The following is a 57,054-nucleotide window of genomic DNA, read 5'->3' as shown; positions in this document are numbered from 1 at the left end:
GGGCGGTGATGCCCCGGTGGCCCGACTCCGGGGAGCCGGTCCGGGTCAGCAGGACGCAGCGCTGGGCGTACTGCGCCAGGCTCGTCCACACCTTCTGGCCGCTGACGAGCCAGTCGTCACCGTCCGGGCGGGCGCGGCACGCCAGCGAGCCCAGGTTGCTGCCGGTGCTCGGCTCGGAGAACCCCTGGCACCACGTCTCGTCGCCGCGCAGCAGCCGCGGGACCATCTCCGCCGCCAGCTCCGGGCGCGCGAACTCGATCATGGTCGGCGCGAGCACCTCCGTCATGGAGTAGATGCCCGGCTCGATCAGGTCGCGGGACGCCAGTGCCTCACCGAGGTAGGCCCGCATGAGCGTGGAGCCCCCGAGCCCTCCCACGCGCTCCGGCCAGCCCCAGCGCATCCAGCCCGCGTCGTACGCCAGGCGCTTGACCTTGGCGAGGTGCTCCATCTCCGTGTCGAGCGTGACGTCCGGGCCGTGCGGGAGGACGAGCCCGGCCCCGTGCTCGTCGAGCCAGCGGTCCAGGCCGGCGCGGAACTCCTGCAGGTCCATGCTCAGTTCGCGGACGTCTGCCCGGGCGCCGGGCGCCGGGGGTCGTGCGGGCGGCCGGAGTCGCGGGAGCCGTCGCGGCGCAGGAACGTCATGGCCCGGGTGTGCAGCCGCCACCCGTCCGGCGTCCGCCGGTAGGCGTCGGTGTAGTAGCCGATCCGCATCGAGTGGTCGGCCTGGGCGACGAAGCAGAGGGGCTGCACGCCCGTCGCGGAGTCGTCGCCGTCGAACTCGATCGCCGGGGTGCTCACGGAGAACACCCCCTTGGGCGCGGCGGCCATGAGCGAGGGGAAGTCGGCGGTCCCGTACTTCTCCCCGAAGGCGCTGTAGGTGCCGCCCGGCGCGAACACGGCGAGGACCGCGTCCACGTCGTCCATCGTCATGCCGGCCGCGTACCGCGCGAGCAGCTGTTCGATCTCGATGATGTCGGCGATGCGTGCACCGTCCACGCTCGACCCCCTCGGCAGTAGTCGGGATGCGCGCCGCAACGGCCCGCCCGCACGCGGCCGTTCCGCCCGCGCGCCCCTCGATCCTAACTCGACTTCGACGTCGAAACCACCTAACGCCCCCGGCGCGGGGCGGGACGGGCCGGTTGGTAAGTTGGCACTTTCTCCGGTGGCCCCGGGCCGGATGGGAGTGAGGGCGAGCGATGGGCACGACGGACGGCGCCGCCCCTAGCGAGCACGCCGGCCCCGCGACACCGGAGGCTCGGGCCTGGGCCGAGGTCGTGGACGCGATGTCGGCCGCCGGGCGGCACCTCGACGACCCCCGCCTGTCCGAGGACGAGCGCGCCGACGGCTACCGCGCGCTGCTGCGCGGCCTGCACAACCAGCTGGCCCGCTTCGAGGTCGACCGCGAGCTGCCCGAGCTGGTCCCGTTCAACGGCTGGCGGCAGAAGTTCTTCATGGACAACCCCGACACCCGCTACTGGGTCGCCGACGTGCGGGGCGACCGGCAGTACCGGATCACCGGCCACTCCGGGGACGCCGTCTACACCTCGATCACCGCCTACACCGCGTCCGGCGGCGGGGCGGAGGCCGCGTCCCGCATCGACGGCGACGAGCTCCCGACCGATTCCGCCGGCGAGTTCTCCCTGCTCGTCGGCGGGGAACGGCCGCCGGCGGGGCCGTGGCTGCCGCTGCCCGAGGGCAACGGGCAGCTGTGGGTCCGCAACTTCCACGACGACGTCGCCCGCGACCGCCCCGGCCGGTGCGCGATCGAGCCGGTCACGCCGCCCGAAGCCCCGCCGCCGATCGACGCGGCGCGGTTCCGGCACCGGCTGCGGCGGCTCGCGGGGACCGTCCAGGCGATGCCCGCCGTGTTCGCGGCGGTCGACGGCCAGGTCGAACCCAACGCCGTGCACCACTGGGCGGAGATGGCCGGCGGCGCCGCCTACACCGAGCCCGGCATCCACTACCAGCGCGGCGCCTGGCGGCTCGGCCCGGACGAGGCGCTCGTCGTCGAGGGCGAGACCGTCCCGTGCCGCCACTGGAACGCCCTGCTCTACAGCAGGCACCTCAACTCCCTCGACCACCGGCACCGGCCGGTGTCGCGGACCGGCGGCAACGCCGCCCTCCGCGACGGCCGCTACCGGCTCGTCCTGGCCGCGCGGCGGCCGGACGCCCTGCCGCCCGGCGGCGACTGGCTCGACACCGAGGGCCGTCCGTCCGGGCTGATCGTGCTGCGCTGGCTCCACGCCGAGCACGCGCCGCCGCTGCCGCGCGTCCACGTCCGGCGAATCGACCAGGTGGGGAGCGACTCGTGACGACCTGGCGCCCTGCCCCGCGCACCCCGCAGGCCGAGGCGGTCTACGCCGCGGCCGAGGCCGACCGCGCGGCCAACCCTGACGCCTACGTCCTCGACCCCGACGCCGTCGTCACCGCGGCGCTGCGCGGCGGCGACCCGGCGGGGCTCGGGGACCCCGCGTCCTGGCGCACCGGGCTCGGCCACTACCTGGCCTCGGCGCGCGAGGACGGCCGCCTCAACGCCGTCGGCACCCGCATGGTCCGCGGCACCGCCGTCGCCGGGCTGCGCGCCCGCCTCGCGATGAACCGCCTCCCGCGCGCCGGCCGGCCGCTCGGCCGGCCGCCCCTCGTCATCACCGGGGGCTGGCGCACCGGGACGACCTTCCTGTTCCGGCTGCTGGCCTCCGACCCCCGGCTGCGCGCCCCGCTGCCCGCCGAGCTCGCGATGCCCTGGAAGTTCGCCGGGGCCTCCGCGGAGCGGCGCGAGGAGCTCATCGAGGCGGGCGCGGCGGCCAGCGACCTGCTGGACCTGCTCAACCCGGGCCTGGCCGCCGTCCACGACCACGGCCCGCGCCTGCCCGAGGAGTGCGTCGTCGCGATGAACTCCGGGTTCCGCAACTGGGGCGCGAGCGCCACCGTCCGCCTGGACGGCTACAGCCGGTGGCTCGCCGGGCAGGACCTCACCGGCACCTACCTGGACTACCGGCACGTCCTGGACACCCTCGACGCCGCCGACGGCCGCCGCTGGGTCCTCAAGGCCCCCGCCCACACCGCCGAGCTGCCGAGCCTCGCCGCGGCCTTCCCGGGTGCCGTCGTCATCTTCCTGCACCGCGACATCGTCCAGACGGTCGCCTCGGGCGCCAGCCTCTTCTCCGTGTTCCGCTCGACCTACAGCGACGACGTGGACCCCGCCGACGTCGGCCGCTTCCAGGCCGGCCAGACCGAGCTGTGGCTCCGCCGCGCGCACGCCTTCCGCCACTCCCCCGAGGCCGGCTCGGTCACGCTCCTGGACGTCGCCTACGACGACCTCGTCCGGGACACGCCCGCCGTCCTGCGGCGCATCTACGACGCCGCCGGCCTGTCCCCCGGCGATCCCGCCGCGCTCACCGAGCGGTACCACGCGGCCCATCCCCGCACCGCCAAGGGCACGCACCGGTACACCGCCGCCGCCTTCTCCCTCGACGATGCGGAGCTCCGCGGCCGCCTCGCCCCCTGGCTGCAGCCCGTGCCCTGAGCCCTCGGTCAGCGGATGGTGCGCACGGTCAGCTCGCGGATGAGGTGCACGTCGGTGAACGGCCCCGTGGACGCGGCGAACCCGAACTTGACCGTGTCCGGAAGGGGCCGCGGGACGTGGAACCGCAGCACCCGCTGGAAGCCCTTCCCGTTCCGGAAGTCGATGTCGACCGTCGCCTCCGCGCCGGACCCGGGCGGGACCGAGACGCGGACGACCCGCTTCACCGGCTCCAGCAGGGTCTCGGCCCGCCGCGCCGACACGCCGGCGGGCATCTCGCGCAGGTCCCCGTTGAGCGACCCGGGAAGCGTCGACGACCAGCGGCCGCCGTTCGCGCGGTCGCCCGTCGTGGCGGCGAGGAAGCAGTACCCCTCGATGCCGTCGCCCGGCCCGCGGGCGGTCACGACGTTGGGGCCGGGGACGGGGGCCGGCCAGCGCGTCCCGGCCGGGGAGCGCCGCGCGCAGCCGTTCCCGCGCCTTTCCCCGTCGCCGAAGTAGTTGCCCAGCACGTCGAGGCCGATACCGAGGTAGCCGCCGTCGACTCCCGGGATGATCTGGCCGTCCGCCCTGCCGTCCGGCGATTTCTGGGCGTAGCCGAGGCTTCCCCCGAATGCGCCGGGCGTGGTGAGCCGCCGGGCCCCGTCGGTGAGGAAGAAGGAGATCCCGTCCGCCGCGGTCCGCGTGGTGTTGCCGTACTGCCACTGCTCGAAGGTCACCCGCACGCCGTTCGCCGCCGGGATCGGCGTGTCGAACATGACGGCGCCGGTCTCCTCGTCGTGGGCGTCGGTGAGCTGGAGGTATCCGTGGGGTGCCGCGCCGGTCGGCGGCACGGGCCCGGCCGGGTCGGGGTGGCATCCGCCGAGCGGATGGTTGGCGGCCTCCTGGACGGGGCCCCCGCGCCGCGCGCCGGTCAGGCACGCCGCCCCGTACCCGATCAGCCGCGAGTCCGCGGTGGCCCTGGTGAACGACTCCTCGAACAGGACCGATCCCGGCGCCCGGTGGGCCGCCGAGACGCTTCCGGCCGACGCGACGGCCGCTACGGCCCCCAGGACCGCCATGACACCGGTCAACCCACGTCTCATCTTCAATTCGTCCCTTTCGGCTCGACGCGCTCTCCCTGCTGAATTCATAGGAACACGCGGCCACGGCGAGCACCATACTTTTTCGGGCTGATAGCGGCTTTCACGCCAGATCATTACAACAATGCGTGGCACACCATTGTTTGGTCAGCACGACACCACGTCAGGGCGTTCTGGCGACCCTGGGCCACATTAACCAGAAATCGCACTTTCTCCACAGAAACGGCCTTTTACGAAGCAGGGTCGTCCGCGGGTCGAGCAAGGCTGGACCGGGTGGAGAGCGGCCGCCGCGATGCTGATGCCCTTCGAGCACCGGCCTTCAAGCACCGGCCTTCAAGCACCGAGGGGACGGCCATGACATCCGAGCCGAGCACGCAGAAGCTCTCCGTCTTCCTGATGTTCCACGGGAACGCCGAGGAGGCGATGAACTACTACACGTCCCTGTTCGAGGACGGTGAGGTCCTCCAGGTCATCCGCGCCCGCGCCGAGGACGCCGGGTGGGACGAGGGCGCCCTGCAGTACGGGATCTTCCAACTCGCGGGCCAGCGGCTCGTCTGCAGCAACACCCCGCCACCGGACAGCCACCTGCGCGACCTCATGCCCTGGCACGAGTTCCGCTTCACCCCCGCCATGACGATCTACGTACAGCGCGACTCGGTGGAGGACTTCGACAGGCTCTACGCGGCCCTCACCGAAGGCGGCGAGGTGCACCTGCCGGCCCGCGACTACGGCTTCAGCCCGAGGTTCGCGTGGGTGACCGACCGCTACGGCGTCTCCTGGCGCATCGACCTCTCCGCGGAGTCGGCGGCCGCCTGAACCCCGGTCGCGGTCAGTTCCAGTCGGCCGAGCGCAGGACGATCGCGGAGTTGAACCCGCCCTGCCCGCGCGCGAGGACGACGGCCGTGCCCACCGGCGCGGGCCGCGGCTCCGCGGTCACCAGGTCGATGTCGTACTCGGGCGAGAGGGTGACGTTCGCCGTCGGCGGTATCAGTCCCTCGCGCATGGACAGGAAGGCCGTGGCGACGTCCAGCGGAGCCGCCCCCGAGCCGAGCCGCCCCGTCATGGTCTTGGGCGCGGTGACCGGGACCCCGCGGGCTCCGAACACGCCGGTGATCGCCGCCGCCTCGGCGCGGTCGAGTTCTGGGACGGCGGCGGCGTCGGCGAACACGACGTCGACGCCGCCCGGGGCCACGCCGGCGTCGTCCAGCGCGATCTCGATCGCCTTGCGCAGCGTCGGCGGGCGTCCGCTGCCCGGCCTCGGGTCGAACGTGGACCCGTATCCGCAGATCTCCCCGTACACCCGGGTGACGCCGCGCCGCCGCGCGGCGTCGGCGTTCTCGACGGCCAGCAGGCCGCCGCCCTCGCCCGGCACGTGCCCGGCGGCATCGGCGTCGAACGGCAGGTAGGCGCGTTCCGGCCGGCGGGCGGTGCTCAGCCGTCCCCCGGCGAGCTGCGCCGCCCACCCCCACGAGCAGAGCGGGGCGTCGAACCCGCCGGACAGGATCAGGCCGGTGCCGCCGCGGACGTGGCGGCGGGCGTGCGCGATGGCGTCCAGGCCGCCCGCCTGGTCGCCGACCAGCACGCCGCCGGGGCCCCGCATGCCGTGCCGGATCGAGATCTGGCCCGTGTTGACCGCGTAGAACCACGCGAAGGACTGGTACGCGCTGACGTACTCGCCGCCCTTGCTCCAGAGGTTCTGCAGCTCCCGCTGGCCGAACTCGAAACCGCCGCAGGTGCTCGCGGTCACCACGCCCGCGTCGAACTCCGGCAGGCCGGCCGCGTCGACCCCGGCGCCGGCGAGCGCGTGCTCCGCGCCCACGAGGGCGAGCTGCGTCATGCGGTCGGTCTGCGGGATGAGCCTGCTCGGGATGTGCTCCCCGGGGTCGAACCCGGAGACCTCCCCGGCGAGCTGCGCCGGATACTTCCGCGGGTCGAACCGCGTGATGCGGCCGATGCCGCTCCGCCCCCGGCAGGTGGCGGTCCAGTAGTCGGCCGCTCCGAACCCGTTGGGCGCCACGACGCCGATGCCCGTCACCACCGCCCGCGCCGTCATGCCGTGCTCCGGCCGGGACGGGCGAGGACCATCGCGCTCTGGAAGCCGCCGAACCCGCTGCCGACCGTCAGCACCGTGTCGGTCCGCCAGTCGCGCGCGGTGAGCGGCACGTAGTCGAGGTCGCATTCCGGGTCGGGCTCGTGCAGGTTGGCCGTCGGCGGCACCGCGTCGTTCTCCATGGCCAGGACCGACGCCGCGATCTCGATCGAGCCGATCGCGCCGAGCGAATGGCCGACCATCGACTTGATCGAGCTGACGGGCGTGCGGCGGGCGTGCTCCCCGAGGCCGCGCTTGAACGCGGCCGTTTCGTGCCGGTCGTTCTGCTTGGTCCCGGAGCCGTGGGCGTTGATGTAGTCGACGTCCTCGGGGTTGGTCCGCGCGTCGGCCAGCGCCGCCCGGATGGCCTCCGCCATCTCCCTGCCGTCCGGCCGCAGCCCGGTCATGTGGAAGGCGTTGCAGCGGGAGGCGTAGCCGGCGATCTCGGCGTACAGGCGGGCGCCGCGGCGGCGCGCCGCGGCCAGCTCCTCCAGCACGAAGACCGCGGCGCCCTCGCCGAGCACGAAGCCGTTGCGGGTGCGGTCGAAGGGCCGGGACGCGTGCGCGGGGTCGTCGTTGCGCGGCGACGTCGCCTTGATCGCGTCGAAGCACGCGACCGTGATCGGCGAGATGGGCGCGTCCGTGGCGCCGGTGATCATCACGTCGGCGGAGCCGTCGCGGATCAGCCCGGCCGCGTAGGCGACCGAGTCCAGCCCGGAGGTGCAGCCGGTCGAGACCACGGTGGCGGGGCCCTCGGCGCCGGCCGACCAGGCGACCTCCGCCGCGAAGGAGCTCGGCACGAAGTAGTCGTACAGGTGCGGGACGGCGTACTCATGGTCGACGAGGTCGAGCCGGCCGCCGTCGCTGACCACCCGGTACTCCTCGTCGAGGGCCATGGTGGCGCCCACGGCGGTGCCGATGGCGACACCTATGCGGTGCGGCTCGGCGGACCCGGGGTCGAGGCCGCTGTCGGCCATCGCCTCCCGGGCCGCGACGACGGCGAACTGCGCCGCCCGGTCCATGCGCCGCGTCTCCTGCGGGCCGAGGCCGTGCAGCCAGGGGTCGAAGTCCGCCTCGGCCGCGATCCGGGAACGGAACGCCGACGGGTCGAAGAAGGTGATCCCCCTGGTCGCCGTCCGGCCCGTGCTGAGCAGGTCCCAGAAGTTCTTCACCCCTATTCCGCCCGGCGCCAGCACCCCCATTCCCGTGATCACTACTCGTCGGCCGGTCATGCGGACTCCCAGCGGTAGAGATTCATCGTCACAGCCCTTCCGTCCTGCGCGGATCGTTCTCCGGGTTCTCGCCGTAGTACTCGTCCCAGACGAAAGGCCAGTACATCCAGCCGACCCAGATCAGTTCACGGTCGAGACGACGCAGAACCGATCGCACGGCGGACATCAACCACGCCCGTTTCACCCTGGCGTTCCCTTCTCCGGCATCGGTCCGGCCGCTAGGCCGTCTCCTGCCGGTTCCTGAGCTGCTGGGCGAACAGGCTCCATTCCTGGCTGATCGCCTCCGCCATGGGGGCGATGACCGTCTGCCAGTGCGCCGGCACGGTATTGAGGAATTCCCGCCACCGCTGGGGATCGGCCGCGTGCAGCGACATCCAGCGGAGGAATTCCTTGCCGCTGTCGGTGTAGCGGACGGCCGGGTCGTTGGCCATCTTGGCGACGACCTGCGGCCAGGAGGGCGGCAGGTCGGTGTGGTTCCTGCGGCGCAGTGGCGTGCTGTTGTCGGGCGTGCTGTTGTCGGGCGTGCCGTCGCCACACGCGCCGGCTCCGGGCGGTTCCGCTGCGGCGTCCTCGACGGCGACCCGGCCGACGGCGCGGGGGCCGGGCCTGGGCGCGGGCGGCGCGGCGGGGGGCCGGTGGCCGTTGCGCTCCGGGTGCACGCCCCGGCGCAGCCGCGCCCGGACGTCGTGGACCGTTCCGAGCGACACGTCGGTCTCCCGCGCGACCTGCCGGAGCGGGGCGTCGGGGTGGGCGCTGATGTACTCGGCGGCGCGGAGCCTGCCCTCCCCGGGGGTGACCGGCCGCCGCTTCCCGTCGCGGCCGAGGCGCTTGTCGCCGGGCCCGGCGCCGGCCGCCGACCGGCCGCGCAGCGACGCGATCGTCTTCGCGCTCAGCCCGGTGATGGTGGCGATGGCCCGGTCGGACCAGTCGGGGTGGGCGGCCAGGACGTTCTCGGCGCCGAAGACGCGGTCGGCCTTCGACAGCGGCAGCCCGTGCGCGCTGTTGGCCTTCATCGCCAGGACGAGCGCCTCGGAGTCGGTGCAGTCGACGAAGCGGGCCTTGACGCTGCCGTCGCCGCGCAGCTTGGCGGCCTCCAGCCGGTGCAGGCCGTCGATGACCCGCCAGCCGTCCTGCTGCACCAGCAGGGGCGGCAGTTCCGCGGCGCCGGACGCGTCGGCCAGGAGGTGGACGTGCGCGGGGTCCGTCCCGCTCCGGCGGAGGCCCGGCCCCGGCGACAACGCGCCGACCGACACCTCGCAGGCGGGAAGCCTCTCGAAGTTCCGCAGATTCAGGCCGTCCGCCTGCGCGGTGTCGGCGGCCGGGTCGCCGGCCCCGGGCCCGGCGAACCCGGCACCGCCCGCGGCCAGGAGAGCCTGTCCATTGCCACCAGCCATGCCCGGTGCTCCTCCCTGCTGCTGCCGTACCCGGACGACTCTGGCAAGGCGGCCTTTAGGCGCGGTCGACGGCGGATGGACGCTCCCTGGACCGGCGATGCACTACCGCTGGTGCGCGTTCATCCGCGCGTTCTCCTCGGTTGAACCACCGGGCCCGGGCAGGCGTGTTCTGTTCGTCCGCGGCACGAGCGTGCTTTCGTTCGGTGGCATTCCTCGATGACGGTCATCCGGGAAGGTGCGAAAGGACGGGGCCGGCCATGGACAGAACGCTCGACCGAATGCGCCTGGTGATCGGGATCTGCGCCCGGACGGCCCCGGTCACGCTGCAGGGCGGTGAGATGACCGTCAGCCTGGCGTTCCAGCCGCATGTGGAACGGCTCGCCGCCGCGGGCTGCACCCCCGTGCTGGTCCCGCCGCTGCCGGGTACCGGGCACGTCCTCGACCGCCTCGACGGCCTGCTGGTCCCGGGCGGCCCGGACGTGGACCCGTCGCTGTACGGGGGCGGCCCGCATCCCATGACCCGGGGAGCCGACCCGGCCGTCGACGCGGCCGAGCTGGCACTGGTCGACAGGGCGCTCGGCGCCGGGCTGCCCGTCCTCGCCATCTGCCGCGGCATGCAGCTGCTCAACGTGCTCCGCGGAGGGACGCTGCACCAGCACCTCCCCGAGGTCACCGGCAACGACGGCCACTGCCCGGAGACCGGGGCGTTCGGCCTCGGCCGGCACCGCCTGGAACTGGAGCCCGGGAGCCGGATCGCCGGAATCCTCGGTGCGGGCCCGGCCGAGATCGTCTGCCACCACCATCAGGCGATCGACCGGATCGGCACGGGCCTCGTCCCGACCGCGTGGGCACCGGACGGAGTGATCGAAGCGGTGGAGGTCGCGGGCCGGGCGTTCGCGGTCGGCGTGCAATGGGAGGCCGGGCACACCGAAGACGACCGGCTCTACCGCGCCCTCGCCGATGCCGCCGCACGCGCTTCCGTGTGACCGCCGCCGCTCCCTTGAACACCGCCGGAACATTGCGGCCGGAACCATTCCGGACGCAGGGTGCTGTGCCATGCGGTTCGCGCCATCGACGACCGAAGGGAAATCGACGCGATGAAACTCTTCAATGCCGGCCTGGGCCGGACCGGTACGACGTCGCTGAAAGTGGCCTTGGAGCGACTGGGTTACGGGCCGTGCTTCCATATGTTCGACGTCACCGGCGACGAAGCGCGCCTCGCGCAGTGGGAAAAGGTCGTCTGCGAGGGGCAGCGCCCTGATTGGAACGCGCTTTTCGACGGCTACACATCGGCCGTGGACGGCCCCCCGGCCGTCTACTACCGGGAAATGGCCGAGGCGTTCCCCGAGGCGAAGATGATCCTCACGGTGCGGGACGCCGAGCGCTGGTACCAGAGCACCTACGACACGCTCTACCAGTTCGTCCTCATGAACGAGTCGAAGCGGCCGGACCCGCGCTCCATGCCCGCCCGGATCTACCGCGTGACGAGCACCATGGTCTGGGACGGCCTTTTCGGCGGACGCTTCTCCGACAAGGACCACGCCATCGAGGTCTTCCACCGGCACAACCAGGACGTCGTGGAGGGCTTCGACACGGGCAGGCTTCTCGTCTACGACGTGAAGCAGGGCTGGGAACCGCTGTGCGAGTTCCTGGGCACCGACGTCCCCGAGACCCCCTTCCCGCACGCCAACGACACCGCGGCCATGCGCGAGCGGCTCGCGCAGGCGGCCGGCGGAGCCCGGTGAGACCCGCAATGGCGGAGAAGGGGACGGGCACGGACGCGGTCGAGGTCCCGGTCCTGATCGTCGGCGGCGGGGGGTGCGGCCTGGCCGCGTCCGTCTTCTGCTCCGACCACGGCGTCGGCCACCTGCTGGTGGAACGGCACGCGGGCACGTCGGCGATCCCGAAGGCGCACTACCACAACCAGCGCACCATGGAGATCCTGCGCCAGCACGGGCTCTACGAGGCGGTGGCCGAGCAGGCGGCGCCGGTCGAGTCGTTCGCCAAGGTGCGCTGGCTGACCTCGCTGGCCGGCGACCGGCCGCTGGACGGCCGGATGATCCACGAGATGGACGGCTTCGGCGGCGGCGTGCTGCGCGAGCGCTACGCGGCGGCCGGGCCCGTCCTGCCGGCCAGGCTGCCGCAGAGCCGGCTGGAGCCGATCCTGCGCCGCCACGCGGAGCGGCGCAATCCCGGGCGCGTCCTGTTCGGTCGCGAGCTCGCCGGCCTCACGGACGAGGGCGGCCGCGTCGTCGCCACCGTCCGCGACACCGCGACCGGCGCGACCACCGAGGTGACGGCCCGGTACGTCATCGCGGCCGACGGCGGCCGCACGCTCGGCCCCGCGCTCGGCGTGGAGATGCGGGGCCGTCCCGCGCTGCGGCGGATCACCACCGTGTACTTCGCCGCGGACCTGTCGCCGTGGTGGCGCGAGGGCGCGCACATGACCCACTTCCTCAACCCCTACGACCCGGGGCTGTTCAGCAACCTCTTCGAGATGGGGCCGACCTGGGGGAAGCGCTGCGAGGAGTGGGTCATGCACTTCCACCTCCCCCCGGACGAGGCGGCCGGCCCGGACGAGGACGCGATCGTCTCCAGGATCCGCGAGGTGCTCGGCCTGCCGGACCTGGACCCGGAGCTGCTGGGCGTGACGTCCTGGACCGTCCAGGGGCTCCTCGCCGACGGCTACCGCCGGGGGCGCGTGCTGTTCGCCGGGGACGCCGCGCACCGCCAGCCGCCGACCGTCGGCCTCGGCCTGAACAGCGGCGTCCAGGACGCGCACAACCTCGCCTGGAAGCTGGCCGCGGTGCTCAGCGGACGCGCACCCGACGGCCTGCTCGACTCCTACGAGGCGGAGCGGCGGCCGGTGGGCGCGCACAACATCGACTGGGCGCTGTCCGCGGCCGCCCACAACCAGGCGATCCTCGGTGCCATCGGCCTCGGCGCGACCACCCCGCCCGAGCGCCGCGAGCGGATGTTCGCCGCGTACTTCGACCCGTCGCCCCTCGGTGCGGCCGAGCGGGCGCGGGCCGCGGAGATGTTCGCCACCGCCCGCGGCGGCTACCAGGCGCACGACCTGGAGATCGGCTTCGCCTACGAGGACGGGGCGGTCGGCCCGGACGGCGTCCCGCCCCCGGCCCGCGAGCCGCTGCGCGACGTGTACCGGCCCACGACCCGCCCCGGGCACCGGCTGCCGCACGCCTGGCTCGACCACGGCGGGCGGCGGCTGTCGACCCACGACCTGGCCGGGCCCGGCTGCGGCTTCGCGCTGCTCACCGGCCCGGCGGGGTCGCCGTGGTGCGAGGCGGCGGCCCAGGTGGCGGAGAAGTTCTCCATACCGATCTCCACGGCCCGCATCGGGGACGGCGCCGAATACGCCGACGTCGACGGGCGGTGGGCGGCCGTCCGGCAGATGAGCGACGAAGGAGCCGTGCTGGTGCGCCCCGACAACCACGTGGCCTGGCGCTGCACGGACGGCAGCGAGGACCCGTCCGGCGTTCTGGCGGACGCGCTGTCCCGCGTCCTGCACCACGACCACGCACCTCGGTAGCGACCCGCCGGAAATTCGGACACGGACACCACCATTCGCCACGAGGAGGCGTCATGCGCAAGGTCGTTTCACGGGACGGCACGACGATCGCCTACGAGAAGTCGGGGCACGGCCCGCCGATCGTGCTGCTCAACGGAGCGTTCCGCGACCACACGATCTTCGATTCGCTGGTGCCCGAGCTGGCACCGCACTGCACCGTCCACGTCTACGACCGCCGGGGGCGCGGCGAGAGCGGGGACGCGCCCGGCTACGCCGTCGAGCGGGAGATCGAGGACCTGGCGGCGGTCATCGACGAGGCCGGCGGCGAGGCGGTGGTGTTCGCCGGGTCCTGCGGGGCGAACCTGGCGATCGAGGCGGCGCTGGCCGGCGTCCCGATCACCAAGCTCGGGCTGCACGAGCCGTTCTACCGGGTCGGCGGGCACCCGAAGCCGCCGGCCGGCTTCATGGAGGCCCTCCGCACGCTGGTGGAGGACGGCAGGCGCGGGGAGGCCGCGGAGTACTTCCTCACCGAGATGATGGGGCTGAGCCCGGAGATGATCGCGGACTGGCGGCGGACGCCGCTGTGGGCGACCAACGAGGCCAACGCCCACACGCTCCTCTACGACACGGCCATCTGCGGCGACTTCGAGGTCCCGGTGCGGCGGCTGGCCGCCCTGCGGACGCCCGCGCTCGTCGTCAACAGCGAGAACACCGGCGACTGGCTGCGCGCGGCGGCGCGGGAGACCGCGGAGGCGCTGCCCTGCGGCTGGGGGATGCAGCTCCCCGGTTCGTGGCACCGGATCGAGATGGACATCCTCGGCCGGGTCCTGGCCGGGTTCGCCACGACCTGATCCGCGCCCGGACGAGAGGTGACCCGCGGGCGCCGCGCGCGCCCGCGGGTCACGTCGTGCCCGCTTCCGCGGCCGTCAGCCGTCCGGCTCCCAGTGGTAGAACCGGGTCGCCATGGCGTCGGCCGGCGAGCGCCAGGTCAGCGGGTCGTAGGGCTCGACGCGGCCCTTCAGGTCGTCGCTGATCCTGATGAAGCGGGGGTCGTTCCGCGCCTGGAGGATCCGGTCGCCGCCGTGCTCGTCGTCGAAGTCCTGCAGGTGGAAGTACAGGCCCTGGTAGGTGAACAGTTCCCGGCGCCGGGTGCCCATGCGGTGCGGCATGTCGGTCCGGTCGAACGCGCCGAACAACTGCGCGACGTCCGGCTGCCACCGCGGTTCCATCCGCGCGACGATCAGGGTGCTCCGCATATGCGTTCTACCGCCTTACTGGGGAGTCGAGGGATGCGGCCTCAGTAGTTCCCGAGTCCGCCGCAGACGTTGATCGCCTGCGCCGTCACAGGCGCGGCGGCGTCGCCGACCAGGTATTCCACGAGGCCGGCGACCTCTTCGGGGGTGCTGTAGCGGCCGAGCGGGATCTTCGCCTCGAAACGCTCCAGGATCTCCTTCTCGGTGGTGTCGAAGTGCGCGGCGTACCCCTGCCGCACCCGCTCCGCCATCGGCGTCTCGACGTAGCCGGGGCAGACGGCGTTGACGGTGACGCCGGTCTTGGCGAGTTCGAGGCCGAGCGCCTTGGTGAAGCCGATGACGCCGTGCTTGGAGGCGGAGTAGGGGGCGCCGAGCACCACGCCCTGCTTGCCGCCGGTGGACGCGATGTTGATGATCCGGCCCCGGCCGCGTTCGAGCAGCCCCCCCGACCGGAGCACCTCCCGCGTCATGAGGAAGACGCTGTTCAGGTTGGTGTCGATGACGTCGTACCAGAGCTCGTCGGCGATGTCCGCCGTGACGCCGCCGCCGCTGCGGCCGGCGTTGTTCACCAGGACGTCGATGTGCCCGTACCGCTCCACGGCGGCGCCGACGAGGCGCGCGGCGTCCTCGGGCCGCCGGACGTCCGCGGCCGCACCGGCGGCCTCGTGGCCGTTCGACCGGAGCTTGCCGACCGTCTCGTCGACGTCCGCCGCGGTGCGCGCGCCGATGAAGACCTTGCAGCCGCGGGCCGCGAGGTTCTCGGCGACCGCCAGGCCGATCCCGCTGGTCCCGCCGGTGATCAGCGCGACCCGATGTCCATTGTCCGCCATTCCGCGTATCCCTTCGTAGAACTTTTGCCACGGCAGCGTCGCATGGTGCCCACTAATCTCGGTCGAGCGTGGATTGATTTGCTCCCAGTTCAACTGGAACCATTCTTCCGGTTGAACGCACCCCGGTTGAACACGGCCCGAAGAATGTTGCGGCCATAAAAAACGCGAACCTATCGTCGGGTGGCAGAGGCTACCGATCCAGGAGGCGAACATGTCCGCATTGCCCACGGTGCGGGACCAATCCGCCGCGTACTCGCTGCTCGACCTGATCCAGGGCGCGGTGGTCACCCAGGCGCTCTCGGCCGCGGCGAAGCTCGGCATCGCCGACGTCCTCGGCGACGGACCGCTGACCGCTGCGGAGATAGCCGGGCGGGTGGGCAGCGATCCCGAGGCGACGCACCGGCTGCTGCGCATGCTGTCGGGCCACTCGGTGTTCGCCGTCGAGCCCGGCGGCCGGTTCGCGCTCACCCCCATGGCCGAGGCGCTGCGCGAGGACGCGCCCGACTCGATGCGCGGCATGGCCGTCCTGATGGGCCATCCGCTGCTCTGGGAGGACTGGGGGCACCTGCTCGCCTCCGTGCGCTCGGGCGAGGCCAACCTGCCGAAGCTGCGGGGCATGGGCGCCTACGAGTTCCTCGGCTCCCACCCCGAGTACGCCGCCGTGTTCTTCCAGGGCATGGGCAGCATCTCCGCCTCGGAGACCGAGCCGGTGCTGGCGGCCTACGACTTCTCGCGGTTCCGCACGATCGTGGACGTCAACGGCGGGCGCGGCGGCCTGCTCGCCGGGATCCTCGCGCAGGCGCCGGGGTCCCGGGGCGTGCTGGTCGAGTCCGAGGCGGCGTCCGCGGACGCCGCGGCGGTGTTCGAGGCCGCCGGCGTCGCGGACCGGGCCGCCATCGAGCACGGCAGCGGCTTCGGCGCGCTGCCGGCGGGCGCCGACGCCTACGTGCTCAAGCACGTCCTGCACGACTTCCCGGAGCCCGAGTGCCTCGCGGTCCTGCGGAACGTGCGGGACGCCATCGCCCCCGGCGGCAGGCTCCTGCTGGTCGAGTACGTGCTCGGCGACGGCAACGAGCGGCACATCGGCAACGTCATCGACCTGTGGCTGCTGCTCCTGCTCGGCGCGAAGGAGCGGACGCTGCCGCAGTACGGCGAGCTGTTCGCCAAGGCCGGCCTGGAGGTCACCGGGGTCGTCCCCACCACGTGCCCGGTCTCGATCGTCGAGGCCGTCCCCGCCTGAAGGCCGGCGCAAGCGGCCGGCACGCCCACTCGAAGCTGAGGACGGACAATGCAAACCGACGTGATCGTTGTCGGCGCCGGGCCCACCGGGTTGACGCTCGCCGGCGAACTCCGCCTCGGCGGCGCCGAGGTCGTCGTCGTCGAGCGGGAGACCGAGCGGGGCTGGCAGTCGCGCGGCATCGGCTTCACCGCGCGCGCCACCGAGATGTTCCACCAGCGCGGGCTCCTCGGCCGGCTGGAGAACCCCGAGATCACCAGGCGGGGGCACTTCGGCGGCGTCCCGATCGACTACGGGCTGCTGGAGGGCGCGCACTTCGGCGTCCGCAACGCGCCCCAGTACAAGATCGAGGAGATGCTCGAAGGGTGGGCGCGGGAGCTGGGCGCGGACGTGCGCCGCGGCCGCGAGCTCACCGGGCTGGACGCCGCGGAGGACGGCGTGACCGCGACCGTCCGGGGGCCGGACGGCCCCGAGGAGTGCTCCGCCCGGTACCTGGTGGGCTGCGACGGCGGGCGGAGCACCGTCCGGCGGCTCGCGGGCTTCGACTTCGCCGGGGCCGACGCGACCCGCGAGATGTTCCTCGCGGACGTCAGGGGCTGCGACATCAGGCCCCGGCGGATCGGCGAGCTGCTGCCGGACGGCATGGTGATGGCGGCGCCGCTGGAGCACGGCTACACCCGCGTCATCGTGTGCGAGAACGAGAGCCCGCCGGACGAGGGCGACCAGGTGACGTTCACCGGCCGCCAGGTCGGGTTCACCGAGCTCGCCGACGCGTGGCGGCGGCTGACCGGCGAGTCGATCCACCACGGCGAGGCGCGCTGGGTGAGCAGCTTCACCGACGCCACCCGCCAGGTCACCGAGTACCGCCGCGGCCGGGTGCTGCTGGCCGGGGACGCCGCGCACATCCACCTGCCCGCGGGCGGGCAGGGGCTCAGCGTCGGCGCGCAGGACGCCTTCAACCTCGGCTGGAAGCTCGCCGCGACCGTCACCGGCCGGGCCCCCGAGGGGCTGCTGGACACCTACCACGCCGAACGCCACCCGGTGGGCGCGCGGGTCCTGCTCAACACCCTCGCCCAAGGGACGCTCAACCTGAACGACGACAAGGTCGAGCCGCTGCGCAACGTCATGGGAGAACTCAGCACGATCCCCGAGGTGGCGCGGCACCTGATCGGCATGGTGAGCGGATTCGACGTCCGCTACGACATGGGCGTGCCGGGGCGGCACCCGCTGCTGGGCGGGCGGATGCCCGACCGGGAGCTGCGGCTCGCCGGCGGGGGCCGCGACCGGATCGCCCGGCTGCTGCACCCGGCGCGCGGCGTCCTGATCACCGCGGACGCCTCGGGCGGGACCGCCCGGACCGCGGCCCGCTGGGCGGACCGCGTCGACGTGGCCGAGGTGCGGGACTTCCCGGCCGGGCCGGAGGAGGGCGGCGCGCCGACCGAGTCGGTGCTCCTGCGCGCCGACGGATACGTCGCCTGGGCCGCGCCGGACGGGGGCGACCTCGCCGGCGCCCTGCGGCGCTGGTTCGGCGCGGCCCGCAAGGACCACGACGTCCGAGTGCCGGCGTCCGCCCGCTAGGCGCCCCCGCCGCGACCGGACGCTTCCGAACCCAGAGGAGAACGAACGTGACCACGAGCACGATGCGTGAGACGGAACACGAGGTCCAGATCGCCGCTCCGGCCGGGCAGGTGTACGCGATGATCGCGGACGTCGGCGGCTGGCCGCAGATCTTCCCGCCGACCGTGCACGCCGAATGCGTGGAGCGGGACGGGAACTCGGAGCTGATCCGGCTCTGGGCGACCGCGAACGGCACCGCCAAGACGTGGACGTCCCGGCGCGAGCACGACCCGGAGCGCATGAGCGTCTCGTTCCGCCAGGAGCGGTCCCAGCCCCCGGTGGGCGGCATGGGCGGCGAATGGGTGGTGGAGCCCGTGTCCGGGACCGCCTGCCGGGTGCGCCTGCTCCACGACTTCTTCGCGGCGAGCGGCGAGACCGCCGACCTCGACTGGATCAGCCGGGCGGTCGACCGCAACAGCGAGTCGGAGCTGCGCGCGCTCAGGGAGAGCGCGGAGGCCACCGGGCCGGACGGCCTCGTCACCTTCGACGACACGGTGACCGTCGACGGCCGTGTCGAGGACGTCTACGACTTCCTCAACGAGGCCCGGCTCTGGACGCGGCGCCTCCCCCACGTCGCCAGGGTGTCGCTGGAGGAGGACACCCCCGGGCTGCAGATCCTCGAAATGGACACGCGGACCAAGGACGGGCAGGTGCACACCACGCGGTCCGTGCGGGTGTGCCGGCCGTACACGGGCATCGCGTACAAGCAGACCGTCCTGCCCGCGCTGCTCGCCCTGCACACGGGGCGCTGGATCATCGAGCGGCACGACGGCGGGGTGTCGGTGACATCGCGGCACACCGTGCGGATCAACACCGAGCGCATCCCCGAGGTGCTCGGCGACGACGCGGACGTGGGGGCCGCGCAGGAGTTCGTCCGGAACGCCCTGAGCGGCAACAGCACGGCCACCCTGCGGCTCGCCAAGGAGTACGCCGAGGGCGCCGGAAGGCGGGCGGCCTCGTGACGCGACCGGAACGCCAGAGCGCACGGAAGGTGGACGGAGACATGGAGGGCTTCGACGCGGACGTCGTCATCGTGGGGGCGGGCCCCGCCGGGCTGATGCTGGCCGGGGAACTGCGCCTGGCGGGCGTCCGGACGGTCGTCCTGGAGCTGCTGGCCGAGCCGATGCGGCAGTCACGCGCGCTCGGTTTCTCGGCCCGCGCCATCGAGGAGTTCGACCAGCGGGGGCTGCTGTCCCGATTCGGCGACGTGCAGACCATCCCGTTCGGCCATTTCGGCGGGCTGCCCATCGACTTCCAGGTGGTCGAGGGCGGTTCCTACGGGGCGCGGGGCATCCCCCAGTCGCGCACCGAGGAGGTGCTCGCGGAGTGGGCCACCGGGCTCGGCGCCGAGATCCGGCGGGAGCACGAGGTCGTCGGGCTCACCGCGGACGACGGCGGCGTCACCGTGGACGTGGCGACACCGGCCGGCCCCGATCGCCTCCGCGCCCGCTACGCGGCGGGCTGCGACGGGGCGCGCAGCACCGTCCGCAAGCTCACCGGCATCGGCTTCCCCGGCACCGACCCGACCGTGGAGCTGTGGTTCGCCGACGTGACGGACTGCCCGCTGCGGCCCCGGTTCGCCGGGGAGCGCGTCCCCGGCGGGATGGTGATGGTGCTGCCGCTGGGACCGGAGGCCCGCCGCGTCATCCTGTACGAGCGCGGGATGGAGCGGCAGGGCGACGGCCCCCCGGGCTTCGGCGAGATCGCCGCCGCCTGGCAGCGGCTGACCGGCGAGGACATCGGCGGCGCCCGTCCGCTGTGGACGAGCTACACGACCGATTCGAGCCGCCAGGCGGCGGAGTACCGCCGGGGGCGGGTGTTCCTGCTCGGCGACGCCGCGCACATCCACCTGCCGATCGGCGCCCAGGGGATGAGCGCGGGCATCGGCGACGCCATGAACCTCGGCTGGAAGCTCGGCGCCGTCCTCAACGGCCACGCGCCCGGCGACCTGCTCGACACCTACCACTCCGAACGGCATCCCGTGGCCGCCGGCATCCTTAACAACACCCTCGCCCAGCGCACCCTGTACCTCGGGGCCGACGACATGAACCCCATGCGGGAGGTGCTCACCGAGCTGCTGGAGTACGAGGAGGTGCAGCGGCGGCTGGTCGGCATGGTCACCGGCCTGGACATCCGCTACGACGTCGGGCAGGACGACCATCCGCTCGCCGGGCGGCGGCTGCCGGACGTGCGGCTCGCGGGCGGCTCCGGACCGGCCGGGACGGAGAGCGCCTTCCGGCTCCTGCACAAGGGCCGCGGCATCCTCCTCGACCTGCGCGACGACGGCGAGCTACGCGCCGCGGCCGAGCCGTGGACGGACCGGACCGACGTCGTCACCGCAGCCGTGCCCTCCGAGGGCGCGCTCGCCGGCGTCGAGGCCGCGCTGGTCCGGCCGGACGGTCACCTCGCCTGGATCGGCTCCGGCGGCTCCCGGGCGGCCGGCCTGCCGGACGCCCTCACCCGCTGGTTCGGCCGGCCGCAGGAGGGCCGCCGGGCCGCGGCGCCCGCAGCGGCAGGCGCCCGGCCGTAGCAACCGCAACCGAGAACGTGAGGTCGAACATGCCATTCATCAATTCCGAGGACGGGTACCTGACGGTCGTCAACCTGTTCCGGACGGAGACGCACGCGCAGGTGGACCGGCTGGTCAGCGAGATGCGCGCGATCGTCGACACGGCGGCGTTCCCCGGCTGGATCTCCAGCACCGTGCACCGCGGCGAGGACCAGCCGGGCACCGCGAACTTCATCCAGTGGCGCGGCAAGGAGGACCTGGAGTCGCGCTACGCCGGGGCCGAGTTCAAGCACCGCACGGTGCCGGTCTTCGAGGAGATCACCACCTATGTCCGGCTGATGCAGACCGAGGTCGAGCTGAGCCGGCGCCACCCGTCCCAGGGCGACGTCACCGAGGTCTCCCCCGGCCGCGCGGACTACACGGTCCTCGAAGTCCTCGGTGTGGACCCCGCCGACCAGGACGAGCTGATCGCCGTGGTCGGGTCGTCCCACGACTGGCTGGTGGACACGCCCGGCTACCGCTCGCAGAGCGTGCTGCGGGGCATCCGGTCGCGCGGCCTCGACCGCGGCGGCCTCTCGACCGTCGGCAGGGACAACGACTTCGTCGTCGTCTACTCGCAGTGGGACGGCAAGGAGTCCTACGACGCGTTCCGCGCGACGGCCGAGGACGAGCAGCCCGCCGCGCGCCGGAAGACGCAGGAGAAGCGGAACTCGCTGACGACCGAGCACGACTGGAACGGCTACCGCGTCGTCCACAGCCGCTCCGCGTCGGAGCCCGCGATGGCCTGACCCACCGGTGCGCGAACGCTCGCGGCCCCCGCCGATCGGCGGGGGCCGCGAGCGTCTCTCATCCGGCGATGCGGTCCCAGTGCCACCGGCTGTCGAAGGCGGTGACCTCGATGTCCGCGCCGCGCGCGACGAGCTCCGCCGCGAGGCCCGTGGCCTTCGCGATGAAGCCGGAGACGCGGTCGGCGGCCAGCAGGTCCTGCTCCCCGTACGGCAGCCCCTCGCAGCGGAGCAGCCGCAGGTCGACGAACCCGTCGAACGTCCGGTCCAGCACCCGCACCGGCTGCGGGCTGCGGACGGTGAAGCGCACCTTGGCGGCGACGTGGCCGTGGTGGTGCTGGTCGGAGTAGTACGCGACGTCCGGGATCGTGGGCGGGACGAAGTAGTCCCGGGCCGCGACCTCGGGGACCTTCGGGAGGTTGCCGGCGAGGAAGTGCCACGAGTTGTACTGCATCCGCGCGGACATGGCCCACGCGGCGTCGGCCGTGCGCGCGGCCGAGTCCCCGAAGTACCGCCGGGCCTCCGGCGCGGGCACCACGCAGCAGAAGAAGTGCGGCAGATCCCAGGCGGTGATCCCGGGCCAGTCCCCGGCGCGCAGCGCCGCGGTCAGCGCGGTCAGCGACCGCATGCCGCGGCTCATCGCGAAGTCGGCGTCGAACGCCGCCGTCGCCGCGCGGACGGTCTCGTGCACCAGGGACTCGAGGCCCGTCCGGTGGGCGCCGTGCGGCCCGGCCAGCCAGCCGGGCGACGCGTCCAGCGAGGCGCCCAGTTCCGCGAGGGTGCCGCCGGAGACCGGGAGCCGCTCGCGCAGGCGCCCGCAGAGGTCGTCCTCCAGTTCCCGGGCCTCGCCGCCGGGCGGGCCGGCGACCCGCTCGACCTTGTGCATCAGCGGGCCGTGGATCTCGCGGTAGAGCCGGGCCCCCCGCCCGGTGATCTCGCGGCGCCGGCGGGCGATCGCCGCCGCCAGGTCGCCGAGTTCGGCCACCGAGGCCGAGGCGGCGGGCGGCACCGGGCGGCCGCCGGGGACCGCGTTGTACGCCGCGCGCGTCCGCTCCAGGAGGGAGGCGACGTGGTCGACCGTGAGCTGCGTCCCGTTGGCCTCCTCGATCCGGGCGAATCCGGCGGACCGCACCAGCAGCGTGAGGCACGCCACCATCAGGACGTCGCTGTCCGACCACAGCTCCAGCGGAACCGTCGTGAGGCTGCTCAGCGCGCAGTCCGGATGGCCGGGCCACAGCGTCTTGCCCGCCAGCGTGTTCCGGTCGCGGAAGTTCGTGTACCGGCGGTCGCCGGAGTACAGCACGAACGGCGCCGTCCGGAGGGCCGCCTCCTTCAGGTCCTCCAGCATGTCCCGGCGGCCGTCCGGCCCGGCCGCGGCCAGCCACGCGCGGCAGTCGGCGGCCGAGCCGCGCAGCCGCGCGGCGGCGCCGGCGAGCTCGGCCCGGTAGAGCGCGAGGTCGCGGTCGGTCCACGGGACGCGCAGCACACCGCCGACGAGGTCCTCCTCCCCCGCCAGCGGCGGCTTCGAGGGGACGCGCACGACGACGCGGCCGCTGGTGTTCAGCCCGATCTCGCCGAGGAACGCCGCCGGGGCGCCGGGCGCGGGCGCGGCGCCGCGGCCCGGTGCCCGCCACGACCGGCCGGACAGGACCTTCAGCGCGCACTCCTCCGCCGCGGGCAGCGCCCGCAGCTGGACGTCCGCCGGGACGTGCCCGGCGAGCGTGAGCAGCGTGTCCATGGCCGACGACAGGTCCGGTTCGGCGGCCGCCCGCCGCCAGGTCCGCCGCAGGAGCCCGGGGAACCCGGCGTCGTCCGGCAGCGGGTGGTCCGGCCCGGCCGCGGTCCCCGCGCGCCGGCCGAGCCTGCTGGGGCGGCGGCTCTGCCGCGCCTCCGCCAGCGCGGCCTTGCGGGACCGCCTTCCGTCAGGCGTCGCGGGCAGGGTCATCGCTTCCCCCTCCGGCCGTCAGGCCGACGTGGTCCCAGAGCTGTTCCGGGGTGGGCGTCCATTCCTCGTCCACGTAGATGCAGTCGACCGGGCAGACCATCACGCAGACCGGGCAGCCCGAGCACAGTTCCGGGACGATGACGACGTCGAGCCCCCGGTCGAATATCGCCCCGAACTCGGGCGGGCAGTTGCGCCGACACAGGTCGCACGTGATGCATTCCGATGTCTCGATGCGGCGCGGCGGCTTCTTCCAGTTCGCGTCGCGGGACCGCTGCGCGATCCGCTCGGCGCGCCCGGCGTCCGCCACGGCGGTCGTCTCCTTCGCCCATGGCATGTCGTGCTCACCTCGGCTTCCCGGTGGGGTTGCTGCGGTTCGTTCAGTAGGCACCGAAGTATTCGCGGTGCTCCCATTCGGTCACTTCTCCGGTGGCGGGGCGGTGCGCCGCACACCATTCCTCGAATCGCGACACCTCGCTTTCCTTCAGCATCGTCAGGCAGGTCTTGAGCGGCTTGCCGAAAAGGCTCTCCGCGGGGCCGCTCGCGGCGAAGGCGTCCAGGGCCTCGCGCAGCGAGCCCGGCAGGGCGGGATACGCGGCCCGGCCGGGCCGGTCCCCGGCGGCCAGCCCCTCCAGGCCCGCGTGGAGCTGGGCCGCGATGGACAGGTACGGGTTGGCGCACGACTCCCCGATGCGGTTCTCGACGTGCGTCGCGGCGCCGCCGCTGAGCACCCGCACCATCGCGGTGCGGTCCTCGAAGCGCCAGTCGACCGAGGTCGGGGACAGCGAGAACTCCGGCGCCAGCCGCCGGTAGCCGTTCACGGTCGGGACGCTGGGCAGGCACAGGTCGCGGGCGTGCGCCAGCAGGCCCGCGACGTAGGACTCCCCCTCGGGTGAGATCACGTCGAGCGCGCCGGCGCCGGCGGCGAACACGTTGCGGCCGGTCTTGGTGCTCGTGACGGACTGGTGCAGGTGCCAGCCGCTGGAGTCGAAGCCGTCGAGGCGGGGCAGCGTCATGAAGGAGGCGTGCGTGCCGCGCCGCCGGCAGAACCGCTTGACCTGGGTGCGGAAGAGCAGCATCGCGTCGGCCGCGTCCAGGGCCAGCATCGGGCCGAAGGTGGTTTCGAGCTGTCCCGGGCCGGACTCGTGCTCCATCGAGCGCAGCGGGAGGCCGAGCGCGACGAGCAGCGCGGCCAGCGGGTCCGCGACGTCCGCCACCGAGTCGTAGTGGGCGTCCAGGTTGAACTGGTAGCCGGGGTTCACGGCCTCCACCGCCGGGGCGGGCCCCTGCCGGCCGAAGCCGTTGCCCGCGTTGCCGGGCGGCCCGCCCGTCGGCCGGGTGAGGTACCACTCGACCTCCAGCCCGATGACCGCGGCGAGGTCGTGCTCGGCGTACCGGGCGCAGACCCGGCGCAGGACGTCGCGGGAGGCGAGCGGGTGCGGGGAGCCGTCGCGCAGGTACTCGTTCCCGAGCACCCAGGCGGTCCGCGGCCCCGGGCCGGGCAGCACCTGGAACGTGCGGGGGTCCGGGACGAGCACGAAGTCGCCCGCGCCGAGCAGCTCGCCGACCCCCACGCCGGTGTCGGCGAGGATGTCGACGGCGACGGCGTGGCCGGTGTCGAAGACCAGCGGCCCGGCGCTGAAGTCCATGCCGTTGCGCAGCACGGCGCGGAAGACGTTCGCGGGCACGGTCTTGGAGCGGGCGAGCCCGTGCGGGTCGCAGAACGCGACCCGGACGAGGTCGACCTCGTCCAGTTCCGCCTCGACCCGCTCGGCGGCGGCGGCCTGGCGGTCGTCCCAGAGCCCGTGCTCGGCCACGAACGCCGGGGACCCGACGCCGCCCTCCTCGCCGTGCAGGGACCATGGCCTGGATTTCATGATCGTTCCTCCTTCGTTTCCGGGTCGGGCGCCGCGCCGCGGCCGAGTCCCGCCTCGATCCGGGCGGCGGCCGAGAGCACCAGGTCGTCGGCGCCGACCCGGCCCACCAGCTGCAGCCCGGCCGGGAGCCCGCTAGACGTGACGCCGGCGGGCAGGGTCAGGGCGGGCTGGCCGGTGATGTTGAAGGGGTAGGTGGCGGGCGACCAGGCCAGCCAGAGCAGGTCGTCCGGGTCGGCGGCCCAGGCCGGGGCGATCGCGCCGGCGGCGAACGGCTCGGCGGGGACGGTCGCCATGGCCAGGAGGTCGTAGTCCGCCATCACCGAGGCGAGCGCCGCCCGCAGTGCCGTCCGGGTCTCCTCGGCGCGCACGACCGCGGTGCCGCTCAGGGAACGCCCGTACCGGACGAGCGCGGCCCGGCCCTCGTCGCACCACGGCTCGTCCTCCGGCGCGGTGCCGGTCGCCTCGGAGACCGCGAGGACGTCCACGAGCGCCGCGTACGGGTCGGGGAACGGGACTTCGATGCGGTCGACGCGATGCCCCTGCCCGGTGAGCACCGGCAGGGCGCCCTCGGTGACGCGGCGGACCTCGCCGGACGTCCCGGGGAACTCGGTCCAGCCGATCCGCAGCGGGACGGGTGGTGCCGCGAGCCGGGGCGGGCCGGGCACCGAGTCCGGGTCGCGGTGGTCGGGGCCGGCGAGCACCGCGGTGAGCTCGGCGGCGTCGGCCACGCTCCGCGCGAGCGGCCCGACGTGCGCCAGGCGATCGGCGCAGGGCGGCACATAGGGGATCCGGCCGAAGGACGGCTTGAACCCGACCACGCCGCAGAACGCGGCGGGGATGCGGACCGACCCCGCGCCGTCGGTGCCGATCGACGCGGTGCACAGCCCCGCCGCCACCGCGGCGGCGGACCCGCCGCTGGAGCCCCCGGCCGATCTGCTCCGGTCCCAGGGGTTGCGGGTGGGGCCGGCGAGCCGGCCCACCGTGCTCGCGCTCCAGCCGAACTCCGACGTGGCGGTCTTGCCGACCACGATCGCCCCCGCCGCGCGGAGGCGGGCGACGGCGGGGGCGTCCGCGGCGGGGCGGGGGTTCGGCAGCAGCGACCCCCGCCGGGTCGGGAGGTCACGGGTCTGGACGAGGTCCTTCACCGACACCGGCACGCCGAGCAGCGGCCGGCCGCGGAAGGCCGCCGCGCCGCGCTCCGCGATGAGCCGGTCCGCCGCCTCGGCCTCGCGCAGCGCGCCGTCCCCCGCGACCGCGACGAACGCGCCCAGTTCCGCGTCCGTTTCGCGGATGGCGTCGAGGACGCTCTCCACATGCTCGGCGACCGTGGCATGGCCCCGCAGGAACAGCTCCCTCGTCTCGGGAATGCCACGGCATTTCCGCCGATGATTTCTGGTGGCCGTTGAAACTGACACATCACCACTACATGGCACGCGCCAAAGCTCGTGCAAGTAACGGCTCGCCAAGACCGCAGCCCTATGGAGCAATCTCGGAGAAGAATCCGTTCAACTCTGGACGGCGGCGTTCAACTGCTGAAAACAAGCAGCTGAACAAAGGCGTCCGGAAGAATCCGGGGAGGACACTGAAAGCCGCTGTACACGTCCCCGCGGAAGGACGACGGAGATGATAGCCCGCTATTCATTGCCCGAGATGGCGGAGCTCTGGTCGGACCAGGCCCGCTATGAGACCTGGGCCAAGGTGGAGCTCCTGGCGTCCCAGGCGCAGACACTGCTCGGCCGCGTCCCGCCGGAGGCGCTGGCGGACATCCGCGGCGCCCGGGTGCCGGCCGCGGAGCGCGTGGCGGAGATCGAACGCGAGCGCGACCACGAGGTCCTCTCCTTCCTCACGGCCTTCTGCGAGGACATCCCCGACGACTCCGCCCGGTGGGTGCACCTCGGCATGACGAGCTACGACCTCGTCGACACGGCCCTCGGCCACACCCTCGCCCGCGCCTGCGACCTGCTGCTCGACGCGGTGGCGCGGCTCCGCGGGGTGCTGGCGGAGCGGGCGGCCGAGCACTGGGACACGGTGTGCATCGGGCGGACCCACGGGATGCACGCGGAGCCCACGACGTTCGGCCACAAGCTCGCCGGGTTCGCCTTCGCGATCGACCGGGCGATGCGGCGCCTGCGCGCAGCGCGGGACGAGGTCGCGGTGGGCACGATCTCCGGCTCCGTCGGGACCTACGCCCTGATCGACCCCTTCGTCGAGAAGTACGTGTGCGGGGAGCTCGGCCTCGGCGCGGAGTCCGCGCCCAGCCAGGTCGTCGCCCGCGACCGGCACGCGCAGCTGGTGCAGGCGGCGGCGGCGCTCGGCGCCTGCGTCGAGCAGATCGCCACCGAGGTGCGGCTGCTGTCGCGCAGCGAGGTCCGCGAGGTGGAGGAGAGCCGGACGGCCGGTTACCAGGGGTCGAGCGCCATGCCGCACAAGCGCAACCCGACGGGCAGCGAGCGCCTGGTCGGGCTCGCCCGGCTGCTCCGCGGGTACGCGGGCACGATGCTGGAGAACGTCGCGCTCTGGCACGAGCGGGACCTGTCCCACTCGTCGGTGGAGCGGGTCGTCCTGCCGGACGCGATGACCGTCGCCCACTACCAGGCCATCTGCGCCGCGGACCTGGTGGAGGCCCTCGACATCTTCCCGGAGCGGATGCGCGGCGCGATCGACGGGACCGGTGGCCTGGCGTACAGCTCGGCGGTGCTGGCCGGCCTGCTGGCGGCCGGCACCGAGCGGGAGCACGCCTACCGGGCGGTTCAGACGGCCGCGAACGGCGCGCTCGACTCCGGCGAGACGCTCGACGCCCGGCTCAGGGAGCAGGGAATCGACGCCGGGCCGCTGGAGCCGGAGCGCTTCCTCGTCCACCACGACGTCATCCTCAAACGATTGGAGATGCTCCGTGACATGGGACATCCAGCGTGAGAACGGCACCGCACTTGACCTGGATGACGTCCTGGACGTCTACCGGTCCTCGGGCCTCGGCGACCGCCGGCCGGTGGCGGACACCGGGCGCATGGCGGCGATGGTGCGCAACGCCAACCTCGTCGTGACCTGCCGCATCGACGGGGAACTCGTTGGCATCGCACGAAGCGTCTCCGACTTCTCCTACGTGACCTACCTGTCCGATATCGCGGTCCGCCGCGCGCACCAGCGATCCGGTATCGGAAGGGCGCTGATCGACGCGACGCGGAAAGAGGCGCCGCAGGCCAAGATCGTGCTTCTGTCGGCACCCGCCGCGGCGGACTACTACCCGCACATCGGCTTCACCCGGCACGAATCCGCCTGGGTGCTGAACCCCTGACCGGACGGCGCCGGGCCTTTCACGGCGGGGCGGAACAGGCCCCTTGTCCACCAGCGCTCGACCGGCGTTATGGGCGGTGGTGCCACGGTGTGCCGACGCGGTTCCGAGCAATTCGAGGGAGTGTGCGTGATGGTCGATCAGAAAACGGGCACCGGGCGGCGTCCCGCCCGCGACAGAACGTCGGACGTGCCGCACGTCGTGATCGTCGGCGGTGGGATCGCCGGCCTGTCCGCGGCGTTCCTGCTGCGCGACGAGCCGGTGCGGCTGACGCTGTGCGAGGCGTCGTCCCGGCTGGGCGGGCAGCTGTCCGTGTCGGAGGTCGCGGGCGTCGCGGTGGACGAGGGCGCCGAGGCGGTGTGGCGTCCGAAGACCGAATGGCTGATCGGCCGGACGGCGCTGGGCGAGCGGCTCGTGTCCGCCGGCAACACCGCCGTGGCGACCTGGACCCGGGGCGGCATGTGGCCGCTGCCCGGCGGTCACTTCATGAGCGTGCCCTCGGACCTGGACGAGCTCGCCCGGTCGGGCGTGCTGTCGGACGAGGGCGTCGCCCGCGCGCGGAAGGACCGCGAGCTTCCCGCGACGAACCGGAACGGGGACGTGGCGGTCGGCGAGTACGTCGCGGCGCGGTTCGGCCAGGAGGTCGTGGACCGGCTGATCGATCCGTTCGTCCACGAGATGTGCGCCGGCCGCGCGGCGGAGCTGTCGTTCGAGGCCACGCTGCCGCCGCTGGCGATGGCGTCGCGCAAGCGCCCGTCGCTAGCCGACGCGGCGGGCATGCTAGTCCCCTCCCCCGGCTCGAACGTGCCCGAGCTGCACAACGGGCTGGGCACGCTCGTCGGCGGGATGGGCGCGCTGCCCGGCGTGATGGCCGACGCCGTCCTGGCCGCCTCCCCGGGAGCCGCGCTGCGGACCGGGACGAAGGTGACCGGGCTGGCGCGGGACGGGCACGGCTGGCGGCTGACGGCGGACTCGGCCGCTGGGCGGGAGGAGATCGCCGCCGACGCGGTCATCCTCGCGGTTCCGGCGGGCCCCGCGGGCGCCCTGCTGGCCGGGCTCCCTGAAACCGGCGCGGCCTGCACCGGGCTGGCCGGGATCCCGTACGCCGACGCGGTGATGATCACGCTGGCCTACCCGCGCGGGACGTTCCGCGGCGGGCCCGGCGACGGCGGCCTGGCCGGCTACCGGGTACCGGCGGTCGACGGGCGGACGGTCCGGTCCGTCACGTTCTCGTCGGTGAAGTGGCGGCACATGGCCGGCGACGTGGAGATCGTGCGCTGCCAGGCGGGCGGCGTCGACGCGCGGGACCTGCTGGAGCGCGACGACGCCGACCTCGCCGCGCTGGCGGCCGGCGAACTCGCCGAGGCCACCGGGGCGGCCGGTGCGCCCGTGGCCACCCGGGTGAACCGGTGGGAGCGGGCGTTCCCCCAGTACACCGTCGGCCACCCCGCCCGGTCCAAGCAGATCCGCAGCCGGCTCGCCGTGCAGCCGGGGCTCGCGGTCTGCGGCGCCGCGTACGAGGGAGTGGGGATCGGCCAGTGCATGAACACCGGCCGCAAGGCCGCCCAGCAGGTCCTCACCCATCTCGGCAGCGCCGCCGAAGCGCGCGGCGCGTGACCCGCGACACCGGTAGCCGAAAGGCGGGAGGTAGTGAGCATGAGCGCTGGACGAGGCGGCCCTCCGGGCGGCGGAGCGCACACAGGGAACGTGCAGAGGCTGCGGGCGCTGTCCGACCTGATAACGCCGTACGCCATCCGGGTCGCCGCCACGCTGCGGCTGGCCGATCTGATCGACGAGGGCGCCGGGAGCGCGGCCGAGCTCGCCCAGCGGTGCGGGGCCGACCCGGCCGCCCTGGAACGGCTGCTGCGGCACCTCGTCGCCAAGGGTGTGTTCGCGCAGCCGGAACCGGGAGAGTACGCGCTGACCGAGCTGTCCCGCCCGCTGCTCACCGACCCCTCCGGCGGGGGCATGCGGCACTGGCTGGACATGGACGGCGGGCTGGGGCGCTCCGACATGGCGCTGTCGGGGATGCTCCAGGTCGCGCGCACCGGGCGGCCCGTCTACGAGGACATGTTCGGGCGGACGTTCTGGGCCGACCTGGAGGCCGACCCCGAGCGCGGCCGGGCCTTCGACGCGCTGATGGCGGCGCAGGTCTCGCTGGTGGCCGACGAGGTCACCACCGCCTACGACTGGTCGGGCGTGCGCGGCGTCGTGGACGTCGGAGGCGGGACGGGCACGCTCCTGGCCGCCCTGCTCGCCAAGCACCCCGCCCTGCGCGGGACGCTCGTCGATCTGCCGTCCGTCGTCGAGACGGGGCGGCGCGACCTCGAAGCGGCGGGTCTCGCCGACCGCTGCGACTTCTCCTCGGCGAGCTTCTTCGCCACCCTGCCGCCCGGCGGTGACGTCTACGTCCTGTCGCGGGTCCTCCACGACTGGGACGACGAGGACGCCCGGACGATCTTGCGCCGCTGCGCCGAGGCGGCCGAGACCGCGGGCCCGTCGGGCCGGGTGCTGGTCATCGAGCAGCTCGTCGCCGACCAGGGGAACTCGCCGATGACCACCGCCATGGACCTGCGGATGCTGTCCGTCATCGGCGGCCGGGAGCGCTCGCTGGACGAGTACCGCGCGCTCGCGGCCGGCGCGGGGCTCTCGCTGCGCGGCACCATTCCCACCGAGTCGGGACGCTCGATCCTGGAGTTCGCCCGCTGACCCGCGCCGCGGGGCCGCACGAGGCCGCGACGACCGGAAACGGCGTCGCGGCCTTCGTCGGCTCCGGCCGGGCACGGCTGGCCGGCAGGGCCGGCCGGGCAGGGCCGCGTCAGGGGGTCCGGGCGGCGGGCTCGAAGATGTCGACGTCGCGCTCGACCAGCGCCGCGTAGCGGCCGCGGCGGCCGAGCAGCTCGGCGTGGGTGCCGCGCTCGACGATCTCGCCCGCGTCCAGCACGATGATCTCGTCGGCCTCCCGGATCGTGGACAGCCGGTGCGCGATCATGATCGTGGTGCGGCCCGCGCTCACCGCCTCGATGGCCTCCAGGACGGCCCGTTCGGTGTGCGTGTCGAGGGCGCTGGTGGCCTCGTCCAGCACGAGGATGCGCGGGTCGCGCAGCACGGCGCGGGCGATCGCGAGGCGCTGCTTCTCCCCGCCGGACAGCCGGTAGCCGCGCTCCCCGATCACGGCCTCGTAGCCGTGCGGCAGCGACATGATGTGGTCGTGGATCTGCGCGACCTCCGCGGCGGCGACGAGCTCCTCGTCGGTCGCGCCGGGCTTGGCGAAGCGCAGGTTCTCGGCGACCGTCGCGTGGAACAGGTGGATCTCCTGGGACACCACCCCGACCGTGGTGGCGAGCGTGGCGGCGGACATCCGTCGCACGTCCACCCCGTCGATCGTGACGCGCCCCGACGTCGCGTCGTACAGCCTGGGGATGAGGTAGCTGAGCGTGGTCTTGCCGGCCCCGGTCTCGCCGACGATCGCGAGGCTGTGCCCGGCGGGGACGGTCACGTCGATGCCGCTGAGCGTGGGCCGGTCGGCACCGGCGTAGGAGAAGGAGACGTCCCGCAGCCGCAGGTCCCCGCGCGGCGCCGCCGGGGCGACCGGGTGCGCCGGCTCGGGGATGTCGACCGGCAGGTCCAGGTACTCGAAGATGCGGTCGAACAGTTCGAGCGACGCCTGCATCTCGACCCCGACGTCCAGGAGCTGGACCATCGGGCGGAACAGGTTCAGCTGCAGGGTGGTGAACGCCACGACCGTGCCGATGGAGATCGTCGAGCCGGGGCCCGCGAGCCCGGCCGCCCAGTAGGTCAGGGCCGGCATCGAGGACATGACGATCTGGATCCACGACTGGCTCCAGCGTCCCGCCATGCTGGACCGGACCTCCAGGTCGGCCACCTTGCCCGATTCGGCCGCGAAGGTGTCGTTCAGCGACCGTGAGCGGCCCATCGTGTGGCTGAGCAGGATGCCGCTCACCGACAGCGACTCCTGGACGATCGAGGAGACCGCCGCGAGCTGCCGCTGCCGGTCGCGGGTGATGCGGCGGCGCTCGGTCCCGATGCGGCGGCTGAGCCAGCCGAAGAACGGCATCATTGCGAGCGACGCGAGGGCGAGGCGCCAGTCGAGGACGAGCATGGCGGCCACCGTGGCGATCACCGTGGTCAGGTTGGACACCAGCGTGGTCGCGGTGGTCGTCACGGTGGCCTGCATGCCGCCGATGTCGTTGGCGATGCGCGACTGCACCTCGCCGGTGCGGGTCCGGGTGAAGAACGCCAGCGACATGCGCTGCAGGTGCCGGTAGACGGCGGTGCGCAGGTCGTGCATGACGCGCTGGCCGACCTTGGTGGAGATGTAGCTCTGCAGGACGCCGAACACGCTGTTGGCGACCGACACGACGATCATGCCGATCGCCAGCACCGTCAGCAGGCCCGTCCGCCCCTCGGGCAGGGCCACGTCCACGACCTCCCGGATCAGGAACGGGTTGACCAGGGAGACGAGCGACGAGGCGACCACGAGGGCGCCCACGGACAGCAGGTTCAGCCGGTACGGCCGGAACAGTCCGAGGACGCGCCGCAGCGGCACGCGGGCCAGCGGGGTTCCGGTCTCTGGGGAGCTCAAACAGGGCCTCCGGCCGGGTGCGTGTTGAGGACGGCCAGCAGGGTCCGGGCCTGCACGTTGACGTAGTGGCTGTGCCGGGCCAGCCGGTTCAGCTGCCCCGGGGTGACCCACTGGTAGCCGGGCGGGGCCGCGGCGGGGGTCGTCGACTCGTCGGTCTCGGCGATCAGGTAGCGGCTCTCGGCGTCGCGGAACCGGCCGCCCTCCTCCGAGTGGACCGCCGCGTAGCGGATGCGGGCGGGCGGCATGCCGAGCATCAGGTCGAGGAACGGCGGCCGCTCCGCCGGAGGCAGGTGGGCGTAGTTCTCCGGCGTGTACTGCACGGTCGGCCCGAGCTCGGCGGTGTCGAGGAACCCGCCTTCGACGCGGGCGTGCACGAGGACGTGCGGGACGCCGCCGAACCTGCGGTACGCGAACCCGACGATGCCGCGGCCGGCGGGCTCGAAGAGGGGCTGGGTCCAGCTGGACACCTCGCGGGCGGAGCCCTCGACCGCGACGGCGACCACCCGGAAGAACCTGCCGTCCGCGCGGTGGACGGAGTCGGCGTCGCGGTGCCAGCCGGTCGCCTCGCGCAGGGGGATGCGGCGGGCGTCGACGTCCCGGCGGGCCCGCTCTCCGGTGAACCAGGACAGCAGGCCGTCGTCCGGCGTCAGCGCGGTCCGCTCGGGATGCGTCATCGGCGCGCTGCCCAGCACGGTGCGCGCGTCCATGTTCACCAGGTTGTCCTCGTGCAGCAGCGCGCCGAGCTGGCCGAGGGTGAGCCAGCGGAAGTCGTCGTGGTCCGGCACGTCCCCGGCCGCTTCGACGATCATGTTGCGGTTGCGCTTGCGGTGGAACCACGAGCCGTGCTCGGACTGGAGCACGTCGGTGAGCACTTGGTCGGGGTCGGGACGGAGGAAGTGCTCCAGGTAGCGGACCGTCGCCCCGCCGTGCGCCTTGGTGTAGTTGCTCCGGGTGGCCTGCACGGTCGGGGAGAGCTGCACCAGGTTCGGGTTCCCGGGCTCCATCTTGGCCTGCATCAGGAAATGGAGGACTCCGCCGAACTCCTTGGCCAGGATTCCGAGGATGCCGATCTCCGGTTGCACGATGATGGGCTGCCGCCACTCCCCGTCCGGCCGGGTGACGTGCAGGCCCTCGACCGAGAAGAACCGCCCGCTGCGGTGCCGCAGGTCGCCGGTGCCGGCCTCGAACGACCAGCCGTCGAGCTCCGCGAAGGGGATGCGCCGTACCCGGGCAGCGTGCGCCCGCCTGCGGGAGCCGAGCCAGGCGGGCACGTCGCCGGTGACCATGCCGGCGCCCTCCGCGGCGGCGGCGGAGCGGGCCAGCCGGTCAGCGGTCGCCGCACCAGAGCGCGGCCTCAGCAGCAGCCCTGCGGTCATGGCGGATCACCGTTCCTCCTCGGTTCGGGCACCGGCACCAATCATTGGAGTCGCGATGGCGGGTCCGGCCGGGCCGGTTCAGGTTAACGAGACGGGCCGTTTCCGGGCACATTTCATAATGCGCCATGGCGCGCACAGTGGTCGCGGACGTTCGACTGCCGACATGCGCGGTTGAACGCGCCGGGGAAAGGACGAATTCCGTGACGCGACCTTTATGGCGACGGCCGGGGGCTCCCGCATAATCGGACGGGCCACGAGCAGGCCGCTACCCGAGACTTGCGAGGTGCCATGAGGTTCTTGTTCACCCCGGTCGGCAGCCAGGTGACCGTCTACGCCGTCGCGCCGCTCGCCACGGCCGTGCGGAACGCGGGGCACGAGGTCCTCCTGGCCGCCAACGAGCCGCTCATGGAGTTCGCGGCCGCCACGCAGATCCCGGCGGTCTCGATCATGCCTGAGCCGACCCGGCACTTCGTGATGAACGGCCCCGCGCGGAACGCCGCACAGGATCCCGACGATCTGCGGGAGGAGATGCTCGGCACGGGCCGGGGCTTCGCCCGGATGGCGGCCGCCGCGCTCGGCCCGCTGCAGGAGCTGGCCGGCGACTGGCCTCCCGACCTGGTCGTCGGCGGCTCGATGAGCTTCGCGGCGGGGCTGCTCGCCACCCGGCTCAAGGTGCCCTACGTCCGGCACTCCGAGTACCTCGGCGTCCCCACGCGGGAGGTCGACCCGGGCGCCGAGGAGGGGCTCCGGCCCGAGCTGGAGCGGCTGGGGCTGGCGGGGCTGCCGGATCCGGCGCTGTTCGTCGAGGCGTGCCCGCCGTCCCTCCGGCCGCCGGACGCCCCGGACGGGTGGGCGATGCGCTGGATCCCGAGCAACCCGCAGCGCCGCCTGGAGCGGTGGATGTACACCCGTTCCCCCGGCCGCCGGCGCGTGCTGATCACCTCGGGCGGCCACTACCGCATGCTCTCCGCCGCCGCGCTGCGGCTCCTGGTGGCGGAGCTGGCCGCCGACGGCGCGGAGGTGCTCGTCGCGGCGCCCGGGAAGGCGGCCGGGGAGTTCCGCGCCGAGGCCGGCGGGGCCGGCGTCCGCGTCGGCTGGATGCCGCTGGACGCGGTGGCCCCGACCTGCGACCTCGTCGTGAACCACGGGGGCGCCACCACCGCCATGACGGCCCTGGCCGCGGGAGCGCCGCAGCTGATCCACCCGCCGAACACCCACACCAGGGCCATCGCGCGGGCGCTGACCGGTTACGGCGCCGCGCTGACGGTGCCGCCCGCACGGCACGCGTCCGACGCGGACGTGGCCGCGGCGTTCGCCGCCGGGTGCCGGGAGGTCCTGTCCGAGCCGCGGTACGCGCTGCGGGCGCGGGCCCTCGCGGCGGAGAACGCCGCGCTCGCGACGCCCGCCGAGGTGGTCCGCACGATGGAGGCGCTCGCCGCCGCATAGGCATTGTTGAACGCCATCCGATCCTTAAAAAGATCTCCAACTTTCGCGATACGGATGATCTCGCCTATGACCAGCACTTCCGCCGGAGACGATGCCGGGCCGCGGGACGCGAATCGCGCCGCCCGATCAGGATTGGAGAAGCACGGGCCGGTGAACGCACCTAGCATGGGCGGCATGGCTTCCGTCGAATTCGTCACTCTAGAGGTGGCCGACACAGCGGCCGCCGAGCGTTTCTACGCATCCGCCCTCGATATGGACAAATACCTGCGTCTGGAGGCGTCGGACGCGGCGACGAGCGGTTTCCGCGGGTTCACGATGTCGCTCATCGTGTCCCAGCCGGCCGACGCCGACGCCGTCGTCGACGCCTTTCTCAAGGCCGGCGCCACCTCGCTGAAGCCGGCCAAGAAGTCCCTCTGGGGCTACGGCGGCGTCGTCCAGGCCCCCGACGGGACCGTCTGGACCGTCGCGTCCCAGTCCAAGAAGGACTCCGGCCCCGCCTCCCGCGACATCGACGAGACCGTGCTCCAGCTCGGGGTCGAGGACGTGGCAGCGAGCAAGCATTTCTACGTCGACCAGGGCTTCGAGGTCGCCAAGAGCTACGGCCGCAAGTACGTCGAGTTCGCCACGCCCGAAAGCCCGCTCAAGCTCTCGCTCTACAAGCGCCGCGGCCTCGCGAAGGTCGCCGGGATCGACCCCGAGGGCAGCGGCTCGCACCGCATCCGGATCGGCGGCGACGCCGGGCCGTTCACCGACCCGGACGGCTTCGTCTGGGTGTCCGCCAAGTAGCGGCGGCCCCGTTCAACCGGCGAGCCCGCGCACTCGAACACGGGCCGTCCAGCACGGGCGGTCGAACACGGGCGGTCGAACACGGGCGGTCGAACACGGGCGGTCGAGCACGGGCTCGGCATCTCATGAGCCATGGAGGTGGCACGTGCCGGACAAGGTGGATCTCTGGGCGCTGAGCGACTTGGCGACCCCCTGGTGCCTGCGCGTGGCGGTGACCCTGGACGTCGCCGGGCACCTGGCCCGCGGCGTCACGCAGATCGGCGACCTGGCCCGGGAGGCGGGCTGCGACGCCGAGTCGCTGGCCCGCGTGCTGCGCCGCCTCGTGGACAAGGGCGTCTTCGAGGAGCCCGCCGAAGGGGAGTTCGCGCTCAACGAGGCGTCCCGCGCCCTGGTCGGCCCCGGCCCGGTGCGCGGCAACCTTGATCTCGACGGCTGGGGCGGCCGGGTCGCCGGCGTGTGGAGCGGCCTGCTGTCCACCGTCCGCACGGGCAGGCCGAGCTACCAGGAGGTCTTCGGACGCCCGTACTGGGAGGACCTGGACGCCGACCCCGGCCTCTCGGCCAGCTACGACGCGCAGATGAGCAACGGCGGCCGCGACGTCCCGGACCCGGCGGCCCTGGTCGGTGACGGCTGGGCGGACGTCCACCACGTCGTGGACGTCGGCGGCGGGGCCGGCGCGATGCTGGCCCAGACCCTGCAGGCCCATCCCCACGTGCGCGGCACGCTCGTGGACCTGCCCCGCACGGTGGCCCGCTCCGCCGAGATCTTCGCGGCCGCGGGCGTGGCGGACCGCGTCACCGTCAGCGGGCAGAGCTTCTTCGACCCGCTCCCCCGCGGCGCGGACGTCTACCTCCTCACGCGGCTGCTCCTGGACTGGCCCGACGAGGAGGCGGCCGCGCTGCTCGCCCGGTGCGCCGAGGCGGCGGCCCCGCACGGCCGCGTCGTCGTGGACGGCGGCGTCTCCCCCGGCGGAGCACCCCCCAGGGGCGGCCTGATGGTCATGATGCTGACCGGCGGGCGGACACGGAACCTCGACCAGTTCGCCGCGCTCGCGGCGAAGGCGGGCCTGGCGGTCACGGCGTCCGGGGACGCGCCGTCCGGCCGCTACATCGTCGAATGCCGTCCGGCCTGAACCGTCCGGCCTGAACCGTCCGGCCTGAACCGTCCGGCCTGAACCGTCCGGACGACGCCCGGCAGGCGCCCGCGACCCGACGACCGGAGGCGGCGATCCGCATGCGATCCGTGGTGCGCATGGGAGTCCTGGGGTGCGCGGACATCGCGCTACGCAAGGTCATGCCCGCGATGAAGGAGGCCGCGAACATCGAGCTGGCGGCCGTCGCGAGCCGCGATCCGGCCAAGGCGCCCGCCGTCGCCAGGCGGTTCGGCTGCGCCGCGGCCGACGGGTACGACGGCCTGCTCGAACGGGCCGACGTCGACGCGGTGTACATCCCGCTGCCGGCGGCCCTGCACGCGCACTGGACGGCCCGGGCGCTCGCCGCGGGCAAGCACGTCCTCGCGGAGAAGCCCCTCGCCTGCGACCACGCCACCGCCGTCGCGCTGGTCGACCAGGCGAGGACGGCCGGCCTGTGGCTGATGGAGAACTACATGTTCCTGCACCACGGCCAGCACCGGCGGGTCGGCGAACTCGTCGCCGAAGGACGGATCGGCGCGCTACGGGTGTTCACCGCGCGCTTCGGCATCCCCCCGCGGGACGCGTCGGACATCCGGTACAGCCGCGCGCTGGGCGGCGGCGCCCTGCTGGACGTGGGCGGCTACCCCATCCGCGCCGCGTCCCATTTCCTCGGCCCCGAGCTGGACGTCGTCGGCTCGGTGCTGCGCATGGACCCGGCCAGGGGGATCGACGTGGCCGGTCACGCCCTGCTGGCCGCGCCGTCGGGCACCACGGCCGAGCTGTCCTTCGGGTTCGAGCACGCCTACCGGTCCCGGTACTCGCTCTGGGGCGACCGGGGCCTGCTCTCGGTGGACCGCGCGTTCACCCCGCCGCCGGACCAGCGGCCGCTGATCCGGCTCGAATCCGCGGGAGGGACCGAGGAACCGCCCGTTCCGGCGGACCACCAGTTCCGGAACGTCACCGAGTACTTCGCCCGGTCGATCCTCCAGAACGCGGACTGCGCCCCGCACGCCGAGGCGATCACACGTCAGGCCGAACTGGTCGACAAGGTGCGCGCCAAGGCGAGACTCGTCAACGCCTGACGGAGACCTCGGGCACCGGATCCGCCGAGCGACGCTCGCGGTCGGTGACCTGCCGGCCGGAGGCGGTCGCGCACCGCACGATCTCGCAGATGCGGCGGACGTCCGCCGCGTCCACCGCCGGGCCGGTCGGCAGCGCGAGCACCTGCTCGGCCAGCCGCTCGGTGTGCGGCAGCTCGACCGGACGCTCCGAGCGGTACGGCTCGACCTGGTGGCAGGCGGGTGAGAAGTAGCGCTGCGCGACGACGTTCTCGGCCTTGAGCACCCGCATCAGCAGGTCGCGGTGGAGGCCCGCCCCCGCCTCGTCGATCCTGGCGATGACGTACTGGTGGTTGGAGGTCTCCGCCTCGTCGAAGGGGACGATCGAGATGCCGTCCACCCCGCGCAGCTCGGCCCGGTAGAGGGCGTGGTTCTCGCGGTTGTGCGGGACGACCTCGCCGAACGCCTCCAGCGAGGTCAGGCCCATCGCCGCGGCGGCCTCGGTCATCTTGGCGTTGGTTCCCGCGCGCTCGATGCGGCCGCCCGGCCCGGACCCGAAGGTGCGCAGCGACCGGAGGTGCCCCGCGAGGCCGTCGTCGTCGGTGACGACGGCGCCGCCCTCGAAGCTGTTCACCACCTTCGTCGCGTGGAAGCTGAACACCTCCGCGTCCCCGAACCCGCCGACGCGCCGGCCGCGGTAGGTGCAGCCGAGGGCGTGCGCCGCGTCGAAGAGCACCCGCAGGCCGTGCCTTGCCCCGATCTCCTCCAGCTCGGCGACGGGGGCGGGCCTCCCCCACAGGTGGACGCCGACCACGCCCGCGGTGCGGGGGGTCACCGCGGCCTCCGCCTCCCGGGGGTCGAGGCATCCGGTCGCGGGGTCGATGTCGCGGAACACGGGGGTGAGCCCCGCCATCCGGGCGGCGTGCGCGGTGGCCACGTAGGTCATCGAGGGCATGACGACCTCGCCGGACAGCCCCGCGGCCAGGTAGAGGAGCTGCAGCGCCGCGGTCGCGTTGCAGGTGGCAACGCAGTTGCGCACACCGGCCGTTTCCGCCACGCGGTCCTCGAACTCCCGGACCAGCGTCCCGTTGGTGAGCCACATATCGTCCAGCGCGCGGTTCAGCCGTTCCAGGAAACGCGACCGGTCGCCCGTACTGGGCCGGCCCACATAGAGCGGTTCCGGGAATGCGGCGGGCCCGCCGAAAAGGGCGAGGTCGTCGATTCCCCGTTTCACGCCCGGGCTCCTCCGGGCCGTCTCGGCTACCACGGGACGGTCCCGTTCTCCGCGAGGGAGGCCCCCGAGGGGCCGGAGTCGTCGAGCAGCGCCAGCCGGACCGCGATCGCCGCGCCCTCCGCGGGGGTCAGGTGCCCGCGGTGCTGGTTGAGGTCCGTGGCGACCGGCCCGGGGTTGGCGAGGTTGACCTTGACCGGTGTCCCCTCCAGCTCCTTGGCGTACAGCACCGTGAGGGCGTTCAGCGCCGTCTTCGAGGACTGGTAGGCGAGCATGCTGACGTTCGCGACCGGGGAATCCGGGTCGGTGCCGAGGGTCAGCGACCCGACGTGGCTGGACATGTTGACGATCCGCCCGGCCCCCGACCGGCGCAGCAGCGGCAGCATCGCGTTGGTGACGGACACGACGCCGAAGACGTTGGTCTCGTACACCTCCCGCAGGTCGCCGGCGGTCGCGGCGCTGGGCGGCCCGCTGAAGCCCCCGGCGATGCCGGCGTTGTTGACCAGGACGTCCAGGCGGCCGTGGCGCCGCTCGATCCACGCCGCCGCCTCGGTCGCGGAGACCGGGTCGGTGACGTCGATCAGCAGCGGCACGGCGGTGATGCCGCGGTCCGCCAGCGAGCCGGCCGCCGCCTTGCCGCGCACCTCGTCCCTGGCGCCGACGAGCACGGCGGCCCCCTGTTCGCCCAGCTGCCGCGCGATCTCGAATCCGATGCCCTTGTTGGCGCCCGTGATCAGCGCGATCCTTTCGGCAGACACGTCCGGAACCCCTTCCCATTTGCGGCGGTGACAGGCCCGAACGGCCACCCTTCCACGGCCCGGCGGGTCATTCCAGAGACGTTCAACCGCGTACCGGAGTCGCCATTTTGAAGGCGTACGCGGTGCGGCGTAACTTGACGAATCAATTCCTTTGCCACTTCCCGCGGAGGGTCCGGAGAAATGAGCAATGGCGTGATAGTCGCGGGCGCCGGTCCCGTCGGCCTGCTGCTGGCCGGCGAGCTGCGCCTGGGCGGGGTGGACGTCACCGTCCTCGACCGGCTGCCCGGCCCCACCGGGGAGTCCCGCGCGCTCGGCTTCAACCGGCGGGCCGCCGAGTCGCTGGACCAGCGCGGGCTGCTCTCCCGGCTCGGCGACTTCCGGTGGGGGCCGATGGGGCACTTCGGCGGCGTCCGGATCGACCTCGGCATGCTGGACGAGGACCACAGCGGCGTGCTCGGCCTGCCGCAGGCCAGGACCGAGGAGATGCTCGGGGCTCGGCTGGACGAGCTGGGCGTTCCGGTGCGGCGCGGCTGCGAGGTGACCGGCTTCCGCGAGTCACCGGACGGCGTCACGGTGACGTTCGACGGGCCGGGGGGCCGCGGGGAGGTCACCGGCGCGTACCTGGTCGGCTGCGACGGGCCGCGGAGCACCGTCCGTGCGCTCGCCGGCATCCCCGCCCCCGGCTGGGAGGCGACACGCGGGATGTACACCGCGGAGATCGCCGGGGTGGCGCTCCGGCCGCGTCCCATCGGCGAACGCCTTCCGGGCGGCGACATGGTGCTGTGCACCCCGCTGGGGGAAGGGCGCTACCGGATCGTCGTCCACGACAGGACCCTGCCGCCACGCCCGGATCCTCGTGCGCTGACGTTCGCGCAGGTCGCCGATTCGTGGGAGCGGCTCACGGGCGAGTCCGTGCGCCATGCGCGGCCGCTGTGGCTGTGGGCCTCCGACGACTCGGCCGGGCTCGCCGCGGAGTACCGGCGCGGCCGGGTGCTCCTGGCCGGCGACGCCGCGCACCCCATACCGCCGCTGGCCGCGTGGGGGCTCAGCGCGGGGCTCCTGGACGCGGTGAACCTCGGCTGGAAGCTCGCCGCGACGGTCACCGGCCGGGCGCCCGGCGGCCTGCTCGACACCTACCACGCCGAACGCCACCCGATCGGGCGGCAGCTCATGCGCAACGTCCAGGCCGCGACCATGCTCTACCTCGGCGACGACGATCTCGATCCCGTCCGCGAGGTGGTCGGCGAGCTCGCCGCGCACAAGGACGCGGCCGGGCACCTCGCCGGAATGATCAGCGGGCTGGGCATCCGCTACGACATGGGGGCCGGCGACCACCCGCTGCTCGGCAAGCGCATTCCGCCCGACCTGCGCCTCCCCCTGGCCGACGGAACCCGGCCCCGCATCGCCGGCCTGCTCCACACCGCCCGCGGCCTGCTCATCACCACCGAGGGCTCCTTCGCAGACCAGGCCCGCCCCTGGGCCGACCGCATCGACACCATCACCACGACACAGCCAGCCGCACCCGGGCTCGACACGGCCCTCATCCGCCCAGACGGCTACATCGCCTGGACCCGCCCCGGCACCCGCAACGACCTCGCCCACGCACTGAACGCCTGGTTCGGCACCGCCCGGACCATGGCCACCGCCCACGAGCCCGGCCGTTGAGCCGCGGCACCGAGCGAACAGGAGAGTGAGCATGGCAACGGACGTGGTCGTCGTCGGCGCGGGACCCGTCGGGCTGATGACGGCGTGCGAACTCCGCCTGGGCGGCGCGGACGTCGTCGTCTACGAGAGGCTGCCCGCCCCGCCGCGCGAGTCGCGCGGAGCCGGCTTCACCAGGCGCACCGCCGAGTGCTTCGATCAGCGGGGGCTGCTGGCCGGGCTGGGCGAGATGGAGTCCGCCGACGCCCATCTGGGCGGGGTGCGGATCGACCTCGGCATGTTCGAGGAGGACCACTCCGGCGTCCGGGGCGTCTCCCAGTACCGCACGGAGCGGATGCTGGAGGACTGGGCGGCCGAGCTCGGGGTGCCGGTGCGCCGGGGGTACGAGGTGACCGGCCTCGACGAGGCGCCGGACGGCGTGACGGTCTCCTTCGCCGGGCCGGCGGGCCGCGGTTCGGACACCGCCGCGTACCTGGTCGCCTGCGACGGGGGCCGGAGCACCGTCCGCAAGCTGACCGGGATCGCCTTTCCCGGCTCACCGCCCACGCGCGGTTTCTACACGGCGGACGTGACCGGGATCCAGACCCGCCGCCGGCGGATCGTCGAGGACCTCCCGGGCGGCAGCATGGTCCTGGCGATGGACCTGGAGAACGGCGTCACCCGGGTCGTCGTCCACGAGCGCGGTATGGCACCGCGCGACCGGGGCTCGCTCACCTACGCCGAGCTCGCCGACGCGTGGCAGCGGCTCACCGGGGAGTCCATCCACCACGGGCGGTGCCGCTGGCTGAGCTGCTTCACCGACGCGTCCCGGGTCGCCGGCGAGTACCGGCGCGGGCGGGTGTTCCTGGCGGGCGACGCGGCGCACGTGCAGCCGCCCGCCATGGCACAGGGGCTGAGCGTCGGCGTGCAGGACGCGGTGAACCTCGGCTGGAAGCTCGCCGCGACCGTCACCGGCCGGGCGCCCGGCGGCCTGCTCGACACCTACCAGGACGAGCGCCGCCCGATCGGGCGGCAACTGGCCCGCAACGCCGCGGCCGCGATCGAGCTGCGGCTCACCGGCCAGGAGATGGACCCGGTCCGCGACGTGCTAGGAGAGCTGGTGGCCTGCAAGGACGCGGCCGGGCACCTCGCGGGGATGCTCAGCGGGCTGGACATCCGGTACGACATGGGGCCCGGCGACCATCCGCTGCTCGGCAAGCGCATCCCACCCGGTCAGCGCCTCACCCTGGCCGACGGAACCCGGCCGCGCATCGCCGGCCTGCTCCACACCGCCCGCGGCCTGCTCATCACCACCGTCGGTTCCTTCGCAGACCAAGCGCGCCCCTATGCCGACCGCATCGACACCGTCACCACCGCACAGCCACTCGTCCCCGGCCTCGACACGGCCCTCGTCCGCCCAGACGGCTACATCGCCTGGACCCACCCCGGCACCCACGACGACCTCACCCACGCACTGAACCGATGGTTCGGCACCGCCCGGACCGCCGCGGCGAGCGGTTCAGACGGCCGCCTTCGGGTGTGAGCCGATCACGGGGCAGCCGCCTCCGGTGAGGGCGGGCGGCGGTTCCAGGTCGGGCAGGGCGAGCAGGACCGGCGGGTCCACCGGCCGCGGGCGGTGCAGGCGCACCGCGGCACTGGTCACCGCGTCCTCGGACACCGGCACCGCGTCGTTCCTGGCGACGAGCGAGTGCCGCCGGGACGACGGGTCGGGCCCCACCCCGTCCGCCTCCCCCACCGCGTGCAGGTACCAGGTGCCTTCGGGCACGTCCGCCAGGCGGTAGCACGCGGGCCGGCCGCTGGGCACGTCGACGACCATCCACGCGACCGGCGGATGCCGGAGGACCGGGGTCGGGAAGGCGCCCAGGAACACGCGCGCGTTCCCGCGGCCCTCCGGCAGGCCGATCGTCCCCGCGACCGCTCCGGTACCGGTGCGCCCGGCCGGGCGCGCACCGGGCGGCTCGAATCCGCCGGTCCGCGGCAGCCGGCGGAACCGGCCGGGCGGGAGCCCGACGCCGGCCGTGAAGCAGCTCGTGAACGAGCCCGGGCTGCCGTAGCCGACCGCGGACGCCACCTCGGTGACGCTCATCGCGGTGTCCCGGAGCAGGAGCCCGGCCCGGTGGATGCGGACCGCGGCGAGGAACCGGCCGGGGGTCGTTCCGGTCTCGTCCCGGAATCGGCGGGCGAAATGGAAGCGGCTGAGCCCTGCGCAGCTCGCCATCTCCGCGAGCGACAGCGGCTCGTTGTACCGTTCCCACATGCACTCGATCGCCTTTTCGACTGCTTTGTCCATACCCGCCACCGCCTCTCCACCGGCCGTCATGGTGCCCCTCCGGGATCGCACCCCGCTAGAGAAGCACTAGGCCGCGGACTCCCAACAAAGGGGGAATTCTTTACAGAAGTCACCATTCGCCGTCACGATCTTCCGGGATGGGCGCGCACCCCGTCGCAACCTCCCGGTTCCAGGTCAAGTGCGCAGGTCACACGACGAGCATCCCGTTCCCGTCCGCCGGACGTGCCGCGAACCTGGAAGTACGCTGAATGCCTTCTCCAATAGGCGGACCGGTCCAGGGCGGTTTCCAGGAGCGGCTTCGCGCAAGCTCCTTCCAAAGAGCGACCCTTTTGGCCACAATGTCATTTGCGGCCGCCGATCGGCCGGGGCGGTATTGCACGTGCGCCCGCAGCCGGCTCGCGAGCACACCTTTCACGGACTGGTCAGGAGGAGATGCACGCCAGCAAGCCCGGCGATGCCGGACCGGCCTCGCCGCGCATCGGATTGGGCACCCTCGCCCTGACCGGACGCTACGGCCCGGTGGACGACGCGGCGGGCATCGAGACGATCCGCTTCGCGCTGGACATCGGCGTGCCCCTGATCGACGCGGCGGCCGGCGCCGGCGCCGAGCGGGCCGAACGGCTCGCCGGACGCGCCGTCGCCGGCCGCCGGGACGAGGCCGTGATCGCCGCCTGCGGCGGCGTCCGGCGGTCCCCCGGCGGGCGGGAGACGCGGCTCGACGGGACGCCCGAGCACCTCCGGCGGTCCTGCGACGCCTCGCTCGAACGCCTCGGCACCGACCACATCGACGTCTACTACCTCGCCGGAGTCGACCCCCGCGTCCCCGTCGAGGAGAGCATGGGCGCGCTCGCCGGCCTCGTCGCGTCCGGCAAGGTCCGGCGGGTGGGCCTGTCGGGCGTCTCCGCCGAGCAGTTGCGGCGTGCCCACGCCGTGCATCCGGTCGGCGCGCTCGCCGCCGAGTACTCCCTGTGGGAGCGGCGCGTCGAGGCCGAGTGCCTGCCGGCCGCGCGGGAGCGGGGGATCGCGGTCTTCGCCTGCCGCCCGCTGGGCCGCGGCTTCCTCACCGGCCGGGTCCACTCGGCAGGCCGGCTCGCCGAAGGGGACGCCCGCCGCGACGATCCCCGCTTCCGGCCGGAGAACCTCTCCGCCAACCTGCGGCTGCTGCAGGCCGCCGAGGAGGTGGCCGCGCACCGGGACCTCGGCCTCGCCCGGCTCGCGCTGGCGTGGCTGCTGTGCCGGGGCGACGACATCACGCCGGTGCCGAGCACCCGCGACCGGCTGCACCTGGAGATGAACGCGGCCGCGGCCGGGATACGGCTCACCGCCGCCGAGTGCGAGTACCTGGCGGCCCTGTTCCCGCCCGAGTCGATCGCCGGGCGCGGCACCCGCTAGCGGTGCGCCGCCGCCTGGCGCCGCTCCCCCACCTCGATGAGGGCGGCGTCCACCGCCTTGTTGACCGCGTCGATGCGGGAGGCCGCGCCCAGCTTCACGAAGATGTTGCGGAGGTGCCGTTTGACGGTCGCCTCGGTGAGCGAGAGCCGCGCCGCGATCTGCCGGTTGCTCAGCGCCTGGGCGGTGAGCTGCATGACCTCTCGCTCCCGGTCGGAGAGGATCACCGGCGGGTCGTCCGGGCCGCCCGGTCCCCCCGCCGCGCCCACGCCGCCCCGGCCTCCCGCGGCGATGCTCGCGCGGGAGACCGAGACGACGACGCGGTCCTCGTCGAAGCGGACGCTGCGGATCGCCGACACCAGTTCCTGCTTGGTCACGCTCTTCAGCAGGTAGCCCCGCACGCCGACCTCAAGGAGGCTCTGCAGCAGCTGCGGCCCCTCGTACATGCTGAGGATGAGGACGGCGGTCTGCGGCGACCGTTCGCGGATGCGGGCGACCGTGGTGGTGGCGTCGTCACCGGGGATCTCGATGTCGAGCAGGACGACATGGGGGCGCTTCTCCGCGACGAGCTCCACGGCCCCCTCGCTGTCGCCCGCCTCGCCCACGACGACCAGGTCGCCCTGGTAGCCGAGGATCTCCCGCAGGCCCTCCCGGACGAGGGCGTGGTCGTCCACGAGCACGACGGTCGTCCTGGATTCGTCAGGCTGCATCGTTCTCGCTTCCTGGAAGCGGTACGGAAAGTTCCACGTGCGCGCCCTGCCCCGGTGCGCTCGACACCACGAGCGTGCCGCCGACGAGCTCCGCCCGTTCACGCATGCTGGACAGGCCCACACCGGCCGAGGCCGTGGCACGTTCCGGGTCGAAGCCGACCCCGTTGTCGTCGACGTAGACGTGCATCTCGTGCGGCGCGATGTCGATGCGCACCAGGACCAGCTCGGCCATGCCGTGGACCACCGCGTTCCGGACGGCCTCCCGGACGACCAGGAACGACTCGTCCTTGACCGCGGCCGAGGCCCACTTCTCGTCGCCGTTGATCTTCAACTGGACGGTCGCGTCGTCGGTCGCCACCGCCTCGAACGCCGTCAGCAGCGCTTTTTCCAGGCAATTCGACGACTCGCAGAACCGCAGATCGGAGGTGATGTCGCGCAGAATCCGCATCGCCTCCTGGACGGCGCCGTAGGCCGCGGTAAGGCGCTTCTCCGTCTCCGGGCAGGGGCCCTTGGTGTTCTTGTCGAGATCGTAGAGTTCGAGCTGGCGGTAGGCCGCGCTCAGCCACATGCCGACCCGGTCGTGGAGTTCCCGCCCGATGCGGCACCTCTCCTCGACCTGAGCCTCGCGAAGCATGTCGCGCAAGTACCCCTCATGGGCGAGCAGTCCCCCGCTGCACGTAATGCTTTGGTAAAGAGCACGGGAGGCGAGCATCAGGAGGGGCAAGGACTCCTCTCCCGGGTCCAGTCGGCGGACCAGCTCCCGCTGGACGATGTCGAAGAACACCGCCCCCGTCCGCACCGGTTCCGGCGCCGGCGCGCTGGAAACGGCCGCCGGCGGCGCCGCGGGCTCCGGGACGGCGGGCTCCGGCGCCCTCGGCTCGGGGACTCTGGGCTCCGGGACCCTGGCCTTGGAGCCCTCGCCCACCTGGACGGTGCCCGCGCGCAGGCTGCCGATGACGTCGGCGAGGACCCGCTCGGCGTTCGCGACGAGCTCGCCGCGCGCGGCCTTGTCCGCGGCGACCGGACCGCCCAGGTCGTCCAAAACCCGCTCGTACGCGGCCACGATCTCGGCCCGATCGGTCTCCAGCCGCGAAGCCGCGTCCAGGCCGGGGTGCCCCGGCCCCGAGGGAGGTCTCTCCGCCACGATGTCCCCTGGGCAAGAAGTCCGTCTTTGCCTGCACGATAGCCGCTGCACTCCGCCAGCCGCTATGACCGTTATGACCGTTAAGGCTGTTCTCAACCGCACCTTGTGACCTCGTGATCAAGGCCCGGTCACCGCATTCCGCCGCCTTCCGCGCAGGTCAGCGGGACGGCGGCGGGACGGCGCCCATTCCCTCGCATAATGATCATTCCGGCCGTTCTCCCAGGTCAGCGAGAGCGCTTCCAATTGCGCCGGATATATCTTCCGGCCGGCGGGACGAATGGAATTCGGGTTGCCCGCTCAGGAGCGCGCGCCGGCGTCCACGACCGCGGGACGCCGCTTGACTGGCTCCCACCAGGCGCGGTTCGCGGCGTACCAGCGCACCGTCTCGGCGAGCCCCCGCAGGAACGGCACCCGCGGGTGGAAGCCCAGCTCGCCGGCGATCTTCGACCCGTCCACGGCGTACCGCTGGTCGTGGCCCTTGCGGTCGGGGACGAAGCGGACCCGGTCCCAGCCCGCGCCGCAGGCGTCGAGCAGCAGGCGGGTGAGTTCGAGGTTGGACAGCTCAACCCCGCCGCCGACGTTGTAGGTCGCCCCCGGGCGGCCCCGCTCCAGCACCGCCTGCACCGCGCGGCAGTGGTCGTCCACGTGGAGCCACTCGCGGACGTTCCTCCCGTCGCCGTAGAGCGGCACGTCCTCCCCGTCGAGGAGGTTCGTCACGAACAGCGGGATCAGCTTCTCCGGGTGCTGGTAGGGCCCGTAGTTGTTCGAGCAGCGGGTGGTCGACGTCGAGAGCCCGTGGGTCCGGTGGAACGCCCGGACGATCAGGTCGCTGGCCGCCTTGGACGCCGAGTACGGCGAGTTCGGCTCCAGGGGGTGCCCCTCCGGCCACGTCCCCTCGTCGATGGACCCGTACACCTCGTCGGTCGAGACGTGGACGAACCGGCGGACGCCCGCCCGGAGGCACCCTTCGAGGAGGGTGTGCGTCCCCTCGACATTGGTGGTGATGAACCGCGCCGACCCGGAGACGGACCGGTCCACGTGCGACTCCGCGGCGAAGTGGACGACGGCGTCGTGGCCGGGCAGCAGGTCCCCGAGCAGCCCGGCGTCGCAGACGTCGCCGTGGACGAACGTCAGCCGCGGGTCGTCCGCGGGGAGGTTCGCGAGGTTGCCCGCGTAGGTCAGCTTGTCGAGCACGGTCACGTGCGCGTCCCGCAGCGCCGGGTACCGCCCGGCGAGCGCCGACCGTACGTAATGGGACCCGATGAAACCCGCCCCGCCGGTGACTATCAGCCTCACACCGCGAGGCTGCCGGTGCCGGGTCGAAGGTGGATCGAGCACCGGTGATCACGCCATCGAGGCCGGGCTCCGCGCCGGCTCGCCGGCACCGGACTGGACGAGGGACGTGAGCCGCTCCCGCGCGTACATCCGGGCGAGCTTGGGGTACCGGTAGCGGACGGCGCCGCCCTCCTGCGCGCAGCGCATCAGGTGGTGGTTCAGGAAGTGGTCGAGCGTCCGCCGGGCCTCGGCGACGTCCCAGCCCAGCAGGTCGGCGGCGGTGTCGGCGGTGAACTCCGCCGGCAGCATGCTGAGCAGCGCGAACACGCCCCGCTCCCGGTCGCCGAGCCGCGCGTAGCTGGAGTCGAACCTGGACCGCAGGTCCAGGTCGCCGAACCGCAGCTCCGGGAGGCGCTGGGGCGTGCGGGTGAGCTCCTCCGCCATGCGGCCCAGCGGATACCCGGGCATCGCGGCGAGCCGGTCGCCGATGCAGCGCAGCGCCAGCGGCAGCGAGTCGCAGGCGTCCACCAGCAGCTCGGCGCCGGCCCGCTCCCGGCGGATGCGGGGGCCGCCGACGATGCGGGCGAGCAGTTCGATGCCGTCCGCCCGGTTCAGGACGTCGATCTCGATGTTGCGGGCGCCCGCGAGGCCCTCCAGCCTGCGCCGGCTGGTGACGACCGCCGCGCAGCGCGGGCCGCCGGGCAGCAGCGGCCGCACCTGGGCGGCCGACGCGGCGTCGTCCAGCACCATGAGCAGGCCCCGGCCGGCGGCCGCGGCGGAGAGCAGCGCCCCGCGGTCCCGCAGGCCGTCCGGGATCTGGTGCCCGGGGAAGCCGAGCGCACGGAGGAAGGCGTGCAGGACCTCGGCGGGATCGCGTGCCCGGTCGGTCGACCCGCCGAGGTCGGCGTAGAGCTGCCCGTCCGGGAACGCGGAGCGGAGCCGGTGCGCGGCGTGCACCGCCAGCGCCGTCTTCCCCACCCCGGGCATCCCGCTGATCACGGTGAGCCGCCCGGTGCCGCGCGGCTCCGGCGGCGCCGCCGCGACCTGCTCGCAGACCTCCGCCACGTCGGTGCCGCGCCCCGCGATCTCGGGGTCCGCGGGCAGCCGCGCGGGCGCCGGGTCGTCCGCGGGCTCCGCGGCCGGCGCGCGGGCGGGCGCCGGCGCCGTTACGGCGGACGAGGGGGCCGAGGGGGCCGGCGCGTCCGCGGAGAGCAGGCTCTGGTGCAGCTCCCGCGCCTCGCGGCCGGGTTCCAGGCCGAGCTGCTCCACGAGGTTGCCGCGGAGCGTCCGGTAGACGTCGAGCGCCTCGTAGCGGCGGCCGGAGTGGTGCAGGGCCGTCATCAGCGACGTGTGGAAGCCCTCGTGCAGCGGATACCTGACCACCAGGGACTTCAGCTCGCCGATCAGCTCCAGGTGGCGGCCGACCTTGAGGTCGGTCTCGATCCGCAGTTCGAGCGCCCGGAACCTCACCTCCTCCAGCCGCGCCACGTACGCCGACAGCAGGTTGCCCGCGAGCACGTCGACCAGCGCCGGCCCCCGCCACATGGCGAGCGCGTCGGCGAGGATCTCCGCCGCGCGCACCGGGTCGCCGCGGTCCAGGACCGCACGCCCCTCCTTGATCGCCTGCTCGAACCAGTGGAGGTCGACGTCCTCGTCCGGGACGGCGAGCATGTACCCGGCGGGCCGCGTCTGCAGGACCTCGCCCGCGCCGCACCGCTGGAAGATCTTCCGCAGCTTGTAGATGTAGGTCTGCAGGGTGGTCATCGCGCTGACCGGCGGATCGTCCTCCCACAGCTCGTCGATGAGTTCCGAGGTCCGGACGACGGAGTTGCGGCGCAGCGCGAGCAGGGCGGCGACCTGCCGCGGCTTAGGCGCCGTCGGCGCGATGTTCTCCTCCGCCAGCATGATCTCGAAGGACCCTAGGACCCGGAATTCCATCGCATTCTCCCTCGACCGGAGGTAATGGCCGGATCGACCGGCCGTCGACCACTTAGGCACGTTAATCAGCGCCTATTGAGAAGACAAGATCGAATTACCTAAGTTGTGCTTACGGCAGCCGGAAGACGTCCATTCGGAACATCGAATGCGTCCGAAGTTGTACCACTTCCGATCCCCCGGGTGCGCGTAAAGGGGACGGCCGGCCCATCGGCCGGCCGCCCCCTGTCGCGGAGAAGCGCGCGAGGTGCCGTTACGTCATGCGCCGAGTGCCTGCCGGCCGGCGAGCATGCCGTTCACCTTGCCGAGGAAGGTCCGCGGCGTCTCCACCACGTCCGCGTCCTCGTCGCTCAGTTCGACCGCGTACTCGCGCTTGATGACGGCCGTCGCCTCCAGCAGCGCCAGCGAGTCGTAGCCGAGGTCCATGAACGAGGTGTCGAGGATGTCGCCGCCGTGGTCGACCGACTCGTCCTCACCCGCGCACGCGCGCATGATCTGCTTCAGGTCCTCGATCGTCAGCTCTTTCAATGCCGTCTCCTTCCGGTCGGCTCTCTCCGAGCACGCCACGGTCATGACGTGCTGGCCGTATCGCGACGAGGCCAGCCCGGCGCCGAGCCGGTGGCAGGTCTCGGCGTCGATGAACCCCATGCGCAGGGCGATCTCCTCGACACAGGCCACGTGCAGCCCCTGCCGTTCCTCCAGGGTCAGCACGTACTGGCTGGCGGCGAGCAGCGCCTCGGGCGTCCCGGTGTCCAGCCAGGCGAAACCGCGGGCGAGTTCGACGAGCCGCGCCCTGCCCTGCTCCATGTAGGCGCGGTTCACATCGGTGATCTCCAGTTCGCCGCGCGCCGACGGGCGCAGATTCCTGGCGATCTCCACCGCGTCGTTGTCGTAGAGGTAGAGCCCGGTCACCGCCCGGTTCGAGCGGGGCCGGGCGGGCTTCTCCTCGATGGAGAGGAGCCGGCCGCCGGCGTCCGTCTCCGCGATCCCGAAACGCTCGGGGTCCTTGACCGGATAGCCGAAAAGGACGCAGCCGTCGACGTTCCGCGCCTGCTCGCGCAGTATCTCGGAGAGCGGGTCCCCGTAGAAGATGTTGTCGCCGAGGACGAGCGCGACCGGTTCGTTCCCGATGTGGCCGGCCGCGATGACGAGCGCGTCCGCGATGCCCCTGGGCTCGTCCTGCACCGCGTAGGAGAAGCTCATTCCGAGGTCCGATCCGTCGCCGAGCAGCCGCCGGTACCGGGGCACGTCCTCGGCGGTGGAGATGATCAGGACGTCCCGGATCCCGGTGAGCATGAGCACGGAGAGCGGGTAGTAGATCATCGGCTTGTCGCCGACCGGCAGCAGCTGCTTGGAGATGACCCTGGTCATCGGGTACAGCCGGGTGCCGGAGCCGCCCGCGAGAATGATCCCCTTCATCACGCCCGTCACCCCTCCGGCCCTTCCCGGTGCCATTGCCTGCCGTTCTGCCCTGCCGTTCAGTCCTGCCGTTTCAGTTCTGCCGTTCAGCATCCGGGCCCCCGCTCAACCGCGGTTGGAGCGGCGCTCAACGGCCCGCGTCGAGCAGGCCCGCGGCGAAATCCGTGGTGTGCGCCGCGTTCCGGAAGTCGGGATGGTCGAGCGCCCGCAGCAGGAACGGCACCGTCGTGCGGACGCCGGCGCCGTCGATCCGGAACTCGGCGAGCGCCCGCCGCATCCGGGCGATCGCCTCCGGCCTGGTGGGCGCCCACACGACCACCTTGGCGAGCAGCGAGTCGTAGGCCCCCGGGATGCGCATGCCGGGGAAGCAGTGGGTGTCCACCCGCACGAAGGGCCCGCCCGGCGGCAGGAACTCCGTGAGGCGGCCCGGCGCGGGTATGAAGTCCCGCTCCGGGTCCTCCGCGTTGACCCGGCACTCGATCACGGCGCCGCCGGGCCGCACGTCCGGCTGCCCGAAGCCGAGCCGCTCCCCCGCCGCGACGCGGATCTGCTCCCGCACCAGGTCGATGCCGGTCGCCACCTCGGTGACCGGGTGCTCCACCTGGATCCTGTTGTTGACCTCCATGAAGTAGAACCGCCGGTCGCGGTCCACGAGGAACTCGAAGGTGCCCGCGCCCACGTACCGCGCGGCGCGGGCGCCCGTCACCGCGGCCCGGCGTATCTCCCCGACCAGCTCGGGCGGCAGGCCGGGCGCCGGCGTCTCCTCGATGAGCTTCTGGTTCCGGCGCTGGACGGTGCAGTCCCGCTCCCCCAGGCAGACGACCTCGCCGTACGCGTCGCAGAGCACCTGCGCCTCGACGTGCCGCGCGTCCCGGACGAAGCGCTCGGCGTACACGCGCCCGTCCCCGAAGAAGGAGTGGGCGTCCGCGCACGCCTGCCGGAACGCGCCGGGCAGGTCGGCGGGGCCGCGGGCGATCCGCATCCCGCGGCCCCCGCCGCCCATCGCCGCCTTGATGATCAGCGGGTAGCCGATCCGGTCCGCCGTGCGCAGGGCGTCGCCCACGTCCCGCAGCGGGTGCAGGGTGCCCGGCAGCAGCGGGAGGCCGTGGTCCGCCATGAGTTCCCGCGCCCGCGACTTGTCGCCGAGCCGGGCGAGGACGCCGTGCGGCGGCCCGATGAACGTCAGGCCCGCCTTCTCGCAGACCTCGGGGAGGTCGGGGTCCTCGGAGAGGAAGCCGTATCCGGGGTGGATCGCGTCGGCGCCGGACAGCGCGGCGGCCTCCATGATCGCGGGGATGCTCAGGTAGCTGCGCCGCGGGTGCTCGGGCCCGATCCGGACGGCCTCGTCGGCGTGGGCGACCGCGAGCGAGTCCTCGTCGGCCGTCGAGTACACGGCGACGCTCCCGATCCCGAGTTCCCGGCAGGCGCGGATAACCCGGAGCGCGATCTCGCCCCGGTTCGCGACCAGAACCTTGTCGACCATGGCGTCAGCCGGGGGTGGTGAGGGCCTGCGCGGACGTGTCGACGGCGATCAGGCCCGTCCCGAACTCGACGGGCGTGCCGTCGGGGACCAGGACCTCGACCACCCGGCCCGCGCGGTCGGCCGCGACGGGGGTCATCAGCTTCATCACCTCCAGGATCGCGATCTGCTGGCCCGCCCGGACCTCGTCGCCCACCGCGACGAACGGCTCGGCGCCCGGTTCCGGTGCGCTGTAGAACGTCCCGACCATCTCCGCGCAGACGTGGTGGAGCGAGTCCCGCCCGGCCGCCGCGCAGGACTCCGGTTCCGCGAGCGCATACCGCGCGGGGGCGGCGAGCGCGCCCTGCGGGCCGGCGGCGGGGGACGCGGCCGGCGACCATTCCAGCTCGACGGCGATGTCCCCCGTCCGTATCGAGAGCCTGTGCAGCCGCGGGTCGGCCGCCGAGATGAGCCGTGCCGCGTGGCCGCAGACGTCGCCGAGGACGTCGTCGCGCCCGGTCTTCTCGCTGGTCACGATGTCTCCTCACCGAGGGCCTGGAAGCGGCGGAACCGCACGCGGCGCTCCTCCACGAGCCGCGCCGCGTCGAGCGGCGACAGCTCGTCCAGGCTCGCGCGGATCGCCGCCTTGAGGGCCGTCGCCGCCGCGCCGGGGTCGCGCTGGGCGCCGCCCCCGGGTTCCGGGACGACCGCGTCGACGATCCCGAGCTCCAGCAGCGACCGGGCGTCGACGCGGAGTTCGCGGGCCGCCCGCGGAGCTGCGTCCGGGTCGCGCCACAGGATGGCCGCGCACCCCTCCGGGCTGATCACCGAGTAGACGGCGTTCGAGAACGCGAGGACCTTGTTGGCCACCGCGAGCGCCAGGGCGCCGCCGCTGCCGCCCTCCCCGGTGACCACCGAAACGACCGGGACCGGGAGCCCGGTCATGAGCCGCAGGCTGTCGGCGATCGCCCCGGCCTGGCCCTCGGCCTCCGCCTCGATCCCCGGGTAGGCGCCCGGCGTGTCGACCAGGGTGACGACCGGCACGCCCAGCTTCGCGGCAAGACGCATGAGCCGGGCCGCCTTCCGGTACCCGGCCGGCGCCGGCATGCCGAAGTCGGCGTTCGCCAGCTCCTTCGCGGTGTGCCCCTTCCGATGGCCGATGATCACGAGGGGGGCGCCGTCCAGCCGGGCCAGGCCCCCGGTGATCGCCCGGCAGTCGCCGCCGAGGCGGTCGCCGTGCAGCTCGACGAAGTCGTCGGTGATCCGCTGGATGTAGTCCAGGGCCGTCGGCCGGTCCAGCGCCCTCGCCAGGCGCACCGCCTCCCAGGTCTCCCCGGCGGGCAGGTCGCGCGGGTCGGTGACCAGCGGCGTGCCCGGCGGCTCCGCGTCCCGCCCGCCGCCGTCGTGCGGCGGCGCCGCACGACGGGCCCCCGCGGACAGCAGCCGGGACAGCGTGGACCGGAACCCGTGCCGCGGCACGACGGCGTCCACCAGTCCCCGTTCGGCCAGGAACTCCGCCGTCTGGAAGCCGTCCGGAAGGGACTGCCGGATCGTCTGCTCGATCACGCGCGGCCCGGCGAAGCCCATCCGCGCGCCCGGCTCGGCGATGATCACGTCCGCCTGGGTCGCGAACGAGGCCGCGACCCCGCCGTAGGTCGGGTCGGTGACCAGCGAGACGGTGAGCACGCCCGCCTCGTCGAGTTCGCGGAACGCCTGGCTCGTCTTGGCCATCTGCATCAGGGCCAGTGCGCCCTCCTGCATGCGGGCCCCGCCCGACGCCGTCACGACGAGGAGCGGCGTCCGCTCCGCGCGGGCGAGCTCGGCCGTCCGGGTGATCAGCTCCCCGACCGCCGCGCCGAGGCTCCCGCCGAGGAAGCGGAAGTCCATGACGGCGGCGACGACCGGGTTCCCGCCGATCGTGCCGCGGACGCAGGCCACCGCCTCCGGCATGCCGGTGGCGGCCTGCGCCTCGCTCAGCCGGGCCGGGTAGGGCTTCGAGTCGACGAACCCCAGCGGGTCCCCGGTGGCGACGGGGAACCCGAGGTCCTCGGCGGACCCCTCGTCCAGCAGGGTCGCGATCCGCTCGTCCGAGGTCATCCGCTCGTGGTGGCCGCACTCGGGGCACACGAGCAGATCGCGCCTGAACCGGTTGCCGTAGGCCGGCGCGTTGCATCCCGCGCAGATCACCCACTCGGGCAGATCCACCGATCGAGCCGTCAGCACGTCAGTCAACCGCGCCTCCCCAGTCGTCGTTGCGTGGACGACTCTGGACGCCCGCCATCAAGGGCCGATGGAGGGCCGCTAGAGAGCACCGGACGCGGCGCCCGCGGTCTCCCCGCCCTCCGAACGGCTCTCCGAGCGGCTCACCAGCCGGTTCCGAGGACGGCGGCCGACGATCGGCGCGTAGCAGACTGTCCAGCCACGAGGAGCCGTCGATGGCCACCGCATCCCGCCAGCGTCCCGACACCCACGAGATGGTGGTCACCCACCGCGTCTCCCGCCGCGAGTCGCGGGTGCTGGCCGCCCAGGTGCCCGGGGTCCGGCCGGGGGACACCGGCCGGGCCCGGGTGCTCGCCGCCCACCTGAGCGACTACCTGCTCGCCCTGCACCTGCACCATTCGGCCGAGGACGAGCTGCTGTGGCCGCTGCTGCTGGCCCGCGCGGAGCTTGAGGCGGACGTCGTCCGCCGGATGGAGCGGCAGCACGAGCGGATGGCCGCGGGCATGGAGCGCATGGCGGAGGTCGCGCCGGCCTGGGCCGGGCATGCGGACGAGGGGCCGCGCGACGCGCTGAGCGAACTGCTGATGGAGCACGTGGGACTGCTCACCGAGCACCTGGACGACGAGGAGCGGAACATCCTGCCCCTGGTGGAGCGGCATGTGAGCGTGCACGAGTGGGCCAAGCTGTCCGAGCACTTCACGACGCATGCGCCCAGGGACAAGCAGCTGTTCTTCCTGGGCGCGGTCCTGGAGGACGCCGACCCGCGGGAGCGGGCGCACGTCCTCGGAGGGCTCCCGCTTCCGGCACGCCTGATCTGGCACACGGTCGGCCGTGTCCGGTACGCCCGCAGAGTCCGCAGCGTGCGCGGCGCCTGACGCGCATCAGGGCCGCGACCGGCGGCGCTTGGGGAGCGTCGCCGGTCGCGGCCCCGTGTTCGCAGTCCTGTGTTCGCGGTCCTGATTCGCGGGCC

The 57,054-nt window shown here is 73.5% G+C and carries 50 protein-coding genes and 1 pseudogene (1 of these 51 cut by a window edge); 24 read left to right on the top strand and 27 right to left on the bottom strand.

The genetic code is table 11. From position 1 onward, the window contains the following. Positions 1–550: the start of an acyl-CoA dehydrogenase family protein gene (locus E1200_RS00490; RefSeq protein WP_131949725.1), read on the bottom strand. The gene continues 581 nt to the left of window position 1, outside the view; only the first 550 of its 1,131 coding nucleotides appear in the window; it begins with the start codon at positions 548–550; the stop codon falls past the left edge of the window. Positions 551–552: 2 nt separating this feature from the next. After that, complete coding sequence (locus tag E1200_RS00485; protein WP_207932967.1) at positions 553–996, bottom strand: nuclear transport factor 2 family protein; 444 nt, start codon at positions 994–996, stop codon at positions 553–555. Positions 997–1,196: 200 nt separating this feature from the next. On the opposite strand from E1200_RS00485, the gene E1200_RS00480 reads away from it, so the two are divergent. Both E1200_RS00480 and E1200_RS00475 read left to right on the top strand, forming a co-directional pair. After that, positions 1,197–2,312 (top strand): DUF1214 domain-containing protein, encoded by a 1,116-nt coding sequence (locus E1200_RS00480; protein ID WP_131949724.1) that lies wholly within the window; start codon positions 1,197–1,199, stop codon positions 2,310–2,312. Beyond that, a complete protein-coding gene (locus E1200_RS00475) occupies positions 2,309–3,526 on the top strand; it encodes a sulfotransferase (protein WP_131949723.1) in 1,218 nt (405 codons plus the stop codon). The genes E1200_RS00480 and E1200_RS00475 overlap by 4 nt, the downstream gene beginning before the upstream one ends. Positions 3,527–3,534: 8 nt before the next feature. Here the strand turns inward: E1200_RS00475 and E1200_RS00470 are convergent, their stop codons facing one another. Beyond that, entirely contained in the window at positions 3,535–4,593 is a 1,059-nt protein-coding gene (locus E1200_RS00470; RefSeq protein ID WP_131949722.1) for a hypothetical protein, read from the bottom strand. 363 nt (positions 4,594–4,956) lie between these two features. On the opposite strand from E1200_RS00470, the gene E1200_RS00465 reads away from it, so the two are divergent. Then, on the top strand, positions 4,957–5,418 hold the full coding sequence (locus E1200_RS00465) for a VOC family protein (RefSeq protein WP_131949721.1): 462 nt from the start codon (positions 4,957–4,959) through the stop codon (positions 5,416–5,418). A 13-nt stretch (positions 5,419–5,431) separates the two neighbouring features. Here the strand turns inward: E1200_RS00465 and E1200_RS00460 are convergent, their stop codons facing one another. The 4 genes from E1200_RS00460 to E1200_RS00450 form a co-directional block, all read right to left on the bottom strand. Next, complete coding sequence (locus E1200_RS00460; RefSeq protein ID WP_131949720.1) at positions 5,432–6,655, bottom strand: ketosynthase chain-length factor; 1,224 nt, start codon at positions 6,653–6,655, stop codon at positions 5,432–5,434. After that, entirely contained in the window at positions 6,652–7,923 is a 1,272-nt protein-coding gene (locus E1200_RS00455; RefSeq protein ID WP_131949719.1) for a beta-ketoacyl-[acyl-carrier-protein] synthase family protein, read from the bottom strand. Before E1200_RS00455 ends, E1200_RS00460 begins: the two co-directional genes overlap by 4 nt. Positions 7,924–7,951: 28 nt before the next feature. Next, a complete protein-coding gene (locus tag E1200_RS35120; protein WP_279483276.1) occupies positions 7,952–8,080 on the bottom strand; it encodes a hypothetical protein in 129 nt (42 codons plus the stop codon). Positions 8,081–8,141: 61 nt separating this feature from the next. Then, positions 8,142–9,317, bottom strand: a complete 1,176-nt coding sequence (locus E1200_RS00450; protein WP_131949718.1) for a ParB/RepB/Spo0J family partition protein — start codon at positions 9,315–9,317, stop codon at positions 8,142–8,144. 257 nt (positions 9,318–9,574) lie between these two features. On the opposite strand from E1200_RS00450, the gene E1200_RS00445 reads away from it, so the two are divergent. From E1200_RS00445 to E1200_RS00430, 4 genes are all read left to right on the top strand, one after another. After that, entirely contained in the window at positions 9,575–10,303 is a 729-nt protein-coding gene (locus E1200_RS00445; RefSeq protein ID WP_131949717.1) for a gamma-glutamyl-gamma-aminobutyrate hydrolase family protein, read from the top strand. Positions 10,304–10,414: 111 nt separating this feature from the next. Next, the gene (locus tag E1200_RS00440; protein WP_131949716.1) at positions 10,415–11,062 is read left to right on the top strand and encodes a sulfotransferase family protein; all 648 of its coding nucleotides are present in this window, start codon (positions 10,415–10,417) and stop codon (positions 11,060–11,062) included. Then, positions 11,059–12,867: an FAD-dependent monooxygenase gene (locus E1200_RS00435; protein ID WP_207932965.1), complete on the top strand. Its 1,809-nt coding sequence runs from the start codon at positions 11,059–11,061 to the stop codon at positions 12,865–12,867. Before E1200_RS00440 ends, E1200_RS00435 begins: the two co-directional genes overlap by 4 nt. 53 nt (positions 12,868–12,920) lie before the next feature. Next, entirely contained in the window at positions 12,921–13,697 is a 777-nt protein-coding gene (locus E1200_RS00430; RefSeq protein ID WP_131949715.1) for an alpha/beta hydrolase, read from the top strand. Between the two features lie 75 nt (positions 13,698–13,772). Here the strand turns inward: E1200_RS00430 and E1200_RS00425 are convergent, their stop codons facing one another. Further along, on the bottom strand, positions 13,773–14,102 hold the full coding sequence (locus E1200_RS00425; RefSeq protein WP_131949714.1) for a TcmI family type II polyketide cyclase: 330 nt from the start codon (positions 14,100–14,102) through the stop codon (positions 13,773–13,775). A 41-nt stretch (positions 14,103–14,143) separates the two neighbouring features. After that, on the bottom strand, positions 14,144–14,929 hold the full coding sequence (locus E1200_RS00420; RefSeq protein ID WP_131949713.1) for an SDR family NAD(P)-dependent oxidoreductase: 786 nt from the start codon (positions 14,927–14,929) through the stop codon (positions 14,144–14,146). Positions 14,930–15,140: 211 nt separating this feature from the next. Between E1200_RS00420 and E1200_RS00415 the strand changes: the two genes are divergently transcribed. The 5 genes from E1200_RS00415 to E1200_RS00395 are packed head-to-tail and all read left to right on the top strand — an operon-like array spanning position 15,141 to position 21,080. Beyond that, the gene (locus E1200_RS00415; protein WP_131949712.1) at positions 15,141–16,169 is read left to right on the top strand and encodes a methyltransferase; all 1,029 of its coding nucleotides are present in this window, start codon (positions 15,141–15,143) and stop codon (positions 16,167–16,169) included. A gap of 48 nt (positions 16,170–16,217) precedes the next feature. Further along, positions 16,218–17,744: an FAD-dependent monooxygenase gene (locus tag E1200_RS00410; protein WP_131949711.1), complete on the top strand. Its 1,527-nt coding sequence runs from the start codon at positions 16,218–16,220 to the stop codon at positions 17,742–17,744. A gap of 47 nt (positions 17,745–17,791) precedes the next feature. Beyond that, positions 17,792–18,745, top strand: a complete 954-nt coding sequence (locus E1200_RS00405) for an aromatase/cyclase (protein WP_279483272.1) — start codon at positions 17,792–17,794, stop codon at positions 18,743–18,745. A gap of 41 nt (positions 18,746–18,786) precedes the next feature. After that, positions 18,787–20,313 (top strand): FAD-dependent monooxygenase, encoded by a 1,527-nt coding sequence (locus E1200_RS00400; protein ID WP_131949710.1) that lies wholly within the window; start codon positions 18,787–18,789, stop codon positions 20,311–20,313. Positions 20,314–20,342: 29 nt separating this feature from the next. Then, positions 20,343–21,080 carry an antibiotic biosynthesis monooxygenase gene (locus E1200_RS00395; RefSeq protein ID WP_131949709.1) on the top strand — a complete coding sequence of 246 codons (738 nt, stop codon included), beginning with the start codon at positions 20,343–20,345 and terminating at the stop codon, positions 21,078–21,080. 58 nt (positions 21,081–21,138) lie between these two features. Here E1200_RS00395 and E1200_RS00390 read toward each other — a convergent pair whose 3' ends face one another. From E1200_RS00390 to E1200_RS00375, 4 genes are read right to left on the bottom strand one after another with little or no spacing between them, the layout of a single operon-like run. After that, positions 21,139–23,022: a hypothetical protein gene (locus E1200_RS00390; protein ID WP_131949708.1), complete on the bottom strand. Its 1,884-nt coding sequence runs from the start codon at positions 23,020–23,022 to the stop codon at positions 21,139–21,141. Next, a complete protein-coding gene (locus E1200_RS00385; protein ID WP_131949707.1) occupies positions 23,000–23,356 on the bottom strand; it encodes a 4Fe-4S dicluster-binding protein in 357 nt (118 codons plus the stop codon). The genes E1200_RS00390 and E1200_RS00385 overlap by 23 nt, the downstream gene beginning before the upstream one ends. Before the next feature lie 43 nt (positions 23,357–23,399). Continuing rightward, a complete protein-coding gene (locus E1200_RS00380) occupies positions 23,400–24,896 on the bottom strand; it encodes a glutamine synthetase family protein (protein WP_207932963.1) in 1,497 nt (498 codons plus the stop codon). After that, on the bottom strand, positions 24,893–26,209 hold the full coding sequence (locus E1200_RS00375) for an amidase (RefSeq protein WP_131949705.1): 1,317 nt from the start codon (positions 26,207–26,209) through the stop codon (positions 24,893–24,895). The genes E1200_RS00380 and E1200_RS00375 overlap by 4 nt, the downstream gene beginning before the upstream one ends. A gap of 310 nt (positions 26,210–26,519) precedes the next feature. On the opposite strand from E1200_RS00375, the gene purB reads away from it, so the two are divergent. From purB to E1200_RS00355, 4 genes are all read left to right on the top strand, one after another. Beyond that, positions 26,520–27,812: an adenylosuccinate lyase gene (purB, locus tag E1200_RS00370; protein ID WP_131949704.1), complete on the top strand. Its 1,293-nt coding sequence runs from the start codon at positions 26,520–26,522 to the stop codon at positions 27,810–27,812. Beyond that, complete coding sequence (locus E1200_RS00365; RefSeq protein WP_131949703.1) at positions 27,790–28,191, top strand: GNAT family N-acetyltransferase; 402 nt, start codon at positions 27,790–27,792, stop codon at positions 28,189–28,191. Before purB ends, E1200_RS00365 begins: the two co-directional genes overlap by 23 nt. Positions 28,192–28,320: 129 nt before the next feature. Continuing rightward, on the top strand, positions 28,321–29,805 hold the full coding sequence (hemG, locus tag E1200_RS00360; RefSeq protein ID WP_131949702.1) for a protoporphyrinogen oxidase: 1,485 nt from the start codon (positions 28,321–28,323) through the stop codon (positions 29,803–29,805). Positions 29,806–29,895: 90 nt separating this feature from the next. Further along, positions 29,896–30,897, top strand: coding sequence for a methyltransferase (locus E1200_RS00355; protein WP_131949701.1), 1,002 nt, complete (start codon positions 29,896–29,898; stop codon positions 30,895–30,897). A gap of 109 nt (positions 30,898–31,006) precedes the next feature. Here the strand turns inward: E1200_RS00355 and E1200_RS00350 are convergent, their stop codons facing one another. After that, positions 31,007–32,794 carry an ABC transporter ATP-binding protein gene (locus tag E1200_RS00350; protein WP_131949700.1) on the bottom strand — a complete coding sequence of 596 codons (1,788 nt, stop codon included), beginning with the start codon at positions 32,792–32,794 and terminating at the stop codon, positions 31,007–31,009. Beyond that, on the bottom strand, positions 32,791–34,170 hold the full coding sequence (locus E1200_RS00345) for an NDP-hexose 2,3-dehydratase family protein (protein WP_131949699.1): 1,380 nt from the start codon (positions 34,168–34,170) through the stop codon (positions 32,791–32,793). The genes E1200_RS00350 and E1200_RS00345 overlap by 4 nt, the downstream gene beginning before the upstream one ends. A gap of 288 nt (positions 34,171–34,458) precedes the next feature. Here E1200_RS00345 and E1200_RS00340 point away from each other — a divergent pair, with 288 nt between their 5' ends. The 4 genes from E1200_RS00340 (at position 34,459) to E1200_RS00325 (ending at position 38,616) form a co-directional block, all read left to right on the top strand. After that, entirely contained in the window at positions 34,459–35,616 is a 1,158-nt protein-coding gene (locus E1200_RS00340; protein ID WP_131949698.1) for a nucleotide disphospho-sugar-binding domain-containing protein, read from the top strand. A 174-nt stretch (positions 35,617–35,790) separates the two neighbouring features. Continuing rightward, entirely contained in the window at positions 35,791–36,402 is a 612-nt protein-coding gene (locus E1200_RS00335; RefSeq protein ID WP_131949697.1) for a glyoxalase, read from the top strand. A gap of 145 nt (positions 36,403–36,547) precedes the next feature. After that, entirely contained in the window at positions 36,548–37,534 is a 987-nt protein-coding gene (locus E1200_RS00330) for a methyltransferase (RefSeq protein ID WP_207932960.1), read from the top strand. Positions 37,535–37,653: 119 nt separating this feature from the next. After that, positions 37,654–38,616 (top strand): Gfo/Idh/MocA family oxidoreductase, encoded by a 963-nt coding sequence (locus E1200_RS00325; protein WP_243708262.1) that lies wholly within the window; start codon positions 37,654–37,656, stop codon positions 38,614–38,616. On the opposite strand, the gene E1200_RS00320 is transcribed toward E1200_RS00325, so the two are convergent. Both E1200_RS00320 and E1200_RS00315 read right to left on the bottom strand, forming a co-directional pair. Further along, positions 38,606–39,826, bottom strand: a complete 1,221-nt coding sequence (locus E1200_RS00320; RefSeq protein ID WP_131949695.1) for a DegT/DnrJ/EryC1/StrS family aminotransferase — start codon at positions 39,824–39,826, stop codon at positions 38,606–38,608. The genes E1200_RS00325 and E1200_RS00320 overlap by 11 nt on opposite strands. 26 nt (positions 39,827–39,852) lie before the next feature. Further along, the gene (locus E1200_RS00315; RefSeq protein ID WP_131949694.1) at positions 39,853–40,581 is read right to left on the bottom strand and encodes an SDR family oxidoreductase; all 729 of its coding nucleotides are present in this window, start codon (positions 40,579–40,581) and stop codon (positions 39,853–39,855) included. Positions 40,582–40,761: 180 nt separating this feature from the next. Between E1200_RS00315 and E1200_RS35115 the strand changes: the two genes are divergently transcribed. Beyond that, positions 40,762–42,246 carry an FAD-dependent monooxygenase gene (locus E1200_RS35115; RefSeq protein ID WP_131949693.1) on the top strand — a complete coding sequence of 495 codons (1,485 nt, stop codon included), beginning with the start codon at positions 40,762–40,764 and terminating at the stop codon, positions 42,244–42,246. A 31-nt stretch (positions 42,247–42,277) separates the two neighbouring features. Continuing rightward, complete coding sequence (locus E1200_RS00305) at positions 42,278–43,765, top strand: FAD-dependent monooxygenase (RefSeq protein ID WP_131949692.1); 1,488 nt, start codon at positions 42,278–42,280, stop codon at positions 43,763–43,765. Here E1200_RS00305 and E1200_RS00300 read toward each other — a convergent pair. Beyond that, positions 43,742–44,533, bottom strand: a complete 792-nt coding sequence (locus E1200_RS00300) for an AraC family transcriptional regulator (protein ID WP_131949691.1) — start codon at positions 44,531–44,533, stop codon at positions 43,742–43,744. The two genes, E1200_RS00305 and E1200_RS00300, sit on opposite strands and share 24 nt — an antisense overlap. 432 nt (positions 44,534–44,965) lie before the next feature. On the opposite strand from E1200_RS00300, the gene E1200_RS00295 reads away from it, so the two are divergent. Then, on the top strand, positions 44,966–45,925 hold the full coding sequence (locus E1200_RS00295) for an aldo/keto reductase (protein WP_131949690.1): 960 nt from the start codon (positions 44,966–44,968) through the stop codon (positions 45,923–45,925). On the opposite strand, the gene E1200_RS00290 is transcribed toward E1200_RS00295, so the two are convergent. The 9 genes and pseudogenes from E1200_RS00290 to accA form a co-directional block, all read right to left on the bottom strand. Further along, positions 45,922–46,632 carry a response regulator transcription factor gene (locus E1200_RS00290; protein WP_131949689.1) on the bottom strand — a complete coding sequence of 237 codons (711 nt, stop codon included), beginning with the start codon at positions 46,630–46,632 and terminating at the stop codon, positions 45,922–45,924. The two genes, E1200_RS00295 and E1200_RS00290, sit on opposite strands and share 4 nt — an antisense overlap. Next, positions 46,622–47,776 carry an ATP-binding protein gene (locus E1200_RS00285; RefSeq protein ID WP_131949688.1) on the bottom strand — a complete coding sequence of 385 codons (1,155 nt, stop codon included), beginning with the start codon at positions 47,774–47,776 and terminating at the stop codon, positions 46,622–46,624. Before E1200_RS00285 ends, E1200_RS00290 begins: the two co-directional genes overlap by 11 nt. Positions 47,777–48,073: 297 nt before the next feature. Continuing rightward, positions 48,074–49,072 carry a dTDP-glucose 4,6-dehydratase gene (gene rfbB / locus E1200_RS00280; RefSeq protein ID WP_131949687.1) on the bottom strand — a complete coding sequence of 333 codons (999 nt, stop codon included), beginning with the start codon at positions 49,070–49,072 and terminating at the stop codon, positions 48,074–48,076. Between the two features lie 48 nt (positions 49,073–49,120). Next, entirely contained in the window at positions 49,121–50,989 is a 1,869-nt protein-coding gene (locus E1200_RS00275; protein ID WP_131949686.1) for a BTAD domain-containing putative transcriptional regulator, read from the bottom strand. 255 nt (positions 50,990–51,244) lie between these two features. Continuing rightward, positions 51,245–51,478, bottom strand: coding sequence for an acyl carrier protein (locus E1200_RS34560; RefSeq protein WP_279483286.1), 234 nt, complete (start codon positions 51,476–51,478; stop codon positions 51,245–51,247). Positions 51,479–51,547: 69 nt separating this feature from the next. Further along, positions 51,548–52,405, bottom strand: a pseudogene (gene rfbA / locus E1200_RS00270) (glucose-1-phosphate thymidylyltransferase RfbA); the annotation flags it as partial. Between the two features lie 127 nt (positions 52,406–52,532). After that, positions 52,533–53,888 (bottom strand): biotin carboxylase N-terminal domain-containing protein, encoded by a 1,356-nt coding sequence (locus E1200_RS00265; protein WP_131949685.1) that lies wholly within the window; start codon positions 53,886–53,888, stop codon positions 52,533–52,535. A gap of 4 nt (positions 53,889–53,892) precedes the next feature. After that, the gene (locus tag E1200_RS34260) at positions 53,893–54,399 is read right to left on the bottom strand and encodes a biotin/lipoyl-containing protein (RefSeq protein WP_243708261.1); all 507 of its coding nucleotides are present in this window, start codon (positions 54,397–54,399) and stop codon (positions 53,893–53,895) included. Continuing rightward, complete coding sequence (gene accA, locus E1200_RS00255; protein ID WP_207932980.1) at positions 54,396–56,087, bottom strand: acetyl-CoA carboxylase carboxyl transferase subunit alpha; 1,692 nt, start codon at positions 56,085–56,087, stop codon at positions 54,396–54,398. Before accA ends, E1200_RS34260 begins: the two co-directional genes overlap by 4 nt. 212 nt (positions 56,088–56,299) lie before the next feature. Here accA and E1200_RS00250 point away from each other — a divergent pair, with 212 nt between their 5' ends. Beyond that, complete coding sequence (locus tag E1200_RS00250; RefSeq protein ID WP_131949683.1) at positions 56,300–56,959, top strand: hemerythrin domain-containing protein; 660 nt, start codon at positions 56,300–56,302, stop codon at positions 56,957–56,959. Positions 56,960–57,054 lie beyond the last annotated feature (95 nt).

Source organism: Actinomadura sp. GC306, assembly GCF_004348665.1.
Lineage (GTDB): Bacteria > Actinomycetota > Actinomycetes > Streptosporangiales > Streptosporangiaceae > Spirillospora.
This window is presented reverse-complemented; position numbering and strand designations above follow the sequence as displayed.

Coding starts and splice junctions, on each gene's coding strand:
- E1200_RS00480 (WP_131949724.1), top strand. CDS start 1,197: ATGGGCACGACGGACGGCGCCGCCCCTAGCGAGCACGCCGGCCCCGCG.
- E1200_RS00465 (WP_131949721.1), top strand. CDS start 4,957: ATGACATCCGAGCCGAGCACGCAGAAGCTCTCCGTCTTCCTGATGTTC.
- E1200_RS00460 (WP_131949720.1), bottom strand. CDS start 6,655: ATGACGGCGCGGGCGGTGGTGACGGGCATCGGCGTCGTGGCGCCCAAC.
- E1200_RS00455 (WP_131949719.1), bottom strand. CDS start 7,923: ATGACCGGCCGACGAGTAGTGATCACGGGAATGGGGGTGCTGGCGCCG.
- E1200_RS00450 (WP_131949718.1), bottom strand. CDS start 9,317: ATGGCTGGTGGCAATGGACAGGCTCTCCTGGCCGCGGGCGGTGCCGGG.
- E1200_RS00445 (WP_131949717.1), top strand. CDS start 9,575: ATGGACAGAACGCTCGACCGAATGCGCCTGGTGATCGGGATCTGCGCC.
- E1200_RS00440 (WP_131949716.1), top strand. CDS start 10,415: ATGAAACTCTTCAATGCCGGCCTGGGCCGGACCGGTACGACGTCGCTG.
- E1200_RS00430 (WP_131949715.1), top strand. CDS start 12,921: ATGCGCAAGGTCGTTTCACGGGACGGCACGACGATCGCCTACGAGAAG.
- E1200_RS00425 (WP_131949714.1), bottom strand. CDS start 14,102: ATGCGGAGCACCCTGATCGTCGCGCGGATGGAACCGCGGTGGCAGCCG.
- E1200_RS00420 (WP_131949713.1), bottom strand. CDS start 14,929: ATGGCGGACAATGGACATCGGGTCGCGCTGATCACCGGCGGGACCAGC.
- E1200_RS00415 (WP_131949712.1), top strand. CDS start 15,141: ATGTCCGCATTGCCCACGGTGCGGGACCAATCCGCCGCGTACTCGCTG.
- E1200_RS00410 (WP_131949711.1), top strand. CDS start 16,218: ATGCAAACCGACGTGATCGTTGTCGGCGCCGGGCCCACCGGGTTGACG.
- E1200_RS00400 (WP_131949710.1), top strand. CDS start 18,787: ATGGAGGGCTTCGACGCGGACGTCGTCATCGTGGGGGCGGGCCCCGCC.
- E1200_RS00395 (WP_131949709.1), top strand. CDS start 20,343: ATGCCATTCATCAATTCCGAGGACGGGTACCTGACGGTCGTCAACCTG.
- E1200_RS00390 (WP_131949708.1), bottom strand. CDS start 23,022: ATGACCCTGCCCGCGACGCCTGACGGAAGGCGGTCCCGCAAGGCCGCG.
- E1200_RS00385 (WP_131949707.1), bottom strand. CDS start 23,356: ATGCCATGGGCGAAGGAGACGACCGCCGTGGCGGACGCCGGGCGCGCC.
- E1200_RS00380 (WP_207932963.1), bottom strand. CDS start 24,896: ATGAAATCCAGGCCATGGTCCCTGCACGGCGAGGAGGGCGGCGTCGGG.
- purB (WP_131949704.1), top strand. CDS start 26,520: ATGATAGCCCGCTATTCATTGCCCGAGATGGCGGAGCTCTGGTCGGAC.
- hemG (WP_131949702.1), top strand. CDS start 28,321: ATGGTCGATCAGAAAACGGGCACCGGGCGGCGTCCCGCCCGCGACAGA.
- E1200_RS00345 (WP_131949699.1), bottom strand. CDS start 34,170: ATGACCGCAGGGCTGCTGCTGAGGCCGCGCTCTGGTGCGGCGACCGCT.
- E1200_RS00340 (WP_131949698.1), top strand. CDS start 34,459: ATGAGGTTCTTGTTCACCCCGGTCGGCAGCCAGGTGACCGTCTACGCC.
- E1200_RS00335 (WP_131949697.1), top strand. CDS start 35,791: ATGGCTTCCGTCGAATTCGTCACTCTAGAGGTGGCCGACACAGCGGCC.
- E1200_RS00325 (WP_243708262.1), top strand. CDS start 37,654: ATGGGAGTCCTGGGGTGCGCGGACATCGCGCTACGCAAGGTCATGCCC.
- E1200_RS35115 (WP_131949693.1), top strand. CDS start 40,762: ATGAGCAATGGCGTGATAGTCGCGGGCGCCGGTCCCGTCGGCCTGCTG.
- E1200_RS00305 (WP_131949692.1), top strand. CDS start 42,278: ATGGCAACGGACGTGGTCGTCGTCGGCGCGGGACCCGTCGGGCTGATG.
- E1200_RS00300 (WP_131949691.1), bottom strand. CDS start 44,533: ATGGACAAAGCAGTCGAAAAGGCGATCGAGTGCATGTGGGAACGGTAC.
- E1200_RS00295 (WP_131949690.1), top strand. CDS start 44,966: ATGCACGCCAGCAAGCCCGGCGATGCCGGACCGGCCTCGCCGCGCATC.
- E1200_RS00290 (WP_131949689.1), bottom strand. CDS start 46,632: ATGCAGCCTGACGAATCCAGGACGACCGTCGTGCTCGTGGACGACCAC.
- E1200_RS00275 (WP_131949686.1), bottom strand. CDS start 50,989: ATGGAATTCCGGGTCCTAGGGTCCTTCGAGATCATGCTGGCGGAGGAG.
- E1200_RS34560 (WP_279483286.1), bottom strand. CDS start 51,478: ATGCGCGCGTGCGCGGGTGAGGACGAGTCGGTCGACCACGGCGGCGAC.
- E1200_RS00265 (WP_131949685.1), bottom strand. CDS start 53,888: ATGGTCGACAAGGTTCTGGTCGCGAACCGGGGCGAGATCGCGCTCCGG.
- E1200_RS00250 (WP_131949683.1), top strand. CDS start 56,300: ATGGCCACCGCATCCCGCCAGCGTCCCGACACCCACGAGATGGTGGTC.